We start from the raw sequence: 55,449 nt of genomic DNA, 5'->3' as shown, positions 1-55,449 counted from the left end.
AACTCGGCACCAAGGAACCGACGATCATCCAGCAGGGCAGCGACCGGATCGTCGTGCAGGTGCCGGGCCTGCAGGATCCGCAGGCGCTCAAGGCGCTGCTCGGCAAGACCGCCAAGCTCGAATTCAAGATGGTCGACATGAATGCCGACCCCGCCGAACTCGCCAAGGGCAACGCCCCGATCGGCTCCGAGATCGTCCCCTACCCCGGCAACCCGATGGGCACGCCGGTGATCGCGGTGAAGCGCGCGACGATTATCGAAGGCAGCCAGTTGGTCGACGCCCGGCAATCGTTCGAGCCGCAGACCAACGCGCCGATCGTCGACATCACCTTCAACGGTGAGGGCGGCAAGCGCTTCGCGCGCGTCACGCGCGAAAATACCGGCAAGCAATTCGCGATGATCCTCGACAATCAGGTCATCTCGGCGCCGTCGATCAACGAGCCGATCATGGGCGGCAAGGCGATGATCAGCGGCAATTTCACCGTCGATACCGCCAACGAACTTGCGATCGCGCTGCGCTCGGGCAAGCTGCCGGTGCCGCTCAAGGTGGTCGAGGAACATACCGTCGGCCCCGATCTCGGCGCCGATTCGATCCGCGCGGGCATCCTGGCCTCGGTGATCGCCACCGTCGCGGTCATCGTCTTCATGTTCGTCACCTACGGCCGGTTCGGCGTCTATGCGAACCTCGCCGTCATCATCAATCTGTTCGTCATCGTCGGCGTGATGGCGCTGATGAACGCGACGCTGACGCTGCCCGGCATCGCCGGGTTCGTGCTGACGGTGGGCACCGCGGTCGATGCCAACGTGCTCATCAACGAACGCATCCGCGAGGAACGCCATCGGGGACGCAACGTCGTCCAGGCGGTCGAGCTAGGCTATAAGGAGGCCAGCCGCACGATCTTCGAGGCGAACGTGACCCATGCGATCGCGGGTGTCATCATGCTGCTGCTCGGCTCCGGCCCGATCAAAGGCTTCGCGATCGTGCTGCTGATCGGGATCGCCACGTCGGTGTTCACCGCCGTCACCTTCACGCGGATGATGGTCTCGATCTGGCTCCGCCGCAATCGCCCCAGCGATATTCACATATGACCATGCTGCCATCATCCCACCGAAAGCCGGGGGCTCCCCATGACAAAGAGATGTCGGCTGTGGCTGGCATGACGAGGATGTCGCCATGCGCCTTCTGAAAATGGTTCCGGACGATACCAATATCGATTTCGTCCGCCTGCGCCACGCCGCGTTCACGATCACCGCGCTGCTGACGATCGCCGCGATCGCGCTCGTTGTCGTACGCGGGCTCAACATGGGCGTCGATTTCGTCGGCGGGCTGATGATCGAGGAGAAGTTCGAATCGCCGCCGCCACTCGACGAGGTGCGCAAGACGATCGAACAGCTCAACGTGGGCGAGGCGACGCTCCAGCAATTCGGCGATCCGCGCACGATCTCGATCCGCCTGCCCGCGCCCGAAACCACCGACGAGGGCGCGACCAACGCGATCGTGAGCAAGGTCGAAAACGCGCTTGCCGCCGAATTTCCGGGCGCCACCTTTTCACGCTATGCGACCGTCTCGGGCAAGGTTTCGGGCGAACTGGTCCGCGATGGCATCCTTGCGGTGATTCTCGCGGTGGTGGGGATCGGCCTGTTCGCGATGTTCCGATTCGAGTGGCAATTCGGTGTCTCCACCGTGGTCGCGATTCTGCACGACGTGCTGATGGCGATGGGCTTCTTCGCGCTGTTCCGAGAATGGCTGGTGTTCGATCTCACGATCGTCGCCGCGGTGCTGACGATCGTCGGCTATTCGATCAACGACAAGATCGTGATCGATGACCGTATCCGGGAAAACATGCGGCGCTATCGCAAGATGGACATGCGCCAGATCGTCAACCTCTCGGTCAACGAGACGCTGCCGCGCACGGTGATGACCTCGGTGACGATCCTGCTCGCGCTGGGCGCGCTGCTGATCTGGGGCGGGCATGTGCTGCGTGGTTTCACCGCGGTGATGATCCTCGGCGTGATCGTCGGCACCTATTCGTCGGTCTACGTCTCGTCGTCGCTGCTCATCACGCTCGGCCTGCGTGCCGAGCCCCCCATCGACAAGCCGGGGGCGGTCGCCAATGCCGAGCGCGTCGGGCCCAAGAGCGGGGGGTGATGCGGATCGACCGTGAGGCGGGGGCCGGCGGCCCGATCGTCACCGGCTTCACCGAAGGCGGGTTCAAGGTTGGCGAGGCGATCCACCACGCGCTGATGATCACGCCCGAGGCGGCGACCGACTGGACGCCGCCCCCGCTCGCGGCGTTGGCCGTGGCGGATCTCGATGCGATCCTCAACCGCGATCCGGCGCCCGAGTTTCTGCTGCTCGGCACCGGCGCCGATCTCGTCCGCCCCGCGCCCGCGTTGATCGCCGCAATCGAAGCCCGCGGGATCGGGGTCGAGGCGATGTCGAGCCGCGCCGCCGCGCGTACCTGGGGTGTGCTACGCGCCGAGGGCCGCGAGATCGTCGGCGCCTTTTATCCGTTATAATCCGTTTCAGGTTCCCTGAAACAGTGGCGGCACCAGCCCGCTCCACATAAGTGGATCAAACCCTGCGCTGCGCGACCAGTCCTGATAAATGCGCATAAAGTGCGGCGGTGTTCGCCTCCCAGGTGAAGGGCAGCGCCGCCTGACGCACCGCGAGCGGCGATGGCGGATGCGCGAGCAGATCGCGAATCGCCGCCGCAAAAGCGGGCGCCCCGCGCGCAACGACGCGCCCCGCATGCTCGTCACGCACCAGTTCGCGCGCGCCGCCCGCATCGGTGATCACCACCGGGGTGCCGCAAGCGAGCGATTCGACCCAGGCATTGGCAAGCCCTTCGGACGATGACGCGAGCGCGCTGACATCGGCGGCCGCGATCAGCCGCGGCAGATCGTCATGCGGGACCGCGCCGAGCAGGCGGACCCTTGCCGCCAGCCCCAACCGCGCGATCAGCGCCTCGAGCCGGCCCCGTTCAGGGCCCTCGCCCGCGATCCATAAGGTCGCATCGGGCACCGCGCGCATCGCTTCGATGACGATCGCATGCCCCTTGCGCTCGATCAGCGCGCCGATCGACACGACGAGCGGCCCCGCCACGCCGAGCGCGGCCTTGGCGACGGTGCGATCGAGCGGCGCGAAGCGATCGAGATCGACCCCCGTGCGATGCACGCGGATGCGCGCTTCGGGCAGGCCAAGCGCCACCATGTCGCGCTTCATCGCCTCGGACACCGCGAGCATCCCGTCCGCCGCTTGCCCGGCGGCGATCACCTGCCCCGCCGTGAGGCCGTGCCCCCAATGGTGGATATCGGCGCCGCGCGCCTTGATCGACACCGGCACGCCGTAGCGCCGGCCAAGCGCCACCGCTGCGGGCCCATCGGGAAAGAAGAATTCGGCGTCGATCACGTCGAAGGCGAAGCCATCGCGCAGCGCATCGAGCATCGGCACCAACGCGCGCACCAGCGCCGCGCCGTGCCATCGCCCCCCCGTCCCCGGCAGCGTCACGAAGCGCGGGCGCCGGGTTTCCAGCCCCTTCCATATCTCATGCTCGGGCACCCCCCCGCGCGCGCGATACCGCGGATGGCGCGCCAGCGGCCAGGGCGGCAGCCCGATCGGCGCAACCAGCCGCAGATCGACATCGGGATGCGCGGCGAGCCCCAGCGTCTGGCGTTCGACGAACACCCCGAAATTGGGGCGCGTCGCATCGGGAAACAGGGTAGCAAGGGTCACCACGCGGAGCATTGCCGACGCCATAGCGCGAGAAGGTTAAAGCTATCCGTGCCTTGCGCGCGCAGATGGGGCTGGAAATTTTTCCCCGGATCATGAATGCGCGACCGGGCATGATCGAACACATCCTCGGCTGGCTCGCCGGCATCATCATTTCCGTCATCTCGGCGACGGGCTATCTCGGCATCCTGATCCTGATGGCGATCGAATCGGCGTGCATCCCGCTGCCGTCCGAAATCATCATGCCCTTCGCGGGCTATCTGGTCTCTACCGGGCAGTTCAACCTGATCCTCGCGGCAACCGCGGGCGCGCTCGGCTGCAATCTCGGCTCGATCGTCGCCTACGAGGTGGGCAAGCGCGGCGGGCGGCCGCTGATCGAGCGCTGGGGCAGGTTCGTGCTGATCGGGCCCGGCGAACTCGACGCCGCCGATCGCTTCTTCGCGCGCTGGGGCTCGATCGCGGTGCTGATCGGGCGATTGTTGCCGGTGATCCGCTCGTTCATCGCCTTCCCGGCGGGCATCGCGCGGATGCCGCTCGGCAAATTCCACCTCTACACCTTCATCGGGTCGTGGCCGTGGTGCTTCGGCCTTGCCTGGCTGGGCATGGTGCTCGGCGACAGATGGGATAGCGACCCCAGGCTCAAGGCGGCGTTCCACTCCGCCGATGCCGTGATCCTCGCGGTGCTGGTCTTGGGGACCATCGCCTATATCACGCACCGCTGGCGGGGCGTGCGGCGCGGCTAGAGTGATTTCGAGCCAGATGGAATCATCGGGCGACTCGGAAATGACGGCGAACAAAAGATAATCCAGAGTCGGTCCGGTTCACTGAGAACCGGACCGACTCTGATCTTCCGCGCTCAGCCTTCGTCGCGCAGGCTTTCGTGGTGGCGAATCACCTCGTCGATGATGAAACGCAGGAATTTCTCGGAAAATTCGGGGTCGAGATCGGCCTCGTGCGCCAGCCGGCGCAGCCGCTCGATCTGGCGTTCCTCGCGCGCCGGATCGGCGGGCGGCAGGCCTTCGGTCGCCTTGTAACGCCCGACCGCCTTGGTGATCCTGAACCGTTCGGCGAGCATGAAAACGAGCGCCGCGTCGATATTATCGATGCTCTGTCGGAACTGGGCCAGCGTCTCGTCGGTCATTCATGGGGCTCCTTCGCCGGATCGCGCGGCCTTTTGGGCACGGCGCCGCGCGTAAGCAACCCCAAACGCTTGCCTTTGGCCCCGTTCCCCGCCACATCGCCTCTACGATGACCGCGACGATCCACCGCCTCGACGGCCGCCCGCAACCCTCCCTCGAGCCGATGATCGCGCTGGTGGCGGGAGAGCTCAACCTCGTCAACGCGGTGATTCTCGACCGCATGCAATCGCAGATCCCGCTGATCCCCGAGCTTGCCGGGCATCTGATCGCGGGCGGCGGCAAGCGGATGCGGCCGATGCTGACGCTCGCGAGCGCCGCGCTGCTGGACTATACCGGCAATCGCCACCACCGCCTCGCCGCGGCGGTCGAATTCATCCACACCGCGACGCTGCTCCATGACGATGTCGTTGACGGATCGGACCTGCGCCGCGGCAAGCGCACCGCCAACATCATCTGGGGCAATGCGGCGAGCGTGCTCGTCGGTGACTTCCTGTTCTCCAAAAGCTTCGAGCTGATGGTCGAGGACGGCAGCCTCAAGGTGCTCAAGATCCTCTCCAACGCCAGTGCAGTGATCGCCGAGGGCGAGGTCAACCAATTGACCGCGACGCGCCGGATCGATCTCGGCGAGGAACGCTATCTCGACATTATCGGCGCGAAAACCGCGGTGCTGTTCGCCGCCGCGTGCCGGATCGCCGCCGTCGTCGCCGAGCGCGAGGAAGCCGCCGAGACCGCGCTCGACGCATATGGCCGCAACCTCGGCATCGCGTTCCAGCTCGTCGACGACGCGATCGATTATATTTCCGACGCCGATACGATGGGCAAGGATGCCGGCGACGACTTCCGCGAGGGCAAGGTCACGCTGCCCGTCATCCTCGCCTACGCGCGCGGCAACGATAGCGAGCGCACGTTCTGGAAGGATGCGATCGAGGGCCGCCGATCGAGCGACGACGATTTCGCGCACGCCGTCCGCCTGATTCGTGACAGCCGCGCGGTCGACGACACGCTCGCGCGCGCGCGCCATTACGGCCAGCGCGCGATCGACGCATTGGGCATGTTCGGATCGGGCCGCGCCAGGGATTCGATGGTCGAAGCGGTCGAATTCGCGATCGCGCGCGCTTATTGAGCCGCGTCGAGTTCGGCCTTCACCTCGAGCGCCCGCGCGAACACCGCCTCGAACATCGCCGTCGTCAGCCGGCCGGTGTTGGTGTTGTAACGCGAGCAATGATAGCTATCGATCAGCACCCGCCCGCCGGGCAGCCGGTGCTCGGCGAGGTGGCCGAAGCGCGCCTTGGGCAGCCGCCCGCCGAGTGCCTTCACCGTCGACCGATGCGCGATCTCGCCAAGCGCGATGAAGATGCGTGCCGCGGGCAGCGCCGCGATCGGCGCGTCGAGGAACCGGCGACAGGTGCGGATTTCTTCAGGTGTCGGCTTGTTGTGCGGCGGCAGGCAGCGCACCGCGTTGACGATCATCGCGCCGCGCAGCGCCATCCCGTCGTCGGGCCGGGCGGCATATTGCCCCTCGGCCAGCCCGAACGTACCGAGCGTCGCATAGAGCAGCGCCCCCGAATCATCGCCCGTAAACGATCGCCCGGTACGATTGGCACCCTGCTTGCCCGGCGCGAGCCCGACGATCACCAGCCACGCGTCGCGATCGCCGAACGCGGGCACCGGCGCGTTCCACCAGTCGGGGAATTGATCGCGCAGTTCGTCGCGCAGCGCGACAAGGCGGGGGCACAGCGCGCAATCACGCGCTGGCTCGGTGGCGGGTAAAGGACTTGGTGGCGGCATCCTTCCCGGATAGGCAGCGCACGATGGCAACGGCAAGCTATGTTGTGGCGCTGGGTTCGAACCGGCGCGGCCGGCACGGGGGCCCGCACGCGGAAATCGCGGCGGCGCTGGCGGCGATCGGCGGGGTGATCGCGGTGTCGCCGATCGTGTCGACGCCCCCGCTCGGCCCGTCGATCCGCCGCTTCGCCAATGCCGCCGCGCTCATCGCCAGTGACGAGGCGCCCCCCGCATTGCTTACCCGCCTCAAAGCCATCGAACAGGCGTTCGGGCGGCGGCGCGGGCGGCGCTGGGGGGCACGCGTGATCGATCTCGACATCATCCTGTGGTCGGGCGGCGCATGGGCGGACACGCGGCTGATCGTGCCGCACCGCGCCTTTCGCGAGCGCGGCTTCGTGCTCGATCCGCTGGGCACAATCGTGCCCGATTGGCGCGATCCGGTGACGGGGCTCACCGTCCGCCAGCTAATGCATCGCAGACATGCGGTTGACCGCCGCGCGCGCGATGCGTAACGCCGCGCGGATGGTGCGGGTCCGTAGCTCAGTCGGTAGAGCAAGCGACTTTTAATCGAGAGGTCCCGGGTTCGAATCCCGGCGGACCCACCATCCTTCAAGCCACGCGCATGATACCGGATCGGCGCGCGGCCATGGTCCGCTGCCGAGCCAGCCCGGACTACCGCAGGCCTATCCCAGCAGCCGGGCCTTTTGTTGCGCGAATTCCTCGGGCGTCAGGATGCGCAGATTGGCCAGCTTGGCCAATTCATCGGCCACCGAAACGGATGCCGTGGCTACGCCGGGATGCTCGATCCGCGACTGAACGAAATCACGCAACGCGCGAAAGGCATCGGCGGCGGCGCGGTCGAATTGCAGCGCGTTCTCGTCCTGATTGATCTGGCCGATCCATTCGACCCCACCCTTGATCGAGAATTGAATATAACCCGACAGCCAGGTTCCAGGCTCGCGGAACTGGATCGCCGTGATGCTCGAAAACGGCAGGCGCTTGTCGCCCTTGAAGCCGTGATAAAGCGCGCGATAGGCGATGGTCACACCATCCTCATCGACCGTGATCGACTTGGTCTGCCCCTTCAGCGTCTGCCCGACGATTGCATTCATGCCCCGCCCCCCGAAGCGTCAAAAGCCGTTTTCTGTCAGTGCGCGGCCGGTGCTCCGACTTTGCGGTTGAGCGGCAGCAGATGGTCCATCCGCTCGCGCACGCGTTTCTCGAAATCGGCCTGGGTCTGGGATCGCGGTCGCGCGCCTGCGACATCGGCGATGATCGCCTCGCGGATGCGCTCGACCGCGTCATGGCCGAGCACCCGCGCGTCGAGCAGTTCCTTGAGCAGTTGAAGCAATCCCACCGCGCTCCCTGCTGCGCGCATGCCGATCGCATCGAGATCGGCGCGCACGCGATCGCTATCGCTCTGCATCCATCCCCTCCTTTTTGCCTCGCCACAGCGTAACAGGGGCAGGCGTACGCGCAAGGCTGCCGGAGTTGGCGGGCGGCACCGGCCCGCTTCCACCCAAGGGGAACACCCTCTAAGAGCCCGCCATGGAGCACCCCCACCTTCCCCGCGCGCAAGGCGCCGACGCCGCCGGGCATCTCCCCGACGCGGTGCGTCATCCCCCCTGGCTGCTGTGGGCGGCGAGCGGCCTCGCGATCGCGACCGCGATCGTGGCGCTGGTCGGCTGGATCATCGATCGCGGCCACGCCTTCGCCTTCGATCGGTCGATTCTGCTCGCGATGCGGCGCACGGGCGATATGCCGCACCCGATCGGCCCGGCCTGGCTCGAAGGGCTGATGATCGACATCACGACGCTGGGCGGTGGCCTGACATTGACGCTGATCGTGGTGCTGACGGTGAGTTTCCTCGCGATCCGGCGGCTGTGGCTCACCGCCGGGCTGGTGGTGACGGCAACCGTGCTGGGCTCGCTGGTGATCCATATCGCCAAGGAGGTGATCGCCCGCCCGCGCCCACAGGTCGTCGACCATCTCGTCCATGTCTCGTCGCTGAGCTTCCCGAGCGGGCATTCGGCGAACAGCGCAATCGTCTATCTCACGATCGCGACGCTGCTGGTGCAGATCGTCGACACGCGCGCCGCGCGCAACTTCATTCTCATCACCGCAGGGCTGCTCGTCGCCGCGATCGGGTGCAGCCGCGTCTATCTGGGGGTCCATTGGCCCACCGACGTGCTCGCCGGCTGGAGCTTCGGCATCTTCTGGGCGCTCGGCTGGTGGGCGCTCGGCGCGTGGATCAGGATCCGGCGCTCGGTGGATTAGGGGACGAATTCAAGCATGTCCCGTTCGTGCTGAGCTTGTCGAAGCACCGTTCTTCTTGTGGCGCGAGCGCCTAAAGACCCAGCAGCCGCCGCGCCGCCTTGAGGTGCGGCGCATCCACCATCCGGCCGTCGAGCGATAGCGCCCCCGCCCCCGGATGGGCCGCGAACAGATCGACGATGCGGCGTGCGTGCGCGATCTCGTCGTCGCCCGGCGTGAAAGCGGCGTTGATCACCGGCACCTGCGCGGGGTGGATCGCCATCATCCCCGTAAAGCCGTCGCGGCGCCCGCGCGCGGCATATGCGGCCAGCCCGTCGAGATCGCGGAAATCGGGATAGACCGTCTCGATCGCCGGCACGCCTGCGGCATGCGCGCCGAACAGGGTGAGCGACCGCGCAAGTTCATACGGCGGCGTATAGCGGCCGTCGGCCTCGCGCGCGGTGATCGCGCCGATCGCGGCGGGCAGGTCCTCCGCCCCCCAGGTCAGCCCCGCCAGCCGATCGGTGATGCCGCCATAGGTGCCCGTCGAAAAGATCGCCGCCGGGGTCTCGGTCGCGATCGGCAGGATCAGCATATTTTCGGGCAGCCACGCATCGAGTGCCTTGAGCGACGACGCCCCTTCGGCCTTGGGCAGCACGATCCCGTCGGGCGCGCCGCCAAGGATCGCGGCGAGATCATCGGCGACGAAATCGCTGTCGAGCGGGTTGATCCGAACGAACAGGGTCATCGTGCGCTTTCGGGCAAGCAACGCCGCCACCGCCGCACGCGCGGCGGGCTTCGCATCGGGGGCCACCGCATCCTCGAGATCGAGGATCAACGCATCGGCACCGAGCCCCAGCGCCTTTTCCATCCGCTCCGGCCGGTCCCCCGGCACGAACAGCAGCGAACGCAGACGGGGCATAAGGGTCTCCGGACAATATCGGCCGATCCGCTAGCACGCCGCCGGGGTGCGACAAAAGCCCGATCGGGTCTTGTAATACTATATCATCACCTGTACCGCAGCGCACAACAGTCGTTCAGGGAGTTTGGTGCATGCTGATCCGTTCGCTTCTTCTCGCCGGGGTGGCGCTGTCCACCACGCCCGCTGCCCATGCGCAGACGGCGGGCGACAGCGATGAGGCGACGCCATCGAACATCATCGTCACCGCACCGCTCGAACAGAGCGAGGCCGATGTGCTGTCGGGCACCTCGATCGTCAGCGGCGACGAGCTTACGCGGTCGGTGAAGTCGACAATCGGCGAGACGCTGGCGCGCCAGCCCGGCGTGACGGCAAGCTCGTTCGGCCCCAACGCCTCGCGCCCGATCCTGCGCGGTTTCCAGGGCGATCGCGTGCGCGTGCTGACCGACGGGATCGGCGCGATCGACGTCTCGAACACCTCGGCCGACCACGCGACGATCATCAACCCATTGCTCGCCGAACGCATCGAGGTGTTGCGCGGTCCTTCTGCGCTGCTGTTCGGCTCCTCGGCGGTAGGCGGGGTCGTCAACGTGATCGATCGCCGCATCCCGCGCAGCGTGCCGCGCGATGGCTATCGGCTCGATGGCATCGCAGCCTATGGCTCGGCGGCCGAGGAACGCTCGATCGGCGGCGCGGGCGATATCGCGATCGGCGATCACCTCGTGCTCCACGCCGATGGATCGTATCTCAAGACCGACGACCTGCGCATCGGTGGCCACGCGCTGAGCACGGCCGCACGCGCCGCCGCGCTCGCTGCCAGCCACGTGCCGGCCGACCCCGGCGCCGAACCGATCGATTTCGCCGCCAACGCCGCGATTCGCGGGACGCTGCCCAATACGGCCGCCGAGACATGGACGGCGGGTGCCGGTGCCGCGTGGATCACCGACGTCGGCAATCTCGGCATCTCATACAGCCATTACGACAGCCTCTATGGCATCCCCGTCCGCTACGCGACCGAGCCCGGTCAGGAACAGGAAGCGCCGCGCCTCGATGTCGTCCAGAACCGCTTCGACGTACGCGGCGAGGTCGATGCCGGCGGCGGGCTGCTCGACAAGATCCGCTTCCGCGCCGCGGCCGCGCATTATCGCCATTTCGAACTCGAGGAAGATAATTCGGTCGGCACCGCTTTCTACAATGACGGGCTCGAGGCGCGGCTCGAACTCGTCCAGGCCAAACACGGCGGCTGGCAGGGCGCGACCGGCGTCCAATATTTCTCGCGCGATTTCGATGTCGAGGGCGACGAAGCCTTCCTGCCGCGCAATTCGACCAGCCAATTGGGCGTGTTCACGCTCCAGCAACTCGTCGCCGGCCCGATCAAGGCCGAAGCCGGGCTGCGCTATGAGACCACCAAGGTCGCCGCGCATCTCCCAGCGGGCGATCAGCGCTTCTTCGGCGGTGCGCGCCGGTTCGAGGCGGTATCGGGCTCGCTCGGCGCGTCCTACGATCTCGGCGGGCAATGGCGGATCGGCCTCAACGGCTCGCGCACCGCGCGCGCGCCGACCGCCGAGGAACTGTTCGCCAACGGCGCCCACGCCGGCACGCAGGCCTATGAACTCGGCAATCCCGACTTCAAGGTCGAGAAAAGCTGGGGGCTGGAGGCCACGCTCCATCACCATAGCGACGCGTTCAGTGTCGACGCGTCGGCTTATTACAACTGGTTCTCGAACTACATCTACGAGAACCAGGTCACGCAAAGCATATGCGAGGCAGCGGCGGCCCCCTCGGGCCGCACGGTCGACCTGCCCTGCTACCGGATCGGTCAGGCCGACGCGCGCTATTACGGCTTCGAGATCGATGCCTCGGCCCGGCTCGCGACGCTTGGCACCACCGCGATCATCGTCGACGGGCTCGCCGATTACGTCCACGCCACCGTGACCGGCGACGGCCCGGTGCCGCGCATCCCGCCGCTGCGGCTGCTCGGCGGGATCGAGGCACAAAACGACGCCGCGACCGGCCGGATCGAGGTCGAACACAGCTTCAAACAGGATCGCATCGCCGATTTCGAAACCGCGACGCCGGGCTATACGATGGTCAACGCCTCGCTGTCGCTACGCCCGTTCGGCGCGGGCAACCGAACCAGCCTGGTGCTGAGCGCGAACAACATCTTCGACGTCAATGCGCGGCGCCATTCGAGCTTCCTCAAGGATTTCGCGCCGCTGTCGGGCCGCGATCTCCGCGCGACGCTGAAATTTGGTATTTGAGGGGGATTAAGAGCCGCTGAATCCCCGAGCGGCGCCGGCCCGCTCCCCCACCCCACCTCCCATTCAGTATACTGCCATTGGGAGGTGGGGTGGGGGAGCGGGCCGGCGCCGCAACCAACAATATCAATCGTCAGGCGCCACCGCGGGCGTCGGCGCGGCGCGGTATCCGAGCCGCGCCGCGCCCTGCACCGGCCCGGCAATATCGGCGACGAGATAGAGCGGCCGCCGCTTGGCCTCGATATAGAGCCGCCCGAGATATTCGCCGATCATGCCCAGCACGAACATCTGCACCGCGCCCAACAGGACGACCACGAGCATCGTCGAGGTCCAGCCCTGCACCGCCGAACCGGTCGCCCACCCGAAGGCGATGTAGATCAGCAACAGCAGCGAGGCGCCCGTCAACAACAGCCCGGCATGGCTCGCGAGCCTGAGCGGCGCGGTCGAAAAGCCCGTCACCGCGTCCAGCGCCAGCCGCACCATCTTGCCCAAAGGATAATTGGTCTCGCCCGCGTGGCGCTCGGCGCGATCATAAGCGAACGGCACCTGGCGGAAGCCGATCCACGCCACCATCCCGCGGATGAAGCGCGCCTGTTCGGGCAGCGACAGCAAGGCATCGAGCGCGCGCCGGCTCATCAGCCGGAAATCGCCGGTATCGAGCGGGATCGGCGTGTCGGTCAGCCGGTCGAGCAGGCGATAGAACAAGGAAGCGGTGGCTTTCTTGAACCACGTCTCGCCGTCGCGGCGGCGGCGCACCGCATAGACGACATCGGCTTCCTCGCGCGCCATCGTCGCGCGCATCTCGGCGAGCAGTTCGGGCGGGTCCTGCAGATCGGCGTCGATAATCAGGATCTCGGCACCGCTGCACAGGTCGAGCCCGGCGGTAAGCGCGAGCTGGTGGCCGTGGTTGCGCGACAGGTTGATCGCAACGAGGTGCGGATCGTCCGCCGCCAGCCGCCGCATCACCGCCCAGCTCGCATCGCGCGAGCCGTCGTTGACGAGGACGATCTCATAATCCTCGCCCACCGCGCCGCGCGCCGCGGCGCTCACACGCGCGTGCAACGTCGCGAGGCAGCCTTCCTCATTGTAGCAGGGAATGACGATCGACAGGGCGGGACGGTGCATGGTCGCTGAGCTTTAGCGGCTGATGACGCCCGCGTCATCGGGTTCGTTGCGGCGTCATTCTTTGGGGTTGCCGCATCGGCCCGCTTCTCCACCCCGCCTCCCATACAGCATAATAACTTGGGTGGTGGGGTGGAGAGCGGGCCGGTGCCGCTGGCCAACCTATACCCGTTCCGCCTTGCTGACCGCCTCGGCGGCGCGCAGCGCGGCGAGCACGCGCACCAGATGCGCGGCGTCATGCACCTCGAGATCGATCGTGTTGGTGTGAAAGGTCGTGTCGCGGGTATCGAGACGCAGGTTGATGATGTTCGCCCGCTGCGCGCCGATGATCGTCGCGAGGACGCCGAGCGCACCCGGCTCGTTCTTCACCTCGACGCTGATCCGCGCGGTGCCGCCTTCCGAATCGTCGCCCCAGGCGAGATCGATCCAGTCGACATCCTCGCCATCGACCAGCCGGCTGCAATCGATGCTGTGGACCTCGATCCCCTGCCCCGGCCGCCTCAGGCCGACGATCCGGTCGCCGGGCACCGGGTGGCAGCATTCGGCAAGCGTATAGGCGACCCCCGGCGTCAGCCCCTTGATCGAGATCGCGGTCGATTGCGGCGGCATCTCGCGCGTCGCCGCGGCGCTGGCCGAACCGGGCATCAGCGCGTCCATCACCTCCTCGTCGGTGATCGTGCGCCGCGCGATCGCTTCCATCAGCGCGGTCTCGTCGGCAAGCTTCAAGCGCGCGATCGCATTGTCGAGCGCATCGGCGGCGATCGCCGCGGGCAAGCGCTGGGCGATATCGTCGAAAATCTTGCGGCCGAGCGCGAAGGTCTCGTCGCGCTCCTTGTTGCGCAAATGGCGGCGGATCGCGGCGCGCGCCTTGCCGGTGATCGCGAAATTGAGCCAGTTGCGCTGCGGCGTCTGCGCGTTCGAACGCAGGATCTGCACCTGATCACCATTGGCGATCGCCGTCCTGAGCGGCACGACGCGACCGTTGATCTTGGCGCCCACCGCCTGATCGCCGAGGTCGGTGTGCACCGCATAGGCGAAATCGATCGGCGTCGCGCCCTTGGGAAGCTGGAACAATTCGCCCGCGGGGGTGAAAGCGAAGATGCGATCCTGATACATCGCCATGCGGGTGTGTTCGAGCAGTTCCTCGGGGCTGCCCGCGGTATCGAGGATTTCGATCAGGTCGCGAATCCAGCGCACCTGCGTATCGGGGCGCACCGCGTCATGCTTGTACGCCCAATGCGCGGCGAGCCCGAATTCGGCCTGCGCATGCATGTCATGAGTGCGGATCTGGACCTCGATGCGCATCGTATTGGCGTGCATCACCGTGGTGTGCAGCGACCGGTAGCCGTTGCGCTTGGGGGTCGAGATATAATCCTTGAACCGCCCCGGCACCACCGGCCAGCGGCGGTGGATCACGCCGAGCGCGCGATAGCATTCCTCCTCGGTGCCGACGATCGCGCGAAACGCCATCACGTCGGAGAGCTGTTCGAGGCTGACATGGCGCTCGGACATCTTCTTCCAGATCGAATAGGGATGTTTCTCGCGCCCCGAAATCTCGGCCTCGATCCCCGCGCGCGCGAGCAATTGCTCAAGCCCGCTCGAAATCTTCTCGATCCGGTCGTGATCACCCTCGCGCAGCGCATCGAGCCGTTTGGTGATCGATTCATACGCTTCGGGCTCGATCTCGCGGAAGGCGAGCGTCTGCATCTCCTTCATGAATTCGTACATGCCAATCCGCTCGGCGAGCGGCGCGTAGATCTCCATCGTCTCGCGCGCGATCCGGCGGCGCTTCTCCTCGCTGGAGATGAAGTGGAGCGTGCGCATATTGTGGAGCCGGTCGGCGAGCTTGACCAGCAGCACGCGGATATCGTCGGACATCGCCAGCAGGAATTTGCGCAGATTCTCCGCCGCGCGCTCATTCTCGGTCTGCGCCTCGATCGACGAGAGCTTGGTGACGCCGTCGACCATCCGCGCGACATTGGCGCCGAACAGCTTGCGGATCTCTTCGGGCGTGGCGACGGTATCCTCGATCGTATCGTGGAGGATCGCGGTCGCGATCGTCTCGTCGTCGAGATGGAGATCGGTCAGGATGCCCGCGACTTCGATCGGATGGCTGAAATAGGGATCGCCGCTGGCGCGCTTCTGGCTGCCATGGGCGTGCATCGAAAAGACATAGGCGCGGTTGAGCAGCGCCTCGTCGGCTTGAGGATCGTAGCCCAGGACCCGATCGACCAGTTCATATTGCCGCAACACGCCGCCAAGATGGGGCCGCGCCGTGCCGCTTTGCAACATGAATTGCGTTTGGGTCGAACGAATCGGACACGGCGCCGCACCCCCATGCCCTCGCCGCCACCCCGGACCATCATATCGACAGGGTGGTGACGGGCGGGAGCGGACCCGCGCCCCCGCCTCGCACATGATCAAACGCTAGCCGGGTGCGTCACTTCGCCTTGGCGTTGCACTTGGCGAGCGCGTCGGCGTCGAGCGCGGTGCCGCCGGCGGCAAAGGCAGCCAGCGGGCCGACGCTGCTCGCGACGCGTTCGCACACGAAAACGTCGCGTTCGGGCGCGCGGGCGGCGGTGCAGACCGCGCCGTCGCACGACCAGGCGGTGCTGCGGGTGACGAAATTGGCCTTGGCCGGCGCCTCGAGCGCGGTGGCGACATAATAGCTACGCGACTGGGCATAGCCCGCCGTCGCGCCCAGCAGCGAGAGCGAGGTGGCGACAACGGCGGCGACAGGAACCAAACGCAACATGATGTCCTCCACAAAATAAGTTGCGAATCGCCACTTAGTTATTGCAGATGCGAGTTGCAAGTGGAAACTTATAACCCATTTCCAACCCTCGAAAATTGGGATAGGCTGCACCTTCATGGCAGGTAAATTGCGCGAACCTCTTCGGGATCTGGCCGAATGCAGCCTGCCGGCGGCACTCGAGGCGATGGGTGAGCGCTGGTCGTTCCTCATCCTGCGCGCGGCGTTCAACGGGCTCTATCATTTCGAGGAATTCCAGTCCGAATTGGGGATCGCGCGCAACATCCTCGCCAACCGGCTGTCGCGGCTGGTCGAACACGGCATTTTGATGCGCACGGCGATGCCCGAGGATCGCCGCAAGATCGAATATCGCCTCACCGACAAGGGCGCCGCGCTGCTGCCGACGATGATCGCGCTCAGGCAATGGGGCGAGCGCTGGGAGACCGGCATCGCCGCCACGCCGGTTCTGGTCGACGCGCGCGACCGTCGCCCGATCGGCCCGATCGAGGTGCGCGCGCATGACGGCCGCGTCCTCACCAAGCAGGAATTGATCTGGTCGCTGCCCGAGGACATCGCCGATACCCCGCCCGAGGCCCAGGCCGCCGAATAAGTGCCGGGTTCGCCCCGGCGCTACCGCCTACCGCGCGCCTTCCATGTCGAGTACCGCACCCTCACCCGATGAATCGCGCCGTTCGTCGGGATGCCGGCGGTGCCCCCAATGCACCAGCGACCAGGCACGTTCGTGGAAATAGAACAGCACGATCTTGGTAAACACCTCGGTGCCGGCGATCGACGCCGCTGCCGTGGTGCTGCCGGTGAACACATAGCTCAACACGAAGGTGTCGATACTGCCGAGCACGCGCCAGCTGATCGCTTTCAACAATGATCGCGGATGGCTTTCGACGCCCCGGAACAGGAACATGCGGTCAGCCGGTCCGCTGCGTGGGCGTGTTGACGCCCATGCTCTGAAGATAACGCTTCACGTTGCGCGCCGCCTGGCGCAGCCGCTGTTCGTTTTCGACCATCGCGATCCGGACATAGCCTTCGCCATTTTCGCCATAGCCCACGCCGGGCGCCACCGCGACCTTGGCCTCGGTGAGCAATTGCTTGGAGAATTCGAGGCTGCCGAGATGCGCGAGCGCGGGCGGCAGCGGGGCCCAGGCGAACATCGACGCGGGTGGGCTCGGGATGTCCCAGCCGGCGCGGCCGAAACTCTCGACCAGCACGTCGCGGCGCTTGTGATAGAGCGCGCGATTCTTCGCGACGATGTCCTGCGGGCCGTTGAGCGCGGCGCACGCCGCCGCCTGGATTGGCGTGAACGCGCCGTAATCGAGGTAGGATTTCACCCGCGTCATCGCCGCGATCAGCTTCTTGTTGCCGACCGCGAACCCCATCCGCCAGCCCGCCATCGAATAGGTCTTCGATAGCGAGGTGAATTCGACCGCAACCTCCTTGGCGCCTTTGACCTGCAGGATCGACGGCGTCGGCTTGCCGTCGAAATACAGCTCGGAATAGGCGAGATCGGAGAGGATCCAGACCTGATTCTCGCGCGCCCAGGCGACCAGTCGCTCGTAAAAGGCAAGATCGACCGTCTCGGCGGTCGGGTTCGACGGATAATTGACGACGAGCACGCTCGGGCGCGGCACGGTGAAATTCATCGCGCGTTCGAGGCTCTCGAAATAGGCGTCGTCGGGCGTGGTCGGCACCGCGCGGATCGTCGCGCCGGCGATGATGAAGCCGAAGGTGTGGATCGGGTAGCTCGGGTTGGGCGCCAGCACGACATCGCCCGGCGCGGTGATCGCGGTGGCGAGGCTCGCGAGCCCCTCTTTCGACCCCATCGTCACCACCACCTCGCTCTCGGGATCGAGATCGACCCCGAAACGGCGCGCATAATAGCCCGCCTGCGCGCGCCTGAGCCCGGGAATCCCCTTCGATTGCGAATAGCCGTGCGCATCGGGCTTCCTCGCCACTTCGCACAATTTCTCGATGACGTGATCGGCCGGCGGCAGATCGGGATTGCCCATGCCGAGATCGATAATGTCCTCGCCTGCCGCCCGCGCCGCTGCCCGCATGCCGTTGACCTCGGCGATGACATAGGGCGGCAGCCGCTTGATGCGGTAGAATTCCTCGGACATTTCATCCTCCGTGGCCGGCACGCGGAGATCGCGCGACGCGGGGGCGTTGGTATACGGAGAGGAAAGCGCGCATGCCAGAGGAGATGCCAAAGGAGATGTCAGAGGAGATGAAGGTGGCCGACCAACGCGATACGGCGTCGATCCCGAGCCTCGAAGACATGCAGCATTGGACGTGGGTGATGGGCCGCGCGCAGCAGATGATGCTCGAACACGGCCTCCACACGCTCGACGATACGCCCGCTTTGCCGACGATCCCCGGCTTCACCGACAAAGCGACGATGGCGCGCGCGCAGGAATTCTGGCTGGATAGCATGAAATTGTGGCAGCGCTTCCTCGATCCCGCTGCCACACCCGCCGCCACCGAATCGCCCGAACACGCACACGACCGCCGCTTTCAGGCACCGCAATGGCACGACAATCCGGTATTCGACTGGATTCGCCAGAGCTATTTCCTGATCGCCGATCACTTGCTGCGCAGCGTCGAGGCGATCGACGGCATCGGCCCGCACCAGAAAGAGCAATTGCGCTTCGCGACTCGCAGCTTCGTCGAAGCGATGAGTCCGACCAATTTCCCCGCCACCAACCCCGAAGTGCTCGAACGGACGATCGAGACGCGCGGCGAGAATCTGCTGAAGGGGCTCGCCAACATGCTCGCCGATCTCGGCAAGGGGCAGGTGACGCACACCGACTCGGGCGCGTTCGAGGTCGGCCGCAACATTGCGACGACGCCGGGCAAGGTCGTCCACCGCACGCCGGTCTACGAACTGATCCAATATACGCCGAGCACCGCGCAGGTGACGGCGACGCCGCTCGTCATCTTTCCGCCATGGATCAACCGCTTCTACATCCTCGATCTCCGGCCCGAGAAAAGCTTCGTCAAATGGGCGGTCGACCAGGGGTTGAGCGTGTTCATGGTCTCGTGGAAATCGGCCGATGCGTCGATGAAGGACATCACCTGGGACGATTATGTCACCGCCCAGATCGATGCGATCGACACGATCCGCGACGCGCTGGGGGTCGAGAGCGTCCACGCGATCGGCTATTGCGTCGCCGGCACGACACTCGCGGCAACGCTGTCGGTGCTCGCCGCACGCGATCAGGCCGCGCACGTCAAAAGCGCGACCTTCTTTACGGCACAGGTCGATTTCGCGCGCGCGGGCGAACTCAAACTGTTCGTCGATGACGATCAACTGGCGCTGATCCGGAAACTGTCACCCGACGGTTTTCTCGACGGGCGCTTCATGGCCGCGACCTTCAACCTGCTGCGCGGGCGCGACCTGATCTGGAACTACGTCACCAACAATTACCTGCTCGGCAAGGATTACGTGCCGTTCGATCTGCTCCACTGGAACGGCGATACCACCAACCTGCCCGCCAAATGGCACCTGAGCTATCTGACCGATCTCTATCGCGACAATTTGCTTGTCCAGCCCGGCGCGCTGACGATCGCGGGCACCCCGCTCGATCTGTCCCGGATCAAGACCCCGGCCTATGTGCAGGCTGGCCGCGAAGACCATATCGCACCTGCCGAAAGCGTCTGGAACCTGACCCGCCACCTCCAGGGGCCGATCCGCTTCGTGCTCGCCGGTTCGGGGCACATTGCAGGCGTGGTCAACCCACCCGCCGCGGGCAAATATCAATATTGGACCAACGAGACGCTGGGCGACACGCTCGGCGATTTCGTCGCCGGCGCAACCGAAACCAAGGGCAGTTGGTGGCCCGACTGGATCGACTGGCTCAAGGCGCACGATCCCGAAACCGTCCCCGCCAAGCGCGCGCGCGTGCCCGGCAAGGGCAAGCTCAAGGCAATCGAGGATGCGCCGGGCAGCTATGTGCGCGCGCCCTGATCGCATGTCGCGCGCGTAGTGTCTTGCACCGGTCATCAAAGCGGCAGAGGATATCAGGCAGGAAACATAGAATCGGGGAGAGGTTTCATGCTGTTGCGTCGCTCTCATCTGCTTGCGGCCGGGCTTGCCGCCATGCTGCTTTCCACCACCGCGCTCGCCGCCGATACCGCCGCCCCGCCGCTGATCGAGCGCGCCAAACTGTTCGGCAATCCCGACAAGGCCGGCGCGCAGATCAGCCCCGACGGCCAATGGCTGTCGTGGCTGGCGCCGCGCGATGGCGTGCTCAACGTCTGGGTGGCGCCCGCGCGCGACCCGTCGCAGGCCAGGCCGCTCACCAACGAGCGTACCCGCCCGATCCGCAGCGCCTTCTGGTCGCCCGATGCGGCGATGGTGCTCTACGTCAACGACACCGGCGGCGACGAGAATTTCAAACTCTATGGCGTCAACGCGGCGACCGGCGCGGCACGCACCTTTACCGACTTCCCCAAGACGCGCGTCCAGCTCGTCGGGACCAGCCATCACATCAAGGATCGGCTCCTGATCGGGCTCAACAACCGCGATGCCCGCTGGCACGACGTCTACAGCCTCGATCTCGGCACCGGCAAACTCACCGAGGTGATGCGCAACGACGGTTACGCCGGCTTCCTCGCCGACGACAATCTGGTGCTGCGTCTCGCCGCCAAGGCGCGCGACGACGGCGGCTATGATTATTTCAAGATGACCGACGGCAAGGTCGCCGCGACGCCGACGGTATCGTTCGGGCTCGACGATTCGCTCACCACCGCGCCGGCCGGTTTCACCAACGACGGCAAGACCCTCTACTGGCTCGATTCGCGCGGGCGTGACACCGCCGCGCTGATGGCGCAGGACGTCGCGACCGGCAAGATGACCGTGATCGGCGAAAATCCGAAGGCCGATATCGGCGGCACGCTCACCGATCCGGTGACGGGCAAGGTCGAGGCCTATGCGGTCAATTATCTCACCAACGATTACGTCGCGGTCGGCGATGCGGTGAAGGCCGACCTCGCGTTCCTCAAGAGCCAGAACAAGGGCGAATTCTACGTCACCGATCAGACCGCGGACGGCACCAAGTGGCTGGTCGCATTCGATCCCGTCACCGCACCCTCCTCGACCTGGGTCTATGATCGCGCCCAGCGCACGCTCACCGAATTGTTCGTGACGCGGCCCCAATTGGTCGGCGCGCCGCTGGTGCCGATGTGGCCCGAGGAGATCAAGGCGCGCGACGGGCTGACGCTTGTCTCCTATCTGACGCTGCCCAAAACGGCCGATGCCAATGCCGACGGCAAGGCCGATCGACCGGTGCCGATGGTATTGTTTGTCCATGGCGGCCCGTGGGCGCGCGACGATTACGGCTACCATCCCTATCATCAATGGCTCGCCAATCGCGGCTATGCCGTGCTCAGCGTCAATTTCCGCGGCTCGACCGGCTTCGGCAAGGGCTTCACCTCGGCGGGCGACCTGCAATGGGGCCGCAAGATGCACGACGATCTGCTCGACGCGGTCGATTGGGCGGTGACTGAGGGCGTGACGACGCGGGACAAGGTCGCGATTATGGGCGGCTCGTACGGCGGCTATGCCACGCTGGCGGGGATGGCATTCACCCCCGACAGGTTCGCGTGCGGCGTCGACATCGTCGGCCCGTCGAACCTGTTCACCCTGCTCCAGACGATCCCGCCGTATTGGGAAGCCGGCAAACAGCAATTCTACAAACGGATGGGCGATCCCAACACCGAGGCCGGGCGCGCGCTGCTCAAGGAACGCTCGCCCTTGTTCGCCGCGGACAAGATCAAGCGCCCGCTGCTGATCGGGCAGGGGGCCAACGATCCGCGCGTCAACGTGCGCGAATCGCAGCAGATCGTCGATGCGATGGCGGCCAAGAACATTCCCGTCACCTACATCGTCTTTCCCGACGAAGGGCACGGCTTCGCGCGGCCGGAAAACAACATCGCCTTCGCGGCGGTGGCGGAGAACTTCCTCCAGCCCTGCCTCGGCGGCCGTGCCGAGCCGATCGGCGACACGCTCGCCAAATCAACCGCGCAAACCGAACACGGCGCCGATGGCGTCCCCGGGCTGGCGCAAGCCGTGGCCGCGAGCGCGGCGAAATAGCGCGCCCATCCTGATACCGCGCGCGCCCGGTTTCCCAACGCGCGGAAACCGGCCGTGCGCGGTAGCGCCGCCGCGCCAGGCGCCCTACATGCGGGCACCATGCCGCCCGATACCGCCACCTCGCACACGCCGCTCGATCAGCCGCTGTGGCCGACGCTCCGGCGTTTCCTGCCCTATCTGTGGCCGGCGGACGAACCGCGCCTGAAGCTGCGCATCGTCGCGGCGATGCTGCTCGTGCTCGCCTCGAAGCTCGTCCAGGTGTTCGGTGCCGCCTATACGCTCAAATATGCGGTCGACCGCATGGCCGCCGGCGATCGCGGGCTCGCCACGCTCGTGATCCTGCTGGTGATCGGTTACGCCGCCGCGCGCTTTTCGACGACGCTGTTCGACAATCTGCGCAACGTCGTGTTCGAGCGCGTCGGGCAGGAAGCGACGCGGCGCCTGGCGGCAAAGGTGTTCCGCCACCTCCACCAATTGTCGTTGCGCTTCCACCTCGAACGCCGCACCGGCGCGGTCACCAAGGTCGTCGAGCGCGGCACCAAGAGCATCGATACGATGCTCTATTTCATGCTGTTCAACATCGCGCCGACGGTGTTCGAGCTGGCATTGGTGCTCGGCATCTTCTGGATCAATTTCGGCCTGTGGCTGGTTGCGGCGACGATCGTCATGGTCGCGGTCTATATCGTCTTCACCCAGAAGATCACCGACTGGCGCAATGCGTTGCGCGCACGGATGAACGATCTCGACACGGGTGCCGTCGCGCACGCGGTCGATTCGCTGCTCAATTTCGAGACGGTCAAATATTTCGGCGCCGAGGAACGCGAGGCGCGGCGCTACGATCAGGCGGTCGAGGCCTATGCCGGCGCCGCGGTCAAAAGCGAGAATTCGCTCGCCTTGCTCAACGTGGGGCAGGCGCTGGTCACCAACGCGATGCTCGGCGGCGGGATGGCGTTCGTCGCCTGGGGCTGGAGCCAGGGGCGCTTCTCGGCGGGCGACGTGGTGTTCGTCTCGACGCTGTTGTCGCAGCTCTTCCGCCCGCTCGATCTGCTCGGCATGGTCTATCGCACGATCCGGCAGGGCGTGATCGATATGGGCGCGATGTTCGCGCTGATCGACACCCCCAGCGAAGTGATCGACGTGCCCGGCGCCCCCGCGCTGGCAGTGACCAAGGGCCATGTCCGCTTCGAGGACGTGCGTTTCGGCTATGACGACGGCCGCCCGATCCTGAAAGGCATCACGATCGACATTCCCGCCGGGCACACCGTCGCGGTGGTGGGGCCGTCGGGGGCAGGAAAATCGACGCTCGCGCGGCTGATGTACCGTTTCTACGATCTCACCGGCGGCCGCATCACGATCGACGGGCACGATATCGCGGCAGTGACGCAGGCGTCGTTGCGCGCCGCGGTCGGCATCGTCCCGCAGGATACGGTGCTGTTCAACGACACGATCGGCTACAATATCGCTTATGGCCGCGAAGGCGCGACCGAGGCGGAGATCGTGGCCGCCGCGCGCGGTGCCGCGATCGCCGATTTCATCGAGCGCCAGCCCGACGGTTACGCGACGCGCGTCGGCGAGCGCGGGCTCAAGCTCTCGGGCGGCGAGAAACAGCGCGTCGCGATTGCGCGCACGCTGGTCAAGAACCCCCCGATCCTGATCCTCGACGAAGCCACCAGCGCGCTCGACAGCCGCACCGAGGCCGAGATCCAGGCGACGCTGGAGGCTATCGAGGCGGGGCGCACCACGATCGTGATCGCGCACCGCCTGTCGACGGTGGTCGATGCCAATGAAATCATCGTGCTCGACGCGGGCCGCATCGTCGAGCGCGGCACCCACACGCAACTGCTGCGTCTAAACGGCCTCTACGCCGAGATGTGGAACCGTCAGGCCCAGGAACGCGCCGAACAGACGCTGGCGGCGGAATAGGAGTCCGTCACCCCAGCGAAAGCTGGGGTCTTGTGCCGCTCGAGACTCCAGCCGTCGCTAGAGTAACGGTCATTTCACCAGATCACGATATTCGGGGTGGCGCTCGATATAGGCGGCGACGAATTCGCATTGCGCCACCACCTGCAACCGCTCGTCGCGCGCGGCGTCGAGCGCGGCGCGGATCAGCTTGCTGGCAACGCCGCGCCCCTCGATCGCCTTGGGCACTTTGGTATGCGTGAACACGATTTTCCCGCCCTCGCGCTGGTACGCGGCGATCGCGCGATGGCCGTCGACGTCGAGTTCGAATTCCTGTTCGGCGCGGTTGTCGCGCACGGTGCCGACCGTCATTCGCTGTCCTTTCGCTTCGATGGGTTGGTGTAACGCCCCGAAGTGCGCAATAGCACCGGCAATGACCGACCCGCGCGACATTCTCAATTCAGTTTTCGGCTTTTCGGACTTTCGCGGCGTGCAGCGGCAGGTGATCGCGCGCGTTCTGGAAAGCACGCGGACGCTCGCCGTCATGCCGACAGGCGCCGGTAAATCGCTGTGCTATCAGCTCCCCGCGGTGATGCGCGAGGGAACCTGCGTCGTCGTCAGCCCGCTGATCGCGCTGATGCACGATCAGTTGCGCGCGGCCGAGGCGGTGGGCATCCGCGCCGCGACGCTGACCTCGGTCGACGACAATCGCGCCGAAACGCGTGAGCGCTTCGTCGCCGGCGATCTCGACCTGCTCTACGTCGCCCCCGAGCGCGCCTCGTCGGGCCATTTCCGCGACCTGCTGAGCCGCGCGAAGCTCAATCTGTTCGCGATCGACGAGGCGCATTGCGTCAGCGAATGGGGGCATGATTTCCGCCCCGATTACCGGCTGCTGCGCCCGCTGCTCGATAGCTTCCCGCAAGTCCCGCGCCTCGCGCTGACCGCGACCGCCGACGCGCATACCCGCGCCGACATCCTCGACCAGCTCGGCATCCCGCCCGACGGGCTGATCGTCGCCGGGTTCGATCGCCCCAACATCCGCTATGCGATCAGCCCCAAGGCCGGGACGACGCAGCAGATCGCCGACCTGATCCGCGACACCCCCGGCCCCGGCATCGTCTATGCGCCGACCCGCGCGGCGACCGAGAAGCTTGCGGAGGCGCTCAGCCGGACCGGGCGGCCGACGCGGGCTTATCATGCCGGGCTCGATCCCGCGGTGCGCGCGCGCAATCAGGCCGATTTCGTCGCCAGCGAGGATATGGTGATCTGCGCGACGATCGCGTTCGGCATGGGGATCGACAAGCCCGACGTGCGCTTCGTCGCGCACGCGGCGCTCCCCAAATCGATCGAGGCTTATTATCAGGAAACCGGCCGCGCGGGGCGCGACGGCGATCCGGCGGTGGCGCATCTGTTCTGGGGCGCGGAGGATTTCGCCAAGGCGCGCCTGCGGATGAGCGAGGTCGAGCCCGAACGCCAGGCGGGCGAGCGCGCGCGGCTGACCGCGCTCGGCGCGCTGGTCGAGACCGCGGGGTGCCGCCGCGCGATCCTGCTGCGGCATTTCGGCGAGAACCCGCCCGCCACCTGCGGCAATTGCGACAATTGCCTCCACCCGCCCGCCGCGCTCGATGCAACGCAGACCGCGCGCAAATTCCTCTCGGCGGTGTTCCGCACCGGGCAAATGTTCGGCGTCGGCTATATCGAGGAGGTGCTGACCGGCCGCTCGAGCGAGCGCAGCCTGATGAACGGCCACGAAAACCTCTCGGTCTGGGGAATCGTCGACGGCGACGAGGCCGCGTTGGTCAAACCGGTCGCGCGCGCGCTGCTGCTGCGCGACGCGCTGCGCACCAACGCGCATGGTGGACTCGAATTCGGCCCCGGCGCGCGCGGGCTGCTCAAGGGTGGGGAGGAACTCGCACTCGTGCTCCCGCCCCGGCGTGAGCGCCGCCGCCGGCGCGGCACGGCGGAAGCCAATCCGATCGGCGATCCGCTGTTCGAGGCGCTGCGCGCCAAGCGGCGCGATCTCGCCGCCGAGGCGCAGGTGCCGCCCTATGTCATCTTCCACGATTCGGTGCTGCGCGACATGGCGGCGATCCGCCCCGGCAGCCTCCAGCAACTCAGCACCATTTCAGGCGTTGGCGCGAAGAAACTGGAGGCCTATGGCGACGCTTTCCTTCGGGTGATCCAGGACGCACCATGACGCGAAGAATGAAGGGGCCTGCCCTTTCCGAGAAAAGAGGACGCAATGCAGATTCGCCGGATTGACGATCGGATCTCGGTCTCGCCGCAGATCGACCCCGCCGATGTCACCACGCTGGCCGCCGAGGGGTTCCTCGCGATCATCAACAATCGCCCCGATGCCGAGGAAGCAGGCCAGCCCGAGGGCGCGGCGGTAGGCCATGCCGCCGAGACGCTCGGGCTCGATTATACCGCGATCCCGATCGACCATAGCGGCTTTTCGCATGCCAAGATCGAGGCGATGCGCGCCGCGCTCGACGCGGCCGGGGGGCCGGTACTCGCCTTCTGCCGCTCGGGCACGCGCTCGGCGCATCTCTGGGCGCTCGCCGAAGCCAAGGCCGGCGGCGACCCCGAGACGATCACCGCCAAGGCGGCCGCGGCGGGCTACGACCTGTCGGGCATCCGGCCGCTGCTCGATAAGCTGTCGTCCGGGCGCGCATGAACTGGCTGGTTCTCGCCGGATCATTGGTGGCGATACTGGCACTGGCGGGGGTCGCCTGGCTGCTCAGGCTCGGTCGCGACGGCAAGGTCGAGGATGCAAGCGTCGCGGCGCAGGCGGTCGAGGACGCGCTCGCGGGCTTCCGGGCGGAAGGCGCGCTGGTGTCCGATGACGATCTCGCCGCGATCGTCACGGGGGATGGCGGCCGCGTCGCGGTGGTCAAATGCCACGGCGTCAACCTCGCGGTGCGCGAGGTCCGCTGGTCGGCGGTACGATCGACGCACGAGGGGATCGAGGTCGAAACCGGCGATCGCCGCTTCGGCCTGATCAAGTTGAAGGGCGTGGACGTGCTCGACGTCCGCCGTATGGCGCGCTCGCTGACATCAGTGTAAACAAGCGGGCATGGAGTTGCCCGATCCGGTCACTATCGCGGTTCCCGCGTTCGTCGTGCTGGTGCTCGCCGAGATGCTGGTCGTGTGGGCGACACACCGGCGGCGGCGCTACGAGCCCCGCGACACGCTGACCTCGCTCGCGCTCGGGCTGGGCAGCACGATCGCGGGCGTATTGTCGGGCGGGCTGGTGGTCGCGCTCGCCTTCTGGGTATGGCAGTTCCGCCTCTTCGACATCGGCTATCAATGGTATTGGTTCGTCGTCGCCTTTGTGATCGACGATTTCGCTTATTACGTGTTCCACCGCTCGGCGCACCGCGTGCGCTGGTTCTGGGCGAGCCATGTCATTCACCATTCGAGCCAGCATTATAATCTGTCGACCGCGCTTCGGCAGACCTGGACCGGCTTTTTCAGCGTGTCGTTCGCGTTCCGCCTGCCGCTGTTCCTGATCGGCTTTCCGCCGGGCCTCGTGTTCTTCGTCGCAGGGCTCAACCTGATCTACCAATTCTGGATTCACACCGAAGTGATCGGGCGGATGCCGCGCTGGTTCGAAGCGGTGATGAACACGCCGTCGCACCACCGCGTCCACCACGCGACCAACCCGCGTTATCTCGACAAGAATTATGCCGGCGTGTTCATCGTCTGGGACAAATGGCTCGGCACGTTCGAGCCCGAGCGCGACGACGACAAGCCCCGCTACGGCATCGTCAAGAACCTCGGCAGCTTCAACCTGATCTGGGCGGCGTTCCACGAATGGGTGGGGATCGCGAAGGACGTGTGGGCGGCACCCGGGCTCGCCAACAAGCTGGGCTACATCATCCGCGAGCCCGGCTGGAGCCACGACGGCAGCCGCGACACGAGCGCAACGATCAAAGCACGGTGGCAGCAACGAGAGCAGGGAGAGGCCGGGTGGAGGAAGCCGATATCGTCGTCGTCGGAGGCGGATCAGGGGGCGCCGCCGCCGCAGGTCGCCTGAGCGAGGGCGGCCAATATAGCGTCGCGATCCTCGAAGCGGGCGGGGCCAATGACGGCATCCGCACGCTGTGCCCCGGCTTCATGGCGTTCCAGACCCCGGCGACCAACTGGCAATATGAAACCGTCCCGCAAGCCGGGCTGAACGGCCGCCGCGGTTATCAACCCCGCGGCAAGGGCATGGGCGGATCGAGCGCGATCAACGCGATGCTCTACATTCGCGGCAATGCCTGGGATTACGATCGCTGGGCCAAACTCGGCGCGACCGGCTGGGGCTGGGACGAGGTTCTCCCCTATTTCAAACGCGCCGAGCACAATGTGAACGGCGCCGACGCCTGGCACGGCGTCAATGGGCCATTGTGGGTGAGCAATCAGGATTATGCGCACCCCGGCGCCCATGATTTCATCGAAGCGGCGCGGCGGCTGCAAATCCCGGTCAACGCCGATTTCAACGGCGCCAGCCAGGAAGGCGTCGGCCTCTATCAGGTGACGCAGAAAGGCGGCGAGCGCTGGACCTCGGCGCGCGCCTATCTGGGCGAAGCCAAACGCCGCCCGAATCTCAATATCCTCACCGACGTGCTCGCCGAACGCGTGGTGGTCGAGGACGGCCGCGCGGTCGGCGTCGCCTATGAACGCGGCGGCGCGCACCACGTGATCCGCGCCCGCCGCGCGGTGGTGCTGGCCGGCGGGGTATTCGGCACGCCGCAATTGCTGATGCTTTCAGGGATCGGCGGCCCGGCGCACCTCGCCGAACACGGCATCCCGGTGCGCGTCGCGCGCGATAGCGTCGGGCAGAATTTGCAGGATCATGTGGATTACGTCGCGAGCTTCGAGACGCCGGGCACGGCGTTCATGGGCCGCTCGCTCAAGGGCAGCGTGGATGTCGTCCGCGCGATCCTGCGCTGGAAATGGTCGCGCTCGGGGCTGATGACCACGCCCTATGCCGAGGCGGGCGGCTTCCTAACGGTGACCCCCGGCGCGCCCGCGCCCGACGTCCAGCTCCATTTCGTCATCGCCCCGCTCGAGGATCACGGCCGCGTCGCGGTCAAGGCGCACGGCTATAGCTGCCACGTCTGCGTGCTGCGCCCCGAGAGTGCCGGCAGCGTGACGCTCGCCTCGGCCGATCCGCGCGCGGCGCCGCTGATCGATCCCGCCTTCCTCACCGACGATCGCGACATGGCCGTGCTCAAGGCCGGGGTGCGCGCGATGTACCGCATCCTCGAGACGCCGCCGCTCGCGGATCATCAAGGCAAGGACCGCTATCCGGTCGATCTCGCCGACGACGCCGCGCTCGAACAGTTGATCCGGTCGCGCGCCGATACCGTCTACCACCCGGTCGGCACCGCGCGGATGGGATCGGACGACGCGGCGGTGTGCGATCCGCGACTGCGCGTGCGCGGGGTCGATGGACTCTACGTCGCCGATGCGTCGGTGATGCCCAGGCTCGTCTCGGGCAATACCAACGCGCCCTCGATCATGATCGGCGAACGGTGCGCCGATTTCATCCGAGACGATCTTGGCTGAGAGATAGACGGCACCTTCCAAACAGACGCAGCAATTGCAGGTTCAGCCTTGTCCGCTACATGGGCGGGCATGGACCGCAAGAACTGGAACCGCCTCGGCCTCGCCGCCGTGATCCTGCTCGCCCCCGGCGGATTCATCCTCGGCGCCACGCTCGCCGCCAGGAAATGGCGCGAGCGGCAGGCGGAGGACCGCAAAGACGACGATTGATGCCCAAGCCGCCGCGCCGTCCCCGATACCGTTCGCCCTGAGCCTGTCGAAGGGCCGCTCTTCTTGCCCGAGCAGGCAAAACGGGTGCCTCGACAAGCTCAGCACGAACGGAGGAGAATGGATCGCGAAACAGGTGCCTCAGTTTCGGGCCGCCTACGCCATCACGTCAGTCAAAAAGATAAGCCAACGCAAAAAATGGCCGGTGCGTCGCCACACCGGCCAGGGGGTTCGCAGGAGGAACCTCGTCAATAATTGTAGGCGCGCTCGCCATGTTCGCCGAGATCGAGCCCTTCGCGTTCGACCTCTTCGGAGACCCGCAGCCCCGTCACCCGACGCGCGACGATGATCGCGATCGCGGTGCCGACCGACGCCCAGATGATCGTCGTCACCACCGCCTGAAGCTGGATCCAGAGCTGCGCGCCGATCCCCACCGCGCCATCGCCCGGCCCGCCGAAAGCGGGCGCGTAGACGATGCCGGTGCCGATCGCGCCGATCATCCCGCCGACACCGTGGATGCCGAACGCGTCGAGCGAATCGTCATAACCGAGCCGCGGCTTGAGCATTGCGACCGCGTAATAACAGACCAGGCTGGCCATCGCGCCGAGCACGATCGCGCCAAGCGGCCCGGCATTGCCCGCCGCCGGCGTCACCGCGACCAGCCCGGCGACGATCCCCGAACAGAAGCCCAGCGCCGACCCCTTATGGCCGTTGAGCCGCTCGACCAGCATCCACGCCAGCCCCGCCGCAGCGGGCGCCACCAGCGTGTTGATCATTGCCAGCGCCGCCGACGCATTGGCCTCGAGCGCCGATCCGGCGTTGAACCCGAACCAGCCGACCCACAGCAACCCGGTGCCGATCCCGGTCATCGTCAGCGAATGCGGCGCCATATAATCGGTCGGATAGCCGATCCGCTTGCCGAGCATGATCGCCGCGACCAGCGCCGACACGCCCGCGTTGATATGGACCACCGTGCCCCCGGCAAAATCGAGCGCGCCCTTCTCGAAGAACAGCCCGCCGGCCGCCCACACCATATGCGCGATCGGGACATAAACGATCGTCAGCCACACGGCCGCGAACACCAACACCGCGGAAAATTTGAGCCGCTCAACCAATCCGCCCAGCACCAGCGCGATCGTGATCGCGGCAAAGGTCATCTGGAACGCGACAAAGACATATTCGGGGATCGCAACCCCGTGGGTGAAGGTCGCGGCGGTCGTCTCGGGCGTGACGCCTCTCAGAAACGCCTTGCCGAACCCGGCAATCAAGGCGCTGCCCACCCCACCCGGAAGGTCGGGCCCGAACGCCATCGTATAGCCCCACATCACCCAGATCAGGATCGCGAGACACGCCACCGCGCCGACCTGCGTCATCGTCGAGAGCATGTTCTTGGCCCGCGTGAGCCCGCCGTAGAACAGCGCCAGCCCGGGAAGGATCATCATCAGGACCAGGATGGTCGCGGTCATCATCCAGGCGGTATCGCCCTTGTCGACGGTGGGCGCCGCGCTCTGCGCCCAGGCGGGCAGCGCCGTGAAGAGTGCCGCGCCGACACCGGCGACCCTCAGGATTTTCAAGCCAGCCATCATCGCGTCCCCCTTGTTGCTACAGCGCATTGTCGTCGGTCTCGCCGGTGCGGATGCGCAGGGCGCCGCCGACATCGAGGATGAAGATCTTGCCGTCGCCGATCGCGCCGGTGGCCGCGGCGGTCTGGATCGCCTCGACGATGCGGTCGGTGCGATCGTCGGCGCACACGATCTCGATCTGGACCTTGGGCACCATGTTGGTGCTGTATTCGGCGCCGCGATAGATTTCGGTCTGGCCCTTCTGGCGGCCGAAACCCTTGACCTCGGTAACGGTCATCCCCGCGACGCCGACATCGGTAAGGGCGTCGCGCACGTCGTCGAGCTTGAACGGCTTGATGATCGCGGTGATCAGTTTCATGCGCGCGCCCCTTGCTGTGACGCGAGGCCACCTCGCAAAGCGCGTGCCAATGCCGAAAAGCCCGCGATCAGGCGCGCCGGGCGGTCAGGCGCCTATGCGCATGCGATTATTTTTGTGCAGCCGCGAGGGCTTGCCTAAAAATCAGGCAGCGTCGGCGATTCTGCCAGAAGCGCTTGGGCGGCGCCAAGGTCATCCTCATCGACCATCACGCGTGAGGGCACGAGCAGCCAGCTTCCGCCCGCGATGCTCGCATCGGCATCAAACGCGATCGCGGGAATATCCGCCGCCTCAAGCCGGCCGACGATGATCAGCGCCTCGTTGCGATCGGTGCGCAACAGTTCGACGAGCGCCATCAGTCGCGCGTGTCCCACGCCGGAATCTCGGTTTGCACACGCAGCGGCAGGCCGTCGATGCTCTGCGTCCGCCCCGAAATCCTGGCGAGCCGCTTCACCGGGTCCTGCTGGCCATGATATTTGGCCAGCGTTTCGCGCTCGCGTTCGAGCGTCATCCGCGGCACGCCCCAGCCGCAACTCGTCATCACACTGTCGACCGCGATCGAGAACACCTGCCGCACGCCCGGCAGCCGCGGAAACGGCGCGGCGCGCGCGGCGAAGCCCGCGTCCTGCGGCAGCGTCGCGACGCCGTGGCCGTAGAGCCGCAGGATCAGCGCGGGATTGTCGAACGCGCAGAACATGATCGTGATCCGGCCATCGGCGGCGAGATGCGCCTGCGTCTCGTTGCCCGAACCGCCGAGATCGAGATAGGCGACATTGCTGGCATCGAGCACGCGGAACGTGTCCATCCCCTTGGGGCTGACGTTGATGCGCCCGGTGGCCGCCGCGCTCGCGACGAAGAACATCGGCTGCGCGGCAATGAAGGCGCGATGCTCGTCGGTCAGCGCGTCGAAGAAATCGGCCATGCCATCCTCCCTTCCCGCCGCTCAGGCCAGCGCGGCGAACCCGCGTTCGAGCCCGGCGATCAGATCGTCGGCGTTTTCGAGCCCGACCGACAACCTCAGCAGCCCGTCGCCAATCCCCGCGACGCGACGCGCTTCGACGCCCATATCGGCGTGCGTCATCGTCGCCGGGTGCGCGATCAGGCTTTCGACTCCGCCGAGCGATTCGGCGAGCGTGAACACCGTGACCGCCTCGACCAGCCTGGCCGCCGCCGCGGCACCGCCTGCCAGATCGAAGCTCATCATCGCGCCGAAGCCCTGCTGCTGTACGCTGGCGATCGCGTGGCCCGGATGCGAGGCCAGCCCCGGATAATGGACCGCCTCCACCGCCGGATGCGCGTCGAGCCACGCCGCGATCAGCCCGGCATTGCGCTGCTGGCGCTCCATCCGCGCGAACAGCGTGCGCAACCCGCGCAACGTCAGCCAGGCATCGAAGGGCGATCCGGTGACGCCGACGACATTGGCCCACGCCCGCAGCCGCTCGACCTCGGCGGCGTCGGCGGCGATCACCGCGCCGCCGATCACGTCCGAATGGCCGTTGAGGAATTTGGTGGTCGAATGGACGACATAATCGGCGCCCAGCCCGATCGGGCGCTGCACCGCGGGCGAGAGGAAGGTGTTGTCGACCACCACCTTGGCGCCGGCGGCGTGCGCGCGCGTCGCGATTCGCGCGATGTCGACCACGCGCATCAGCGGATTGCTCGGGGTCTCGATCAGCACCAGCGCCGGCGCGTCGGCCAGCGCGCGCGCGAGTGCCGCATCGTCGCCCTGATCGACGAAGCTCAGCCGGAACTGGCGTTTGGCGGCGCGCGCGGCGAGCAGGCGATAGGTGCCGCCATAGCAATCGTGCGGCGCGACGATCAGATCGTCGGGGCCGAACAGCCCGAGCACCAGATCGATCGCGGCCATCCCCGTCGCGGTGACGACCGCGCCCGCGCCGCCTTCGAGCGCGGCCAGCGCGTCGCCCAGCATATCGCGATTGGGGTTGCCCGACCGGCCGTAATCGTACCGCCCGGCGCGCTCATAGCCCTCGAAGGCATAGGTGCTCGACAGATAGAGCGGCGGCGCGATCGCGCCGAAGCTGGGATCGTGTGCCACGCCGTGCGCGGCGGCAATCGTCTCGGGGGCGGGTTTGAACGTGTCGGTCATCGCAAGGTCCACACACAGCGCATCAAGCGGGTTCGCGTTCGACCAACAACGCACCGATGTCCAGTCGTTTGGCGAGCAGATCCTCGAGCGTATAGCCATCGAGGACCGCCATGAACGCCGCCAGCGCCTCGTGCAGCGCCACCGTCAACCCACAGGCCGGCGCGATCACGCAGGCATCGCAATCGGCGAGCGCGAACCCCTCTTCGGTGTGCCGCACCAGCGCGCCGACATTGATCTCGCTCGGCGCCCGCCCCAGCCGCATCCCGCCGAAACGGCCGCGCACGCTGGTAACATGACCCTGCCGCACCAGATCGTTCGCCACCTTCATCAGATGGTTCTGCGACACGCCATAAGCGCGCGCGATCTCGGAAACCGAACACAGGCGATCGGGCCGCGTGCCGAGATAGAGCAGCACGCGCATCGCATAATCGGTATAACGCGTCAGGCGCATCGGGCTCCCCGGTCAATGCCTGTGTCCGATCCGAAAGTCCGCCGACGGCGAGTTTCGGATCGTTCGGCACCGGCCCGCTCCCCCACGGGGTCCCCACAAAGTACTACTTTGTGGGGTGCACCCCACCCGGCCACCCACGGCAGTATTTTATGGGTGGCCGGGTGGGGGAGCGGGCCGGTACCGAGATTTCGAATCAGACACTCACTTTAATATGCATCTATATTGCATATATCAAATCACGCGTATACATGCGCTGCGAATGCATGTTTTGGAGGCGACTCGTGACCACGATCGACGACATCCTCGACGGCCTCGACGATGACGGGCTGAAAAGTGTCGTTCACAATTTCTACGGGCGCGTGCGCGACGATGCCGAACTGGGGCCGGTGTTCGACGACGCGATCTCGGATTGGCCGCACCACCTCGGCAAGATGGTCGATTTCTGGTCGTCGGTGATGCTCACCACGGGGCGCTACAAGGGCAATCCGATGATGATGCACCTGAAGCACAAGCGGCGCATCACCCCTGAATTGTTCGATCGCTGGCTGGCGCTATGGGCCGAGACCACCAATGAGTTGATGCCGCCGCCTGTCGCCGCCGCACTTCAGGCCAAGGCCGGGCGGATTGCGGAAAGCCTTCAGCTCGGTCTGTTCTTCAGGCTCGATCCGCACCCGTCGAGCCCTGCGATGGCCTGATCCGCCTTTGTTGAATCCGATGACCTGAATACCGGGAGACCCGTCATGCAGACTGCCCCGTTCGTCGATGTCAACGTCCATCACGCCCCGGTCGGCCTTGCCGATCGTGTCGCGTTCGCCTTCACCAAGGCGATGCGCTTCTGCGCCGATACCTTTTTCGCCAAGCGCTATGGCCACCGCGCGATCGTGCTCGAAACCGTCGCGGCGGTGCCCGGCATGGTCGGCGCCACGCTCACCCATCTCAAATGCCTGCGCCGGATGTGCGACGATCAGGGCTGGATTCGCACGCTTCTGGAAGAAGCCGAGAACGAGCGGATGCATCTGATGACCTTCATCGAGGTCGCGCAACCGACCCTCTTCGAGAGGTGGGTCATTTTGGCCGTCCAATGGGCCTTCTACGTCGCCTTCTTTGGTCTATATCTGGTGAGCCCCAGAACCGCGCACCGCGTGGTCGGCTATTTCGAGGAAGAAGCGGTGATCAGCTATACCCTCTATCTGGAGGAACTTGAGAGCGGTCGCAGCCCGAACCTGCCCGCGCCCGCGATCGCCCGCCATTATTGGAAGCTCGGCCCCGATGCGACGCTGCGCGACGTGGTGCTCGTGGTCCGCGCCGACGAGGCGCATCACCGCGACGTCAACCACGGCTTCGCCAGCGAGCTGGCCGGGCATCGGGTCGATTCGGCCGCGCACGCGCCCTACCCCGAACATGCGGATGATCTCCGCATGGCGGCCTGAGATGAGCGACACACCGACCACGCTTCTGGGCACCAGCGCGGGCAAGGACGCGCGGGCCGATTTCATCCGCTCGATGCGCTGGATCGCGCTTGCCGGCGTCCTGATGGTCGCGGGCGCGCTCTGGTATATGTCGCTGTTCGGCCCGCTCACGCTGCACACGGTGATCGCCACCACGCTCGGCGTGTTCATCTCGATGCTGCTCGGCTGCGGGCTGTTCGCCGCGGCGTTCTTCAGCTCGAAAAGCGGCTACGACCAGAATGTCACCGACGCGACCCGCGCCGATTTCAATCCGTCGCACCTCCCCGAGGGGCTCGAATCATACAAGCGCACCGGTGATTTCACCGAAACCACAATCCCCGCCGCGCTGCGCAGCGCGCACAACACCAAGGCGGGAAGCTGGGGGCTGATCCACGTCGCAGAGGGGCGCTTGCGCTATCGCGTCACCGACCCCAACCGCGCGCCGCTCGAGCAGATCCTGACGCCCGACACCCCACCGGGAATCGTCGAACCGACCATCCTGCATCAGGTCGAACCGCTCGGCCCGGTGCGCTTCCACGTCGAATTCTGGCGCCAGCCGTCCGATCAGGGCGTCGCCCCAGACGGCAAAGCCGCCTAGGGCAAAGAGCGCCACAGCCGAACCGTTCGCCCTGAGCCTGTCGAAGGGCCGTTCTTTCCACGCTCCAGAAGGACGGTGCTACGACAAGCTCAGCACGAACGGACTTTGGGCGGCGATGCCGATTTACGGTACGATGCCTTGGAGCTTTTCCCCTGAAGGGGGAATAATCCCCGTCAATCGAGCCGACGGATCAGCTCACCGCTGGCGACGATCTCGAACGTCCGCGCGTCGATATAGCGCACCGCCTCGCCGGTCGTGAGCGCAAGCCGCCGCGCGCCCGGCCGGTAGCGCACGCCCGCCGGGCCCGTCTCGATCGCGACATGGCGATAGTCGACGACGGTCACATAGGTGCCGTCGTCGCTGGCGCAGCGATAATGCGCCAGCGCTTCTTCCATTACTCGGCCGGCGCGGGGCGGACCTGCTCGATCTTGAGGCGGCGTTCGTGGCCGTCGCGATCGGGCCAGGTGATCGTCTGGCCTTCGGAAAGCCCGATCAGCCCCGCGCCCACCGGGGTCAGGATCGACACCCGTCCATTCGCGATATCCGCATGTTCGGGATAGACGAGCTGGACCTCGCGGCGGCTGCCGCTGCCCTCGTCGACAAAGGTCACGCGGCAATTCATCGCCACGGTGTTCGCGGGCAGCGTGTCGGCGGTGTGGATCTCGGCGCGATCGATTTCGTCGAGCAGCATCTCCGAGACCGCGGGCTGGCTGTGCTCGATCCGAAGCGCGAGGCCGGCGAGTCGATCGGCTTCCTCGTCGATAAGGTGCAGCGGTGGCCTTGAGTTCGCATTCGTCGTCATGACTATGATCCCGGAAGATGAAGATTTGGACGCGTCCAACACGCACGATTACGGCGATCGGACCCAGACTTCGTGATGGAATTGAAGAAGTCCGGGTCAGGCGCGCGCGGCGAGCTGCCCGGAATGGTGGCGATAGCGTACAAAGGCGATCGGCGCGGTCATCGTGGCATGATGCGGCGGCCGGATCGCTCTGTCAAACCCCGAAAACATCGGTGCCGCCAACCCGCGGCGCGCCGCCGGCCGCGGCGCCTTCCCGCGCCTCAGACCGCGCGCCCGCCCACCGTCAGCCCGTCGACGAGCAGGGTCGGCTGGCCGACCCCGGCGGGCACGCCCTGCCCGCCCTTGCCGCAGGTGCCGACGCCTTCGTCGAGCGCGAAATCATTGCCGATCCCGGTCACGCGGGTGAGCACCGTCGGCCCGTCGCCGATCAGTGTCGCGCCCTTGATCGGCGCCCCGAGCCTGCCGTTCTCGATCTTGTACGCCTCGGTGCACGAGAAGACGAACTTGCCCGAGACGATATCGACCTGCCCGCCGCCGAATGTCTTGGCGTAGATGCCGTTCCTGACCCGGCCCATCAGCTCGGCCGGATCGTCACTGCCGGCGGGCATGAAGGTGTTGGTCATCCGCGGCATCGGCGCGTGCTCGAACGATTCACGCCGGCCGTTGCCGGTGGGCGCCACCCCCATCAGCCGCGCGTTGAGCCGATCGTGCATATAGCCTTTGAGGATGCCGTCCTCGATCAGCACATTGCGCTGCGTCGGCGTGCCCTCGTCGTCGATCGTCAGGCTGCCGCGCCGGTCGCGCAGCGTACCGTCGTCGATCACGCTCACCCCCGGCGCCGCGACGCGCTCGCCGATCCGGCCCGAAAAGGCGCTGGTGCCCTTGCGGTTGAAATCGCCCTCGAGCCCGTGCCCCACCGCCTCGTGGAGCAGCACGCCGGGCCAGCCCGGGCCGAGCAGCACCGTCATCTCGCCCGCGGGCGCATCGACCGAGTCGAGGTTGACCAGCGCCTGGGCCAGCGCTTCGTCGATCGCGCGGTTCCACACGCCTTCGCCCATCAGCGAATCGTACAGATAGCGCCCGCCGATCCCGAAGCTGCCGGTTTCGCGCCGCCCATCGGCCTCGACCGTGATCGCCACGTTGAGCCGTACCAGCGGCCGGATATCGGTGGCGACGAAACCGTCGGCGCGCACGATCTCGACCACGCTCCACGAGCCCGACAACCCCACCGAGACCTGCGCGACACGGGGGTCGCGCGCGCGCGCCGCGGCATCGACGGTCAGGCACAGATCGACCTTGTCGGCGAACGGCACGAGGTCGATCGGATCGGCATCGGTATAGAGATGCCGGTTGGTCCGCTGCGGCGCGCTGCCCCGCGTCTGCGCCGAGGGATCGATCAGCGCCATCGTCTCGCCCGCGCGCAGGATCGCGGCGCTCGACAGCTCATTGGCATGCGCGAAAGCGGTCGTCTCGCCCGCCACCGCGCGCAGGCCGAAACCCGAATGCGTGTCGTAGCTCGCGGTCTTGAGCCGTCCGTCGTCGAACCCGAACGCCTCGGACTTGCGATATTGGAGATACAGTTCGCCATCATCGGCACGCGCGAGCGCCTGCGCGGTGAGGCGAATCGCGGCGTCGGGGTCGAGCCCCTGGCCGTAAAGAAAGCTGCGTGGATCGGCGGACATCGTCATGCGCGCCGATATAGGGCTTTTAGCTTCCGTCGCCAGACGGGCTCGCGCCGGCCGCGATATCGGGCAATTGCGCATGATCGGCACCGTCCGCCGGGCCGCCGACAAGCACGAAACGCCGGTCGCAATAGCCGCAATCGACATAGCCATGCTCGTCGATTTCAAGGAACACGCGCGGATGGCCGAGCGCGCCGGGAATACCGTCACCGCTGCCGTCGCAAGCGATGCGGCGATGCGTGACTCGGATCAGTTCGGGCGGCGGGATCATGACAATGGCCGATAGCAAGCGGCAATCCGGGGGGCAATCGTCAAACGATGAGGCTTGGCGATGGCCCGCGCGCGCCGTAGAGGCGGCGGCCATGACCGAAGCCGCGATCACCATCAACAGCCTCGCCAAGACCTACCAAGGCGGCAAGCGCGCCCTCGACAACGTCTCGTTCGAGGTGCCGCGCGGCTCGATCTTCGGGCTGCTCGGCCCCAACGGCGCGGGCAAGTCGACGCTGATCAACATCCTCGCCGGGCTGGTCAACAAAACCAGCGGCACCGCCGCGATCTGGGGCTTCGACATCGATGCGCACCCGCGCAACGCCAAGGTCTCGATCGGGATCGTCAATCAGGAAATCCTGTTCGACCCCTTCTTCACGCCCTTCGAAACGCTCGAAATCCAGGCCGGGCTCTACGGCGTGCCCAAGGCGAAGCGGCGCTCGATGGAATTGCTGCGCGCGGTTCATCTCGACGACAAGGCCCATGCCTATGCGCGCACGCTCTCGGGCGGGATGAAGCGCCGGCTGATGGTCGCCAAGGCAATGGTCCACGCGCCTCCGGTGCTGGTCCTCGACGAGCCCACCGCGGGCGTCGACATCGAATTGCGCCAGCAATTGTGGAGCTATGTCCGCGCGCTCAACCGGGCCGGGGTCACGGTGGTGCTGACGACGCATTATCTCGAAGAAGCGCAGGAACTCTGCGATCGGATCGCGATCATCAACCACGGCGTGCTGATCGCCAACGAGCCGACCCACACGCTGATCGGCATGACCAAGGAAAAGCTCGTCGAGATCACGGTCGATCGCGACATCGCCGCCGTGCCCGTCAATACCGGTTTCGAGCGGATCGAACGCAAGGGCGACCGGATGTTCGCGATCACCTATGCCAAGGACAAGGCCAATGCCGGCGACGTGCTCGCGGCGGTCCGGGCGCAAGGTTATGGCATCGTCGACGTCTCGACGCGCGAAGCCGATCTCGAGGACGTGTTCCTCAGCCTGACGCGCGCGGCGAACGGGTAAAGTTCAGGCCCCGTCCCGGCCCGCTCCCCGCCCCATTTTCCCGCCGTCGGCGCATTGCACCTTGCTTCGCGGCGTCGGCTTGCGCCATGCGGGCCGGGCAATGACGTTTCGCGTAGACATGGGTTTGGACGATACCGGCCGCACGGTCGCTATCGATCTCGAGGAATTACTCGCGACGCGCCTCCTCGTGCAGGGCAATTCGGGCTCGGGGAAATCGCATCTGCTGCGCCGCCTGCTCGAAAAGAGCGCGGGCGAGGTCCAGCAGATCGTGATCGATCCCGAGGGCGATTTCGTCACCCTCGCCGATCATTACGATCATGTCGCGATCGAGGCGGTCGATTATTCGGCCACCGAGATCACGCGCTTCGCCGGCCGCTGCCGCGAGCATCGCACCTCGGTGGTACTCAGCCTCGAAGGGCTGGAGATCGACAGCCAGATGCGCTGCGCCGCCGCCTTCCTCGCCGGGCTGTTCGATGCCCCGCGCGACCATTGGTATCCCGCGCTGGTCATCGTCGACGAAGCGCAATTGTTCGCGCCGTCGGGCGCCGCCGAGGTCAGCGAGGATGCGCGGCGCGGCTCGCTGGCGGCGATGGCGAACCTGATGTCGCGCGGGCGCAAGCGCGGCCTCGCCGGGGTCATCGCGACCCAGCGGCTCGCCAAATTGTCGAAGAACGTCGCCGCCGAAGCGTCGAACTTCCTGATGGGGCGCACCTTTCTCGATATCGATATGGCGCGCGCCGCCGATCTGCTCGGCATGGAGCGCCGTCAGGCCGAGGCGATCCGCGATCTGCAGCGCGGCAGCTTTCTCGGGCTCGGCCCCGCGATCGCGCGCCGCTCGATCACGGTCCGGATCGGCGCGGTCGAAACCGCGGCGCGCAGTTCGAGCCCGTCGCTGACGCCGCTGCCGCAGGCCCCCGCCGACGACATGCGCGAATTCCTGCTCGCCGATCTCGAAGACCCCGCGCCCGTCGCGCTGGCGTTGCCCCTGCCGCCGCCACCGCCGCCGAGCGCCAACCAGTTGCTCGCCGAACTGGCGCGTCCCGCGCCGCCACCCGAGGCCGCAGCCGATGACGAAGAACCGCAGGATCACGAACCCGTCGTCGTCACCGTGCTGCGCGCGATCGTCGCCGAGGCCGAGGCCGCGACACGCCCCATCGCCGCGCTGTTCCAGGATTTTCAGGTCCGCTGCCGGATGATGGGCATCCGCCGCCCGCCGCTCGATCTGCCGGGCTTCGCACGGCGGCTCGCGGCCGCGCGCGCAGGCATTTTCGAGTCGCTCGACGACGATTGGGCCCCGGCGCTGGCGGTCGCACGCGACCTTCCCGACGACATGCTCGGCGTGTTCCTGCTGATCGCGCGCACCGCCCGCGACGGTGCCCCCTGCCCGAGCGACGAGGTGATCGCCGAAACCTATGGCACCAGTTCGCTGGGCCGCGCGCGCCGCGTGCTCGCTTATATGGAAAGCCGCGACGTCATCGTCCCGCGCGAGGATTTGTCGGGCCGCCGCTCGATCGCCATTCCCCAGCTCGGCTGGACGACGCAACCAAGCGAGCTTGCGTAACGCCGCCCCGTCACCCCGGACTGGTTCCGGGGTCCAAGACCCCACAAACACCGCGGTCTATGACGCCGCGCCACGGGGCTGCCGGAATCAATCGGGCATGACGAGACCGCGGGCTGTCCTACACGGGGCAATGTGTGGCAGGGACGATGCAATGGGCACGCTGCGTCTCCGATTCCATGCTCCGGTTCACCGCACGGGCCTTGATCGGGCGACGAGGCACCCCTTCCACACCGTCAACTTTGTCAACTTAGCCCGCGCCCGCGCGGCCCGACCGGAGGTCCAGGAATGAACGCTAGCCCGCACAAAAGCGACGTTCTGATCATCGGTTCGGGGGCAGCGGGGCTGACCGCGGCGCTCAACCTCGCCGAACGCTTCAAGGTGACCGTGCTCGCCAAGGGCGCGCTCAACGAAGGCTCGACCGCCTGGGCGCAAGGCGGGATCGCTGCGGTGCTCGAACCCGGCGACACGTTCGAAAGCCATATCGAGGATACGATGATCGCGGGCGCCGGGCTCAACGACCGCGCGATCGTTGAATTCGTGGTCGAGGGCGCGCCCCGCGCGATCCAGCGGCTGGTCGAGCTGGGGGTGCCGTTCAACACCGAGGGCGAGACGCTGCACCTGACGCGCGAGGGCGGGCACAGCCACCGCCGCATCGTCCATGTCAACGACGCCACCGGCTGGGCGGTGCAGGAAGCGCTCCAGCGCGCGGCCGAAGCGCATCCCAACATCACCCTGGTGCCCGATCGGGTCGCGATCGATCTCGCCACCAGCCGCCACGAGGAACGCTATTCGGGCGCGGGCAATGTGTGGGGCGTCTATGCCGTCAACCGCGCCACCGGCCATGTCGAAACCTTCACCGCCAACGCGACGATCCTCGCCACCGGCGGCGCGGGGCGGACCTATCTGTTCTCCACCGCACCGCGCGGCGCGACCGGCGACGGGATTGCGATGGCGTGGCGCGCGGGCTGCCGCATCTCGAACATGGAGATGATGCAGTTCCACCCGACCTGCCTCTACAATCTCGACGTCAAGAATTTCCTGATTACCGAGGCGGTACGCGGCGAAGGCGGGCAATTGAAGCTGCCCCCCGGCGTGCCCGGCGGCGGCCACCGCTTCATGCCCGATTTCGATTCGCGCGCCGAACTCGCCCCGCGCGACATCGTGGCGCGCGCGATCGACCATGAGATCAAGCGGCTCGGGCTCGATTACGTCCATCTCGACATCAGCCACCGCGGGCCTGATTTCGTGAAGGCGCATTTCCCGACGATCCACGAAAAGCTGCTCGGGCTGGGGATCGACATGACGACCGATCCGATCCCCGTGGTGCCCGCGCAGCATTATACGTGCGGCGGGGTGGTGATCGATCGCCACGGCCGCACCGATCTGCCCGGCCTCTACGCGGCGGGCGAGGTGACGCAATCAGGATTGCACGGCGCCAACCGCCTCGCCTCCAATTCGCTGCTCGAATGCTTCGTGTTCGGCGAGGCGGCGGCCCAGCACATCGCCGCGCATTGGGACGATCTGCCCCCCCCGCCCGCGATCCGGCCGTGGGACGAAAGCCGCGTCGCCGATTCGGACGAGGAAGTCGTCATCAAGCAGAACTGGACCGAGATCCGACGCTTCATGTGGAATTACGTCGGCATCGTGCGCACCACCAAGCGGCTCGAACGCGCGGCGCACCGGATCAAGATGCTCAACGACGAGATCGCCGATTATTACGGCCATTTCCGCGTCACGCCCGATCTGATCGAGCTGCGCAACCTGCTCCAGACCGCCGATCTGATCGTCCGCTCGGCGCTCTATCGCCGCGAGAGCCGGGGGCTGCATTACACGCTCGACTACCCTGAAACGCTGCCGAAGGCGGTCGATACGGTGCTCGTTCCGTAGCGGCGGCGGCGGCGCCAACCGCCCGATATGCACGGCTCGCCGCGTATATCGGCGCGTTCATCGCAGGCTTAGACGGAAACTGTATCGTCCCATGGCCAATATCAGCATGAATCATCCGTAAAGGGTGGCGGGGCGCAATGACGCAATGGTCCAGAGCGTAACGATGACGAAGCCGGCGGTGCTTGCCGCTGCGCTGCTGGTGCTGCTGGCGGGCTGCCGGTCGGACGATCGCACCAGCGCGACCATCGCCAGCGTCGGCCATGTCGCCCAACCGAATTACACCGTCAAAATCCCGGTGCCGCCCGCCCCGGTCCGGATCGCCGCGCCGCAACCCCTGGTCGCCGCGATCGAGGCGATCGGCACCCAGTTCGACGGCAAGGTCGGGATCGCCGTCCAGAGCATCAACCAGGGCTGGACGGTCTCGAGCAACGGCGAGGTCAAACTGCCCCAGCAAAGCGTCAGCAAGCTGTGGGTCGCGATCACGATGCTCGACCTGCGCGATCAGGGCAGGCTCACGCTCGACGATCCGGTCACCGTCACCAAGGCCGATCTCACCTTGTTCCATCAGCCGATCGCCGGGCTGGTCGGCGACAACGGCTACCGCACCACGGTCCGCGATCTCCAGTATCGCGCGATCACCTCAAGCGACAACACCGCCAACGATCGCCTGCTGAGCTATGTCGGCGGCCCCGAGGCGGTGCGCGCGATGATCGCGCGCAAGCAATTGGGGGCGATCCGCTTCGGCCCCGGCGAACGGCTGCTGCAAAGCCACACCGCGGGGCTGACCTGGCAGCAGCGCTACTCGCTCGCCGGCGCGTTCCAGCAGGCGCGCGCCGCGCTGTCGCCGGCGACGCGCGCGGCGGCGTTCGACGCCTATGTCGCCGATCCGATCGACGGCGCCTCGGCCAACGCGATCGTCGATGCGCTCGCGCGGCTGGTGAAGGGCGAATTGCTCTCGCCGTCGTCGACGCAGTGGCTGATCAAGACGATGTCGGAGACGCGCACCGGCGCCGCCCGGCTGCGCGCGAGCCTGCCCGGCGGCTGGTCGATCGCCCACAAGACCGGCACCGGCCAGGATTTCGGCCGCCGCACCGCGGGCTTCAACGATGTCGGCGTGCTCACCGCGCCCGATGGCCGCCGCTACACCGTCGCGGTGATGATCGGCGATACCAGCCGTCCGGTGCGCGAGCGCCAGCAGCTCATCCAGTCGGTTGCCAGGGCCGTGATCGCCACCGATACCGAGCGCGCCGGCATGGTTGTGGCGCAACAGCCCGCGCCGATGTCGTCATCGCGCGGCGCAAACTAGTTTCGCCGCACGCTCGCCTGCGATAGAGCCGGGCGGGACATGACCAATCACCTCTATCTGGTCGATGGCTCGGGCTATATCTTCCGCGCCTATCACCGCTTGCCCCCGCTCACCAACATCCGCGGCGAACCTGTCGGCGCGGTCTATGGCTATACGACGATGCTGTGGAAGCTCGTCGACGAGCTTCACCGCGCCGACGGCCCCACCCATATGGCGGTGATCCTCGACAAATCGAGCCACACCTTCCGCAACGAGATGTACGACAAGTACAAGGCGCAGCGCCCGCCGCCGCCGGAGGATCTCGTCCCCCAATTCCCGATGATCCGCGACGCCACCCGCGCCTTCTCGCTGCCGTGCATCGAGGAAGAGGGATGGGAAGCCGACGATCTGATCGCGAGCTATGCCAAGGCTGCGCTCGCCCAGGGCTGGCAGGTGACGATCGTGTCGTCGGACAAGGATCTGATGCAGTTGATCGAGCCCGGGCTCGATCTCTACGACACGATGAACAACCGCCGGCTCGGCGCGGATTATGTCCAGGAGAAGTTCGGCGTGCCCCCCGCCAAGCTCGGCGAGGTGCTCGCGCTGATGGGCGACAGCGTCGACAACGTGCCCGGCGTCCCCGGCATCGGCCCCAAGCGCGCGTCGGATCTGATCAATCAATTCGGCGATGTCGAAGCGGTGCTCGCCGCGACCCCCGACATGAAGCCCTCCAAGATGCGCGACAATCTGATCGAGCACGCCGAGATGGCACGGCTGTCGCGCAGGCTGGTCGAACTCGCGCGCGACGTGCCGCTCGCTCTCCCGCTCGACGAATTGACACTTCAGGGCATTCCCGAGGCGCCGTTGAAGGCGTTCCTCGACCATCACGGTTTCCGCTCGCTGCTCGCACGGCTGGGCGCGGCGGCCGACGCGCCGGTCGCGGCGCCCGCCGCCGATGTCGTGCCGCCCGACGAACCTCCCTGCGATCACGATGCCTATGAAACCGTGATCACCGCCGAGGCGCTCGACCGCTGGATCGCCGAGGCCCGGCATCTGGGCGTGGTCGCGATCGATACCGAGACGACGGGCAAGGATGCGACGCAGGCCGAACTGGTCGGCATCAGCCTCGCGCTCGCGCCCAATCGCGCGTGCTACGTTCCTGTCGGCCATGGCGGCAGCGACATGTTCGCCGAAAGGCCGGCCCAGCTCGATCGCGCGCTGGTGCTGGCCAGGCTCAAGCCGCTGCTCGAGGACGCAAGCGTGCTCAAGGTCGGGCACAACCTCAAATATGACGCGACCATTCTCGGTCGCCTCGGCATCGCCATCACGCCGTTCGACGATACGATTCTGATGAGCTTCGATCTCGACGCCGGGCTCCACGGCCACGGCATGGACGAACTGGCCGCAACGCATCTCTCGCACAGCTGCATCGCGTACAAGGACGTCGCCGGCACCGGCAAGAAGCAGATCGGTTTCCAGGAAGTCGATCTCAAGACCGCGACGCATTACGCCGCCGAGGATGCCGACGTCACCTTCCGGCTGTGGCGGCGCTTCAAGGCGCGGCTGCCCGCCGAGGGCGCGACGCGCGTCTATGAGATGGTCGATCGCCCGCTGGTGCCGGTGATCGCGGCGATGGAAAGCGCGGGCGTCAAGGTCGACGCCGAGGCGCTGAACAAGCTGTCGACGCAGTTCGCGCACCAGATCGCCGCGCTCGAAATCGAAATCCACGCCCTCGCCGATGGACCGTTCACGATCGGCAGCCCCAAGCAATTGGGCGATGTGCTGTTCGATCGGCTGGGCTTGAAGGGGGGGCGCAAGGGCAAATCGGGGGTCTATTCGACCGACGTCAACGAGATGGAACGCCTCGCCGCCGACAAGGACCAGCCGCAGGGCGCCGCGATCGCGAAGAAGGTGCTCGACTGGCGCCAGCTCAGCAAGCTCAAGAGCACCTATACCGATGCGCTGCAGGCGCAGATCAACCCGGCAACGGGGCGTGTCCACACCAGCTATTCGCTCACCGGTGCGCAGACCGGGCGGCTGAGTTCGACAGACCCCAACCTCCAGAACATCCCGATCCGCACCGAAATCGGCCGCCAGATCCGTGATGCCTTCGTGGCGGAGCCGGGCAATGTCATCCTCGCCGCCGATTATTCGCAGATCGAGCTGCGGCTTGCCGCGCACATGGCCGACGTGCCCGCGCTGCGCGAGGCGTTCGCACGCGGCGACGACATTCATGCGATGACCGCAACCGAATTGTTCGGCGCGGTGACGCGCGATACGCGCGCGCAGGCCAAGACGATCAACTTCGCGATCCTCTACGGCATCTCGCGCTGGGGGCTTGCCGGGCGGCTCGACGTGACGCCGGATGAGGCGCAGGCGATGATCGATCGCTATTTCGAGCGCTTTCCCGGCATCAACCGCTATATCGCCGAGACGCTGACCCATGTCCGCGAACAGGGCTTCACAGAAACGCTGTTCGGCCGCAAGACGCATTTCCCGCGGATCAAATCCAAGGTCCAGCACGAACGCCAGGGCGCCGAGCGTGCCGCGATCAACGCGCCGATCCAGGGCACCTGCGCCGACATCATCAAGCGCGCGATGGTGCGGATGCCGGGCGCGCTCGCTGACGCCGGGCTGCCCGGCGTGCGGATGCTGCTCCAGGTTCATGACGAACTGGTGTTCGAAGCGCCCGAAGCCGAGGCCGACAAGGCACGCAGCGTAATCGAAGCGGTGATGGCAGGCGCGGCCGAACCGGCGGTGACGCTATCGGTACCGCTCGGGGTCGAGATCGGCGTGGGCAACAGTTGGGGCGCAGCGCATTGACCGAGCCCGAAGGCAAGGCGGACATCGCCGCGCTGGCCAAGGGCGGACGCACCAATGTCGGCGGGTTCGTCCTGCGGCTGATCGCGCGACTGCCATTCCTGTTCATCGCCGGACGGCTCTACGGACCGGATCTGGTCGGGCGGTTCGCGCTCGCCGTGGTCGTGGTCGAACTGGCCGCCTTGCTCGCCACGCTGGGGTTGAAACGTGGGCTGGCGCAGGCACTTGCGAACACCGATCGCCCGCACGTCCATGTCGTGTGGGATGCAATGGCGCTGGCGTTCGTGATGTCGCTGCTCGCGAGCGCGGTGCTGATCGCGTTTCCACAGGTCATGTACCCCGATAGCGTGATCCAGGGGCTCGATCGGTTCCTGCCGTGCATCATCTTCGCGATCGCCTGGTCCGATGTCAGCCTCGCCGCGCTCGCCTATCGGCTCAACATCAAGGCGACGGTGACGGCGCGCGCGGTGGTCGAGCCGTGGACGATCAGCATCGCCGCCTGGGTACTGTCGTACATCGCGTTCGACGACGGGCTGGTGCTTTCCTATGTCGCCTCGATGGCGGCGGCGATGATCGCGTCGATCATCCCGTTCGTGCGCAGCTACGGCCTGCCGTATGGCTGGTCGCCGCGGCTTTCGGAGCTGTTCACGCTCGCGCGGCGCAACATGCCGCTGGCGGGCGCCGATACGATCGAATGGGCGACACGCAACGTCGATCGCTTCATCCTCGGGCTGCTGTTCGAGCCCAAGATCGTCGGCATCTATTATATGGCGCAGCAGGTGTCCTCGCTGCCGCAGAAGCTCAAGACGAGTTTCGAGCCGGTGCTGGGCCCGGTGATCTCGCGCAGTCTTGCGGAGCATGATCTCAAAGCGGTCGCCAACCAGGTGCGGCAGGTCGGGTTCTGGACGATCACCGCGCAGGCCGCGATCGCGTTGATGCTGGCGATTCCCGGCGAAGCGGTGATGGGCATGGTCGGCCCTGAATTCGTCGCCGGCACCGCCGCGCTCGGCTTCCTGCTCACCGCCGAGGTGCTCGCCTCGACCGGCACGGTGTGCGAATCGGCGCTGGTCTATGTCGCGCGGATGCGCAACCTGATGATCTCGATGGCGATGCTCGGGGTGCAGATCGCGCTCAGCTTCGTGCTCGTTTTCGCGATGCGCGACCAGCAATGGCCGATCAATTACCAGGCCGCCGGCCCGGCGGTGGCGCTGATGATCTCGGTCACGATCACCTCGCTGATCAAGGCGCTGGTGCTCAAGGGCGTGCTCAAGGCACCGGTATCGGGCTATCGCTGGCCGCTGGTCTGGGCGACGCTGGCCGCGATCGTGGTCGGCACGATCTTCACCTCGCTGCCCAAGCGCCTTGAATGGGCCGAGCTTATCGTCGGGATTCCGGCGATCGCAGCCACCTTTCTGTTCATCATCTGGCGCTGGGCATTCGGGCCCGAGGATCGCACCTTGTTCAGCAAGGCACCGCCCCCGGACAATGACGCGTTGACGGTCGGAACGCGTTGAGGGTTTTTATCCGGTAAGCCGTGGGTGCACCGCACCGACCGCGCCCCCGTGCGGAAGCGGGCCGGTGCGGCGACTGCATCAGTGTCGGAAGTGCCGCATACCGGTGAAGACCATCGCCAGCCCGGCGGCATCGGCGGCGGCGATCACCTCGTCGTCGCGGATCGAGCCGCCCGGCTGGATGACCGCCGTGGCCCCCGCCTCAACCGCGGCGAGCAACCCATCGGCGAACGGAAAGAACGCATCCGACGCGACCGCCGAACCGATCGTGCGCGGTTCGGCCCAGCCCGCCTTGTCGGCAGCGTCGCGCGCCTTCCACGCGGCGATGCGCGCCGATTCGAGGCGGTTCATCTGTCCCGCGCCGATCCCGGCGGTGCTGCCCCCCTTGGCATAGACGATCGCGTTCGACTTGACGTGCTTGGCGACCGTCCAGGCAAAGCGGCAATCGGCGAGTTCCTGCGCGGTCGGCGCGCGCCTGGTGACGATCTTGAGATCGCTGTCGGCGACGCGGCCATTGTCGCGCGACTGGACGAGCATCCCGCCCGCGATCGTCTTCATCAACAGCCCGCCGCGCGCCGGATCGGGCAATTCGCCGGTGAGCAACAGCCGCAGATTCTTCTTGGCGGCGAAGATCGCGCGCGCTTCCGCATCGGCGTCGGGCGCGATCACGACTTCGGTGAAGATCCCGGAGATCGCGCGCGCCGTGGCACCATCGAGCGGACGATTGAGCGCGATGATGCCGCCGAATGCCGAGACCGAATCGCACGCGAGTGCCGCGTTATACGCGTCGATCAGGGTGTCCGCGCTGGCGACGCCGCACGGATTGGCGTGCTTGACGATGACCACGCTCGGCGCGGCATCGCGGAATTCGGCGACCAGTTCGAGCGCGGCATCGGCGTCACCCAAATTGTTATAGCTGAGCGCCTTGCCCTGCACCTGCTCGGCCTGCGCGATCCCGCGCGTATCGCCGGTGAGATACAGCGCGGCGTGCTGGTGCGGATTCTCGCCGTAGCGCAATTCCTGCCCCTTGGTGAGCGGCACCGACAGCGACGCCGGGAACGCCTCGCCCTGATCGACCTCGGCGAACCAGCGCGCGATCGCGGCGTCATAGGCAGCGGTGGCGGCATAGGCCTTGGCGGCGAGCCGCTTGCGATCGTCGAACGTGGTCGAACCACTCGCGACCAGCGCGTAATCGGCGGGATCGGTGACGATCGCGACATAAGCGTGGTTCTTCGCCGCCGAGCGCACCATCGACGGGCCGCCGATATCGATATTCTCGATCACCTCGTCGCGCCCGGCGCCCTTGGCGACGGTCTCGCGGAACGGATAGAGATTGACCACCACCAGATCGATCGCGCCGATCGCATGGTCGCGCATCGCCGCGGCGTGCTCGGGATCGTCGCGCACTGCGAGCAACCCGCCATGCACCTTGGGGTGGAGCGTCTTGACGCGGCCGTCCATCATCTCGGGAAAACCGGTAAGATCGGAAATGTCGCGCACCGTGAGCCCGGCGTCGCGCAGCGCCTTCGCGGTGCCGCCGGTGGAGACCAGTTCGACGCCCTTGCCCGCCAGCGCCTTGCCGAGATCGACGATCCCCGTCTTGTCCGAAACCGAAAGCAGCGCGCGGGTGATCGAGATGGCGGTCATAATATCTTTCCGTTCGCCCTGAGCGGGTCGCGGGGCGGGGTGAGCGAGCAAGCGGGCTGCGACAAGCTCAGCCCGAACGACAGGGAGTTCGCACTCCCCATAATCCTCAGGCCGCGCGCTTCAAGGCCCAGCTGACATTGGCGCCCCCCGGGGCGGCTTCGCCCGAGACGACGAGTTGCTGCGTCGCGACCGGGCGGCCATCGCCATCGATCCACACGCTCGGCTCGATCGCCAGCGTGCCGCCCTTGCAGCGGAATTGCCACGCGGTGCCGCCGGGCAGCCGCAACAGCGCCGCGAGACCGTCGGCGGTCTGCGTCACTTCGACCGTCGCGCCAAGGTGAAAGCGGATCGCGAACGGCGTCTGCGGGCGCTTGGGCACGCGCCGGCCGGCGGGTAGCAACATGTCCTCGCCGCGCAGTTCACGCCCGTCGCCGGTCAGGATCAACTGGCGGCGGTGGACGAAGCCGTGGCGCTTGGCATAGCCGTCGTGGCTCGCCTCGATCCGGCTCGCCTGCTCGCTTTCCTGCCGCGTCAACTCGACCTCGGCGACGCCCTTGCCGAGCGTGCCGTCGGCCAGCACAGCCGTCGAATTCGAATCGGCGAGCACCAATGTCGAATGCGCGGCGGTGGTGCGCAGCCCTTCGGCGAGATCGGGCGGCAGGTGCGCGACCGCGGCACGCGCGCCGCCGCAATTGACGATCAGCCGGTGGGGCCCGTCCGACATCTCGAACGCAAGCGTCGACGCGCAGCCCCCGTCGATGGCGCGCGCGACCGGCGGGGGCGCGGCATCGATAATCACGACCGCTTTCGCGGCCGCGAGCCGCTGATACCCCCATTCGCGCGCCTGCCGCATCGGGCGCGTCCGGATCCCGGTGCCCTCGACCAGACGATCGAGCTCGTCCGCGGTCAGCGGCCCGCCGCCCTGCCAGCTCGACAGCGCGTGATCGCCATGCATAATCCCGAGCAAGGCCGGCACCATCCGCGCGAGCGCCGCATCGATCGGCGCGGGCACGATCATCCGCCGCGCCTCATAGGTGCGCGCCAGCATCGCGAGGATGCGGATCAACGCGATCTGATCGCGCGGCGACCGCGACACGATACCGCCATCGTCGAACACCGAGAGCGCCAGCGCCTTGGCGATCCCCGCCTCGCCCACCGCGCGCCGCGCTTCGCCACCCGGGATCAGCAACCCGGCGGTCAGAATACCCGCCCAGGTCGCGATCCGGCGCACGCCCACGGGCTGCTTGTCGGCGACGCGATCGATGTGGCGTGCGCCGCGGGCGAGCGCGTTGAGCACACGCGACCGATAGATGAGGTCGGTGCTCGACAGGATCAGCGGTGCGTGCGCGGCCCAGAATTGCAGCCGCCGCCCGCACACATCGGGGCGCCACGCGGGGTCCGCGATGGTATCCGCATGCGCATGGAGCCAGCGCCGCATGAGATTCTCGGCGATCGGCGCGGCCTGCGCGCGCGGCGCCACCGACGACAGATCGCGCAGCCACGCGAAGCGGTGCACATAATCGAGGAAATCGGCCGAGATATCGGGCCGGGCGAGATCGAGCGTGTCGATCGCGCGCTCCTCGCCGCGGAAACGCAATCTGCCGTTGAGCAACGCATTGCCGCGCGCGACATCGCCGAAAAAGGGATCGTCGGGCACCGCGATCAGCTTGAGCGGATAGCGCCCGCGCAGCCGGAGCGTGTGGATCGGCGTGCGCCAGGTCAGGCGATGGAAGCGATCCTGCAACCGTTCGGCGAGCGACAGGCCCTTCTCGCCCCCCAGCCTGATCAGCCGCTTGCCTTCCTCGATACCGTCGGCGGCGGGATCGTCCTCGCCCGAGTTCACCCGCCTCTCAGCGCCCGGATATTGTCGGCATACGCAGCGGGGCCGCCCTTGAAGGTGGCGGTGCCCGCGACGAGGACATTTGCTCCGGCCGAGATGGCGCGCGGCGCGGTCTCGCGATCGATGCCGCCGTCGACTTCGAGATCGATCAGCTTGCCGGTCTTGTCGATCATCTTGCGGATCGCCTCGATCTTGCGGAGCTGGCTGTCGATGAAGCGCTGCCCGCCGAAACCGGGATTGACGCTCATCACCAGCACCAGATCGACCTCCTCGATCAGATAATCGAGCATCTTGGCGGGGGTCGCCGGATTGAGCACGACGCCGGCGCGCTTGCCGAGCCGCTTGATCTCCTGGATCGTGCGGTGCGTGTGCGGCCCCGCTTCGGGATGGACGGTGATGATATCCGCGCCCGCCTCGGCAAAGGCCTCAAGATACGGATCGACCGGCGAGATCATCAGATGGACGTCGAACGGCTTGGTGGTGTGCGTGCGCAGCGCCTTCACCACCGCCGGGCCGATCGTGATGTTGGGCACGAAATGCCCGTCCATCACATCGACATGGATCCAATCGGCGCCGGCGGCGTCGATCGCGCGGATTTCCTCCCCGAGTTTCGCAAAATCGGCGGAGAGGATCGATGGAGCAATACGAATGTCGGCCATGCGACGCCATGTAGCACGCGCCCGACGGCTCGCAAGCCGCCCCGTCAGCCGACCCGCATCATCCGTGCGATGAAGAAGCCGTCGCATCCCCCTTCCTCGGCCAGCATCCCCGGCAAGGTACGCAGCCAGCCGCGCGGATGCGCCGTGATCGTCTCGGGCAATTCGTCGGGCAGGACGGGATCGATCGCGAAATCGGGATGAGCGGCCAGAAAGCGCTCGATCTGCGCCTCGCCCTCGGCGGGCTCGAGCGAACAGGTGGCGTAGACGAGCAGCCCGCCGGGGCGGACCATCGTCGCGGCGCGATCGACCAGCCGCGCCTGAAGCGCCGCCATGTCGCCGACAAAACTGGGCCGGACGCGGTGGAGCACGTCGGGGTGGCGGCGGAAGATGCCGGTCGCGCTGCACGGCGCATCGAGCAAGACGGCGTCGGCGGGCGCCGGCGGCAGCCAATCGAGCGCGTCGGCGACCACCACCTCGGCGGTGAGCTGCGTGCGCGCAAGATTGTCACGAAGTCGCGCGAGACGACTTTCCGAAATATCGACCGCGACCGTCGACCAGCCCGCCGCGGCGAGTTGCATCGTCTTGCCGCCGGGCGCGGCGCACAGATCGATCGCGCGGCCGGTGCCGCGGCCGATCAGCCGCGCGGGTAGCGATGCGGCGATGTCCTGCACCCACCAGCGGCCCTCGTCGAACCCCGGCAATTCGGTGATCGGGCCGCTATCGGCCAGCCGCAGATGACCGGGCAACAGGCTGGTGCCGGGGATGGCCGCGAGCAGCGGATCGGCCTCATCCTTGAAAACGAGATCGAGCGGCGGCGGCGCGGCGATCGCGCGCGCAGCGGCGGCGAGCATCGCCTCGCCCCAGGCATGGCGCCAGCGCAACGCCACGGCATCGGCGAGCATGGGCACATCGGGCAGGCGGGCCTCGGCGCGCATCAGCGTCCCGAAAACGCCGTGGACGAGCTTGCGCGGGCCGCCATCGACCAGCGGGAGCACGGTCGAGATCGCGGCGTGCGGCGGGGTGCCGAGCACCAGCGCCTGCGCCAGCCCGATCCGCAGCGCCATCCGCGCCTTGGCGTCGTCGGGCAGCGCGCGCTGCGTCGCCGAATCGATCAGCGCATCGAGATCAGGCAGCCGGCGCAGCACTTCGGCGGCGATGGCGTGCGCGAGCGCGCGATCGTCGGGCCGGTCGAGCCCGCGCGTCGCCGGGCCAAGCGCGGCTTCGAGCGCCTCGCCGCGACGCAAAACACCATCGAGCACGCGCAGCGCCGCGCGCCGGGCAGGAACACCGGGGGCATCATCGGTACGGCGGGGGGAATGCGCCATTTCAGCGCGCGCCTAAGTTGACAAAGTTGACGCGGTGGAGGGGTATCGCATGCGTCGTCACCGCCGCCGCCACGCGCGGCATTGCGCGGCAAAGACCGGGCCGGGTAAGAATGAGGTTCATTCCTGCCCTCTGCCACAATTCGGTAGCTGTAGGACAGGCCCGAGCTGCATCGAATCGGGCAAGCCGGGCACCGTCAACGAATCGAGGAAGCCGCCATGGGCAAGCGCCCGCCGCACGTGAAGCCACCCGCCTATCTCTCGAAGAGCCCCCCGGTACCCCAACCCGATCCGGTCAAGCCGGCCGAACAGGACCCGCTGGGCAAAAATCCGGTGCGGTACGGCGACTGGGCGCTCAAGGGCATCGCGGTCGATTTCTGACCCGACGCGCCTAGGGTAAAGAGCGTTAAACCTGCCTGGTTCGCGCCGAGCGTGTCGACGCACCGTCCCTTTTTGCAGCGCCCCAAGAAAGAGCAGCCCTTCGACAAGCTCAGGACGAACGGGCCGTGCGCGGCGACGCGCTGTAAACCGGCACCTAAGTGTTTGATCCCACGGTTTGATGGTACGATGCTTTCGTTGGCATGGGCGGAAGCCTTATAGGACAGGTATGTCACGGGAGCGCCACGACCACGCACGCCGTCCGAGCAGCAATACAGCGATCGCAAGCGTCGCTCGCGGCGTTGAGCCGAGCGCTGGGGAGCAACTTTCACGTGGATATCGCGAAGGTCCGGATCGCTGAAGGCAGGGTTTACCTGTTCGTCGGCATCGACCGCACAAGCAAGTTCGCGGTCACGCAATTGGTCGACAAAGCCGACAGGCAGACGGCCTGGGCGTTTCTGGAGCACCTCCTCGAAGCCGTGCCCTACCGGGCCTT

The 55,449-nt window shown here is 66.7% G+C and carries 54 protein-coding genes, 1 tRNA gene and 1 pseudogene (1 of these 56 only partly in view); 30 read left to right on the top strand and 26 right to left on the bottom strand.

The genetic code is table 11. The features are described 5' to 3' along the window. The 3 genes from secD to NFE57_RS05700 all read left to right on the top strand — a co-directional run. Positions 1–1,088, top strand: partial view of a protein translocase subunit SecD gene (secD, locus tag NFE57_RS05710; RefSeq protein WP_252134613.1) — the 3' portion only. 514 nt of this gene lie to the left of the window's left edge; the window shows 1,088 of its 1,602 coding nt (coding positions 515–1,602); its start codon lies beyond the left edge, outside the window; the stop codon is at positions 1,086–1,088. Positions 1,089–1,173: 85 nt separating this feature from the next. Next, complete coding sequence (gene secF, locus NFE57_RS05705; RefSeq protein WP_252134612.1) at positions 1,174–2,148, top strand: protein translocase subunit SecF; 975 nt, start codon at positions 1,174–1,176, stop codon at positions 2,146–2,148. Then, on the top strand, positions 2,148–2,519 hold the full coding sequence (locus NFE57_RS05700; protein ID WP_252134611.1) for an Mth938-like domain-containing protein: 372 nt from the start codon (positions 2,148–2,150) through the stop codon (positions 2,517–2,519). The genes secF and NFE57_RS05700 overlap by 1 nt, the downstream gene beginning before the upstream one ends. A 55-nt stretch (positions 2,520–2,574) precedes the next feature. On the opposite strand, the gene NFE57_RS05695 is transcribed toward NFE57_RS05700, so the two are convergent. Further along, on the bottom strand, positions 2,575–3,747 hold the full coding sequence (locus NFE57_RS05695) for a glycosyltransferase (protein WP_252134610.1): 1,173 nt from the start codon (positions 3,745–3,747) through the stop codon (positions 2,575–2,577). Positions 3,748–3,845: 98 nt separating this feature from the next. On the opposite strand from NFE57_RS05695, the gene NFE57_RS05690 reads away from it, so the two are divergent. Next, the gene (locus tag NFE57_RS05690; RefSeq protein WP_252134609.1) at positions 3,846–4,475 is read left to right on the top strand and encodes a DedA family protein; all 630 of its coding nucleotides are present in this window, start codon (positions 3,846–3,848) and stop codon (positions 4,473–4,475) included. A gap of 113 nt (positions 4,476–4,588) precedes the next feature. Here NFE57_RS05690 and NFE57_RS05685 read toward each other — a convergent pair whose 3' ends face one another. After that, entirely contained in the window at positions 4,589–4,873 is a 285-nt protein-coding gene (locus NFE57_RS05685; protein WP_252134608.1) for a chorismate mutase, read from the bottom strand. A gap of 107 nt (positions 4,874–4,980) precedes the next feature. On the opposite strand from NFE57_RS05685, the gene NFE57_RS05680 reads away from it, so the two are divergent. Continuing rightward, the gene (locus NFE57_RS05680) at positions 4,981–5,994 is read left to right on the top strand and encodes a polyprenyl synthetase family protein (RefSeq protein WP_252134607.1); all 1,014 of its coding nucleotides are present in this window, start codon (positions 4,981–4,983) and stop codon (positions 5,992–5,994) included. Here NFE57_RS05680 and NFE57_RS05675 read toward each other — a convergent pair. Next, positions 5,988–6,659 (bottom strand): uracil-DNA glycosylase, encoded by a 672-nt coding sequence (locus NFE57_RS05675; protein ID WP_252134606.1) that lies wholly within the window; start codon positions 6,657–6,659, stop codon positions 5,988–5,990. The two genes, NFE57_RS05680 and NFE57_RS05675, sit on opposite strands and share 7 nt — an antisense overlap. A 23-nt stretch (positions 6,660–6,682) precedes the next feature. Here NFE57_RS05675 and folK point away from each other — a divergent pair, with 23 nt between their 5' ends. Beyond that, positions 6,683–7,168: a 2-amino-4-hydroxy-6-hydroxymethyldihydropteridine diphosphokinase gene (folK, locus tag NFE57_RS05670; protein WP_252134605.1), complete on the top strand. Its 486-nt coding sequence runs from the start codon at positions 6,683–6,685 to the stop codon at positions 7,166–7,168. 17 nt (positions 7,169–7,185) lie between these two features. Further along, positions 7,186–7,261 (top strand) — tRNA-Lys (locus NFE57_RS05665). Between the two features lie 78 nt (positions 7,262–7,339). Here NFE57_RS05665 and NFE57_RS05660 read toward each other — a convergent pair. Next, the gene (locus NFE57_RS05660) at positions 7,340–7,768 is read right to left on the bottom strand and encodes a DUF4429 domain-containing protein (protein WP_252134604.1); all 429 of its coding nucleotides are present in this window, start codon (positions 7,766–7,768) and stop codon (positions 7,340–7,342) included. A gap of 35 nt (positions 7,769–7,803) precedes the next feature. Next, positions 7,804–8,082 (bottom strand): hypothetical protein, encoded by a 279-nt coding sequence (locus tag NFE57_RS05655; RefSeq protein WP_252134603.1) that lies wholly within the window; start codon positions 8,080–8,082, stop codon positions 7,804–7,806. 122 nt (positions 8,083–8,204) lie between these two features. On the opposite strand from NFE57_RS05655, the gene NFE57_RS05650 reads away from it, so the two are divergent. After that, the gene (locus NFE57_RS05650) at positions 8,205–8,933 is read left to right on the top strand and encodes a phosphatase PAP2 family protein (protein ID WP_252134602.1); all 729 of its coding nucleotides are present in this window, start codon (positions 8,205–8,207) and stop codon (positions 8,931–8,933) included. Positions 8,934–9,003: 70 nt separating this feature from the next. Here NFE57_RS05650 and NFE57_RS05645 read toward each other — a convergent pair whose 3' ends face one another. Then, complete coding sequence (locus NFE57_RS05645; protein ID WP_252134601.1) at positions 9,004–9,831, bottom strand: HpcH/HpaI aldolase/citrate lyase family protein; 828 nt, start codon at positions 9,829–9,831, stop codon at positions 9,004–9,006. A 131-nt stretch (positions 9,832–9,962) separates the two neighbouring features. Between NFE57_RS05645 and NFE57_RS05640 the strand changes: the two genes are divergently transcribed. Next, a complete protein-coding gene (locus NFE57_RS05640) occupies positions 9,963–12,089 on the top strand; it encodes a TonB-dependent receptor (protein WP_252134600.1) in 2,127 nt (708 codons plus the stop codon). 123 nt (positions 12,090–12,212) lie between these two features. Here NFE57_RS05640 and NFE57_RS05635 read toward each other — a convergent pair whose 3' ends face one another. From NFE57_RS05635 to NFE57_RS05625, 3 genes are all read right to left on the bottom strand, one after another. Beyond that, positions 12,213–13,211 (bottom strand): glycosyltransferase family 2 protein, encoded by a 999-nt coding sequence (locus NFE57_RS05635; RefSeq protein WP_252134599.1) that lies wholly within the window; start codon positions 13,209–13,211, stop codon positions 12,213–12,215. 159 nt (positions 13,212–13,370) lie between these two features. Then, positions 13,371–15,461, bottom strand: coding sequence for a RelA/SpoT family protein (locus NFE57_RS05630; protein WP_252134789.1), 2,091 nt, complete (start codon positions 15,459–15,461; stop codon positions 13,371–13,373). 187 nt (positions 15,462–15,648) lie between these two features. Then, a complete protein-coding gene (locus NFE57_RS05625; protein ID WP_252134598.1) occupies positions 15,649–15,963 on the bottom strand; it encodes a CC_3452 family protein in 315 nt (104 codons plus the stop codon). Positions 15,964–16,078: 115 nt separating this feature from the next. Between NFE57_RS05625 and NFE57_RS05620 the strand changes: the two genes are divergently transcribed. Beyond that, the gene (locus NFE57_RS05620; protein WP_252134597.1) at positions 16,079–16,570 is read left to right on the top strand and encodes a winged helix-turn-helix transcriptional regulator; all 492 of its coding nucleotides are present in this window, start codon (positions 16,079–16,081) and stop codon (positions 16,568–16,570) included. Positions 16,571–16,597: 27 nt separating this feature from the next. On the opposite strand, the gene NFE57_RS05615 is transcribed toward NFE57_RS05620, so the two are convergent. After that, on the bottom strand, positions 16,598–16,882 hold the full coding sequence (locus NFE57_RS05615) for a DUF2061 domain-containing protein (protein WP_252134596.1): 285 nt from the start codon (positions 16,880–16,882) through the stop codon (positions 16,598–16,600). Positions 16,883–16,886: 4 nt separating this feature from the next. Next, positions 16,887–18,095 (bottom strand): LL-diaminopimelate aminotransferase, encoded by a 1,209-nt coding sequence (locus NFE57_RS05610; protein ID WP_252134595.1) that lies wholly within the window; start codon positions 18,093–18,095, stop codon positions 16,887–16,889. 107 nt (positions 18,096–18,202) lie between these two features. Here NFE57_RS05610 and NFE57_RS05605 point away from each other — a divergent pair, with 107 nt between their 5' ends. The 3 genes from NFE57_RS05605 (at position 18,203) to NFE57_RS05595 (ending at position 23,992) form a co-directional block, all read left to right on the top strand. Continuing rightward, positions 18,203–19,942 (top strand): PHA/PHB synthase family protein, encoded by a 1,740-nt coding sequence (locus NFE57_RS05605; protein WP_252134594.1) that lies wholly within the window; start codon positions 18,203–18,205, stop codon positions 19,940–19,942. 87 nt (positions 19,943–20,029) lie between these two features. After that, entirely contained in the window at positions 20,030–22,069 is a 2,040-nt protein-coding gene (locus tag NFE57_RS05600) for a S9 family peptidase (RefSeq protein ID WP_252134593.1), read from the top strand. Between the two features lie 99 nt (positions 22,070–22,168). Then, complete coding sequence (locus NFE57_RS05595) at positions 22,169–23,992, top strand: ABCB family ABC transporter ATP-binding protein/permease (RefSeq protein ID WP_252134592.1); 1,824 nt, start codon at positions 22,169–22,171, stop codon at positions 23,990–23,992. 69 nt (positions 23,993–24,061) lie between these two features. On the opposite strand, the gene NFE57_RS05590 is transcribed toward NFE57_RS05595, so the two are convergent. Further along, the gene (locus NFE57_RS05590) at positions 24,062–24,340 is read right to left on the bottom strand and encodes a GNAT family N-acetyltransferase (RefSeq protein ID WP_252134591.1); all 279 of its coding nucleotides are present in this window, start codon (positions 24,338–24,340) and stop codon (positions 24,062–24,064) included. Positions 24,341–24,401: 61 nt separating this feature from the next. On the opposite strand from NFE57_RS05590, the gene recQ reads away from it, so the two are divergent. The 6 genes from recQ to NFE57_RS05560 all read left to right on the top strand — a co-directional run bounded on the left by recQ (position 24,402) and on the right by NFE57_RS05560 (position 29,734). Then, positions 24,402–26,165: a DNA helicase RecQ gene (gene recQ, locus NFE57_RS05585; RefSeq protein ID WP_252134590.1), complete on the top strand. Its 1,764-nt coding sequence runs from the start codon at positions 24,402–24,404 to the stop codon at positions 26,163–26,165. Between the two features lie 45 nt (positions 26,166–26,210). After that, positions 26,211–26,645 carry a protein tyrosine phosphatase family protein gene (locus tag NFE57_RS05580; RefSeq protein ID WP_252134589.1) on the top strand — a complete coding sequence of 145 codons (435 nt, stop codon included), beginning with the start codon at positions 26,211–26,213 and terminating at the stop codon, positions 26,643–26,645. Continuing rightward, positions 26,642–27,034 (top strand): hypothetical protein, encoded by a 393-nt coding sequence (locus tag NFE57_RS05575; protein WP_252134588.1) that lies wholly within the window; start codon positions 26,642–26,644, stop codon positions 27,032–27,034. The genes NFE57_RS05580 and NFE57_RS05575 overlap by 4 nt, the downstream gene beginning before the upstream one ends. 10 nt (positions 27,035–27,044) lie before the next feature. Further along, the gene (locus NFE57_RS05570) at positions 27,045–28,007 is read left to right on the top strand and encodes a sterol desaturase family protein (RefSeq protein ID WP_252134587.1); all 963 of its coding nucleotides are present in this window, start codon (positions 27,045–27,047) and stop codon (positions 28,005–28,007) included. Further along, the gene (locus NFE57_RS05565) at positions 27,941–29,527 is read left to right on the top strand and encodes a GMC family oxidoreductase (RefSeq protein WP_252134586.1); all 1,587 of its coding nucleotides are present in this window, start codon (positions 27,941–27,943) and stop codon (positions 29,525–29,527) included. Before NFE57_RS05570 ends, NFE57_RS05565 begins: the two co-directional genes overlap by 67 nt. A 69-nt stretch (positions 29,528–29,596) precedes the next feature. Continuing rightward, positions 29,597–29,734: a hypothetical protein gene (locus NFE57_RS05560; RefSeq protein ID WP_252134585.1), complete on the top strand. Its 138-nt coding sequence runs from the start codon at positions 29,597–29,599 to the stop codon at positions 29,732–29,734. Positions 29,735–29,979: 245 nt separating this feature from the next. Here the strand turns inward: NFE57_RS05560 and NFE57_RS05555 are convergent, their stop codons facing one another. The 6 genes from NFE57_RS05555 to NFE57_RS05530 form a co-directional block, all read right to left on the bottom strand. Continuing rightward, on the bottom strand, positions 29,980–31,314 hold the full coding sequence (locus tag NFE57_RS05555; protein WP_252134584.1) for an ammonium transporter: 1,335 nt from the start codon (positions 31,312–31,314) through the stop codon (positions 29,980–29,982). Positions 31,315–31,333: 19 nt separating this feature from the next. Further along, complete coding sequence (locus NFE57_RS05550; protein WP_252134583.1) at positions 31,334–31,672, bottom strand: P-II family nitrogen regulator; 339 nt, start codon at positions 31,670–31,672, stop codon at positions 31,334–31,336. 134 nt (positions 31,673–31,806) lie between these two features. After that, positions 31,807–32,025: a putative signal transducing protein gene (locus NFE57_RS05545; RefSeq protein WP_252134582.1), complete on the bottom strand. Its 219-nt coding sequence runs from the start codon at positions 32,023–32,025 to the stop codon at positions 31,807–31,809. After that, positions 32,025–32,591, bottom strand: a complete 567-nt coding sequence (locus tag NFE57_RS05540; protein ID WP_252134581.1) for a pyridoxamine 5'-phosphate oxidase family protein — start codon at positions 32,589–32,591, stop codon at positions 32,025–32,027. Before NFE57_RS05540 ends, NFE57_RS05545 begins: the two co-directional genes overlap by 1 nt. A 21-nt stretch (positions 32,592–32,612) precedes the next feature. After that, a complete protein-coding gene (gene metB / locus NFE57_RS05535) occupies positions 32,613–33,776 on the bottom strand; it encodes a cystathionine gamma-synthase (protein ID WP_252134580.1) in 1,164 nt (387 codons plus the stop codon). 22 nt (positions 33,777–33,798) lie between these two features. Further along, positions 33,799–34,227 (bottom strand): Rrf2 family transcriptional regulator, encoded by a 429-nt coding sequence (locus NFE57_RS05530; protein ID WP_252134579.1) that lies wholly within the window; start codon positions 34,225–34,227, stop codon positions 33,799–33,801. 281 nt (positions 34,228–34,508) lie between these two features. On the opposite strand from NFE57_RS05530, the gene NFE57_RS05525 reads away from it, so the two are divergent. Genes NFE57_RS05525 through NFE57_RS16735 form a run of 3 tightly spaced genes read left to right on the top strand, consistent with a single transcriptional unit; the run spans position 34,509 to position 36,273 of the window. Beyond that, entirely contained in the window at positions 34,509–34,922 is a 414-nt protein-coding gene (locus tag NFE57_RS05525) for a group III truncated hemoglobin (protein ID WP_382279673.1), read from the top strand. Between the two features lie 45 nt (positions 34,923–34,967). Beyond that, complete coding sequence (locus tag NFE57_RS05520; RefSeq protein WP_252134578.1) at positions 34,968–35,657, top strand: alternative oxidase; 690 nt, start codon at positions 34,968–34,970, stop codon at positions 35,655–35,657. Between the two features lies 1 nt (position 35,658). Beyond that, the gene (locus NFE57_RS16735; RefSeq protein ID WP_353653869.1) at positions 35,659–36,273 is read left to right on the top strand and encodes a TehB family protein; all 615 of its coding nucleotides are present in this window, start codon (positions 35,659–35,661) and stop codon (positions 36,271–36,273) included. A 173-nt stretch (positions 36,274–36,446) separates the two neighbouring features. Here NFE57_RS16735 and NFE57_RS05510 read toward each other — a convergent pair whose 3' ends face one another. From NFE57_RS05510 to NFE57_RS05495, 4 genes are all read right to left on the bottom strand, one after another. Then, positions 36,447–36,668: a hypothetical protein gene (locus tag NFE57_RS05510; protein WP_252134577.1), complete on the bottom strand. Its 222-nt coding sequence runs from the start codon at positions 36,666–36,668 to the stop codon at positions 36,447–36,449. Next, positions 36,668–37,075, bottom strand: a complete 408-nt coding sequence (rnk, locus tag NFE57_RS05505) for a nucleoside diphosphate kinase regulator (protein ID WP_252134576.1) — start codon at positions 37,073–37,075, stop codon at positions 36,668–36,670. The genes NFE57_RS05510 and rnk overlap by 1 nt, the downstream gene beginning before the upstream one ends. 260 nt (positions 37,076–37,335) lie before the next feature. Further along, on the bottom strand, positions 37,336–38,763 hold the full coding sequence (gene tldD / locus NFE57_RS05500; protein WP_252134575.1) for a metalloprotease TldD: 1,428 nt from the start codon (positions 38,761–38,763) through the stop codon (positions 37,336–37,338). Between the two features lie 19 nt (positions 38,764–38,782). Next, positions 38,783–39,028 carry a zinc-finger domain-containing protein gene (locus tag NFE57_RS05495; RefSeq protein WP_252134574.1) on the bottom strand — a complete coding sequence of 82 codons (246 nt, stop codon included), beginning with the start codon at positions 39,026–39,028 and terminating at the stop codon, positions 38,783–38,785. Between the two features lie 91 nt (positions 39,029–39,119). Here NFE57_RS05495 and NFE57_RS05490 point away from each other — a divergent pair, with 91 nt between their 5' ends. The 6 genes from NFE57_RS05490 to NFE57_RS05465 all read left to right on the top strand — a co-directional run bounded on the left by NFE57_RS05490 (position 39,120) and on the right by NFE57_RS05465 (position 49,110). Continuing rightward, positions 39,120–40,043, top strand: coding sequence for an ABC transporter ATP-binding protein (locus NFE57_RS05490; RefSeq protein ID WP_252134573.1), 924 nt, complete (start codon positions 39,120–39,122; stop codon positions 40,041–40,043). Between the two features lie 100 nt (positions 40,044–40,143). Further along, on the top strand, positions 40,144–41,604 hold the full coding sequence (locus tag NFE57_RS05485) for a helicase HerA domain-containing protein (protein WP_252134572.1): 1,461 nt from the start codon (positions 40,144–40,146) through the stop codon (positions 41,602–41,604). 285 nt (positions 41,605–41,889) lie between these two features. Then, positions 41,890–43,491 (top strand): L-aspartate oxidase, encoded by a 1,602-nt coding sequence (gene nadB, locus NFE57_RS05480; RefSeq protein ID WP_252134571.1) that lies wholly within the window; start codon positions 41,890–41,892, stop codon positions 43,489–43,491. Between the two features lie 163 nt (positions 43,492–43,654). After that, positions 43,655–44,797, top strand: coding sequence for a class A beta-lactamase (gene bla, locus NFE57_RS05475; RefSeq protein WP_252134570.1), 1,143 nt, complete (start codon positions 43,655–43,657; stop codon positions 44,795–44,797). 39 nt (positions 44,798–44,836) lie between these two features. Then, the gene (gene polA / locus NFE57_RS05470; RefSeq protein ID WP_252134569.1) at positions 44,837–47,599 is read left to right on the top strand and encodes a DNA polymerase I; all 2,763 of its coding nucleotides are present in this window, start codon (positions 44,837–44,839) and stop codon (positions 47,597–47,599) included. After that, positions 47,596–49,110, top strand: coding sequence for a lipopolysaccharide biosynthesis protein (locus NFE57_RS05465; protein WP_252134568.1), 1,515 nt, complete (start codon positions 47,596–47,598; stop codon positions 49,108–49,110). Before polA ends, NFE57_RS05465 begins: the two co-directional genes overlap by 4 nt. Positions 49,111–49,188: 78 nt before the next feature. On the opposite strand, the gene purH is transcribed toward NFE57_RS05465, so the two are convergent. The 4 genes from purH to NFE57_RS05445 all read right to left on the bottom strand — a co-directional run bounded on the left by purH (position 49,189) and on the right by NFE57_RS05445 (position 54,578). Further along, positions 49,189–50,754, bottom strand: coding sequence for a bifunctional phosphoribosylaminoimidazolecarboxamide formyltransferase/IMP cyclohydrolase (gene purH, locus NFE57_RS05460; protein ID WP_252134567.1), 1,566 nt, complete (start codon positions 50,752–50,754; stop codon positions 49,189–49,191). 106 nt (positions 50,755–50,860) lie between these two features. After that, complete coding sequence (locus NFE57_RS05455; RefSeq protein WP_252134566.1) at positions 50,861–52,597, bottom strand: heparinase II/III family protein; 1,737 nt, start codon at positions 52,595–52,597, stop codon at positions 50,861–50,863. Continuing rightward, the gene (rpe, locus tag NFE57_RS05450; RefSeq protein WP_252134565.1) at positions 52,594–53,253 is read right to left on the bottom strand and encodes a ribulose-phosphate 3-epimerase; all 660 of its coding nucleotides are present in this window, start codon (positions 53,251–53,253) and stop codon (positions 52,594–52,596) included. Before rpe ends, NFE57_RS05455 begins: the two co-directional genes overlap by 4 nt. A gap of 44 nt (positions 53,254–53,297) precedes the next feature. Continuing rightward, the gene (locus NFE57_RS05445) at positions 53,298–54,578 is read right to left on the bottom strand and encodes an RsmB/NOP family class I SAM-dependent RNA methyltransferase (RefSeq protein WP_252134564.1); all 1,281 of its coding nucleotides are present in this window, start codon (positions 54,576–54,578) and stop codon (positions 53,298–53,300) included. Between the two features lie 216 nt (positions 54,579–54,794). Here NFE57_RS05445 and NFE57_RS05440 point away from each other — a divergent pair, with 216 nt between their 5' ends. Both NFE57_RS05440 and NFE57_RS16860 read left to right on the top strand, forming a co-directional pair. After that, complete coding sequence (locus NFE57_RS05440) at positions 54,795–54,956, top strand: DUF1674 domain-containing protein (RefSeq protein ID WP_252134563.1); 162 nt, start codon at positions 54,795–54,797, stop codon at positions 54,954–54,956. 323 nt (positions 54,957–55,279) lie between these two features. Then, a pseudogene (locus NFE57_RS16860) lies at positions 55,280–55,449 on the top strand (IS481 family transposase); the annotation flags it as partial.

The organism is Hephaestia sp. MAHUQ-44, from assembly GCF_023806085.1.
Taxonomy (GTDB): Bacteria; Pseudomonadota; Alphaproteobacteria; order Sphingomonadales; family Sphingomonadaceae; genus Sphingomonas.
The sequence above is the reverse complement of the archived record's forward strand: the minus strand, read 5'-3'. Positions and strand labels throughout refer to the sequence as shown.

What these genes read in the sequence shown, in the direction of transcription:
- NFE57_RS05590 (WP_252134591.1), bottom strand. Translation starts at nt 24,340, where the DNA reads ATGACGGTCGGCACCGTGCGCGACAACCGCGCCGAACAGGAATTCGAA.
- NFE57_RS05600 (WP_252134593.1), top strand. Translation starts at nt 20,030, where the DNA reads ATGCTGTTGCGTCGCTCTCATCTGCTTGCGGCCGGGCTTGCCGCCATG.
- NFE57_RS05495 (WP_252134574.1), bottom strand. Translation starts at nt 39,028, where the DNA reads ATGATCCCGCCGCCCGAACTGATCCGAGTCACGCATCGCCGCATCGCT.
- NFE57_RS05690 (WP_252134609.1), top strand. Translation starts at nt 3,846, where the DNA reads ATGATCGAACACATCCTCGGCTGGCTCGCCGGCATCATCATTTCCGTC.
- NFE57_RS05510 (WP_252134577.1), bottom strand. Translation starts at nt 36,668, where the DNA reads ATGGAAGAAGCGCTGGCGCATTATCGCTGCGCCAGCGACGACGGCACC.
- NFE57_RS05595 (WP_252134592.1), top strand. Translation starts at nt 22,169, where the DNA reads ATGCCGCCCGATACCGCCACCTCGCACACGCCGCTCGATCAGCCGCTG.
- NFE57_RS16735 (WP_353653869.1), top strand. Translation starts at nt 35,659, where the DNA reads ATGAGCGACACACCGACCACGCTTCTGGGCACCAGCGCGGGCAAGGAC.
- recQ (WP_252134590.1), top strand. Translation starts at nt 24,402, where the DNA reads ATGACCGACCCGCGCGACATTCTCAATTCAGTTTTCGGCTTTTCGGAC.
- secF (WP_252134612.1), top strand. Translation starts at nt 1,174, where the DNA reads ATGCGCCTTCTGAAAATGGTTCCGGACGATACCAATATCGATTTCGTC.
- NFE57_RS05445 (WP_252134564.1), bottom strand. Translation starts at nt 54,578, where the DNA reads ATGGCGCATTCCCCCCGCCGTACCGATGATGCCCCCGGTGTTCCTGCC.
- NFE57_RS05615 (WP_252134596.1), bottom strand. Translation starts at nt 16,882, where the DNA reads ATGTTCCTGTTCCGGGGCGTCGAAAGCCATCCGCGATCATTGTTGAAA.
- NFE57_RS05485 (WP_252134572.1), top strand. Translation starts at nt 40,144, where the DNA reads ATGACGTTTCGCGTAGACATGGGTTTGGACGATACCGGCCGCACGGTC.
- NFE57_RS05625 (WP_252134598.1), bottom strand. Translation starts at nt 15,963, where the DNA reads ATGTTGCGTTTGGTTCCTGTCGCCGCCGTTGTCGCCACCTCGCTCTCG.
- tldD (WP_252134575.1), bottom strand. Translation starts at nt 38,763, where the DNA reads ATGACGATGTCCGCCGATCCACGCAGCTTTCTTTACGGCCAGGGGCTC.
- NFE57_RS05650 (WP_252134602.1), top strand. Translation starts at nt 8,205, where the DNA reads ATGGAGCACCCCCACCTTCCCCGCGCGCAAGGCGCCGACGCCGCCGGG.
- nadB (WP_252134571.1), top strand. Translation starts at nt 41,890, where the DNA reads ATGAACGCTAGCCCGCACAAAAGCGACGTTCTGATCATCGGTTCGGGG.
- polA (WP_252134569.1), top strand. Translation starts at nt 44,837, where the DNA reads ATGACCAATCACCTCTATCTGGTCGATGGCTCGGGCTATATCTTCCGC.
- NFE57_RS05640 (WP_252134600.1), top strand. Translation starts at nt 9,963, where the DNA reads ATGCTGATCCGTTCGCTTCTTCTCGCCGGGGTGGCGCTGTCCACCACG.
- NFE57_RS05610 (WP_252134595.1), bottom strand. Translation starts at nt 18,095, where the DNA reads ATGTCCGAGGAATTCTACCGCATCAAGCGGCTGCCGCCCTATGTCATC.
- NFE57_RS05605 (WP_252134594.1), top strand. Translation starts at nt 18,203, where the DNA reads ATGAAGGTGGCCGACCAACGCGATACGGCGTCGATCCCGAGCCTCGAA.
- NFE57_RS05575 (WP_252134588.1), top strand. Translation starts at nt 26,642, where the DNA reads ATGAACTGGCTGGTTCTCGCCGGATCATTGGTGGCGATACTGGCACTG.
- purH (WP_252134567.1), bottom strand. Translation starts at nt 50,754, where the DNA reads ATGACCGCCATCTCGATCACCCGCGCGCTGCTTTCGGTTTCGGACAAG.
- rpe (WP_252134565.1), bottom strand. Translation starts at nt 53,253, where the DNA reads ATGGCCGACATTCGTATTGCTCCATCGATCCTCTCCGCCGATTTTGCG.
- NFE57_RS05550 (WP_252134583.1), bottom strand. Translation starts at nt 31,672, where the DNA reads ATGAAACTGATCACCGCGATCATCAAGCCGTTCAAGCTCGACGACGTG.
- NFE57_RS05545 (WP_252134582.1), bottom strand. Translation starts at nt 32,025, where the DNA reads ATGGCGCTCGTCGAACTGTTGCGCACCGATCGCAACGAGGCGCTGATC.
- NFE57_RS05655 (WP_252134603.1), bottom strand. Translation starts at nt 8,082, where the DNA reads ATGCAGAGCGATAGCGATCGCGTGCGCGCCGATCTCGATGCGATCGGC.
- NFE57_RS05695 (WP_252134610.1), bottom strand. Translation starts at nt 3,747, where the DNA reads ATGCTCCGCGTGGTGACCCTTGCTACCCTGTTTCCCGATGCGACGCGC.
- NFE57_RS05635 (WP_252134599.1), bottom strand. Translation starts at nt 13,211, where the DNA reads ATGCACCGTCCCGCCCTGTCGATCGTCATTCCCTGCTACAATGAGGAA.
- NFE57_RS05580 (WP_252134589.1), top strand. Translation starts at nt 26,211, where the DNA reads ATGCAGATTCGCCGGATTGACGATCGGATCTCGGTCTCGCCGCAGATC.
- NFE57_RS05540 (WP_252134581.1), bottom strand. Translation starts at nt 32,591, where the DNA reads ATGGCCGATTTCTTCGACGCGCTGACCGACGAGCATCGCGCCTTCATT.
- bla (WP_252134570.1), top strand. Translation starts at nt 43,655, where the DNA reads ATGACGAAGCCGGCGGTGCTTGCCGCTGCGCTGCTGGTGCTGCTGGCG.
- NFE57_RS05530 (WP_252134579.1), bottom strand. Translation starts at nt 34,227, where the DNA reads ATGCGCCTGACGCGTTATACCGATTATGCGATGCGCGTGCTGCTCTAT.
- NFE57_RS05560 (WP_252134585.1), top strand. Translation starts at nt 29,597, where the DNA reads ATGGACCGCAAGAACTGGAACCGCCTCGGCCTCGCCGCCGTGATCCTG.
- NFE57_RS05520 (WP_252134578.1), top strand. Translation starts at nt 34,968, where the DNA reads ATGCAGACTGCCCCGTTCGTCGATGTCAACGTCCATCACGCCCCGGTC.
- NFE57_RS05490 (WP_252134573.1), top strand. Translation starts at nt 39,120, where the DNA reads ATGACCGAAGCCGCGATCACCATCAACAGCCTCGCCAAGACCTACCAA.
- NFE57_RS05685 (WP_252134608.1), bottom strand. Translation starts at nt 4,873, where the DNA reads ATGACCGACGAGACGCTGGCCCAGTTCCGACAGAGCATCGATAATATC.
- rnk (WP_252134576.1), bottom strand. Translation starts at nt 37,075, where the DNA reads ATGACGACGAATGCGAACTCAAGGCCACCGCTGCACCTTATCGACGAG.
- NFE57_RS05660 (WP_252134604.1), bottom strand. Translation starts at nt 7,768, where the DNA reads ATGAATGCAATCGTCGGGCAGACGCTGAAGGGGCAGACCAAGTCGATC.
- NFE57_RS05555 (WP_252134584.1), bottom strand. Translation starts at nt 31,314, where the DNA reads ATGGCTGGCTTGAAAATCCTGAGGGTCGCCGGTGTCGGCGCGGCACTC.
- metB (WP_252134580.1), bottom strand. Translation starts at nt 33,776, where the DNA reads ATGACCGACACGTTCAAACCCGCCCCCGAGACGATTGCCGCCGCGCAC.
- NFE57_RS05570 (WP_252134587.1), top strand. Translation starts at nt 27,045, where the DNA reads ATGGAGTTGCCCGATCCGGTCACTATCGCGGTTCCCGCGTTCGTCGTG.
- NFE57_RS05645 (WP_252134601.1), bottom strand. Translation starts at nt 9,831, where the DNA reads ATGCCCCGTCTGCGTTCGCTGCTGTTCGTGCCGGGGGACCGGCCGGAG.
- NFE57_RS05680 (WP_252134607.1), top strand. Translation starts at nt 4,981, where the DNA reads ATGACCGCGACGATCCACCGCCTCGACGGCCGCCCGCAACCCTCCCTC.
- folK (WP_252134605.1), top strand. Translation starts at nt 6,683, where the DNA reads ATGGCAACGGCAAGCTATGTTGTGGCGCTGGGTTCGAACCGGCGCGGC.
- NFE57_RS05675 (WP_252134606.1), bottom strand. Translation starts at nt 6,659, where the DNA reads ATGCCGCCACCAAGTCCTTTACCCGCCACCGAGCCAGCGCGTGATTGC.
- NFE57_RS05440 (WP_252134563.1), top strand. Translation starts at nt 54,795, where the DNA reads ATGGGCAAGCGCCCGCCGCACGTGAAGCCACCCGCCTATCTCTCGAAG.
- NFE57_RS05620 (WP_252134597.1), top strand. Translation starts at nt 16,079, where the DNA reads ATGGCAGGTAAATTGCGCGAACCTCTTCGGGATCTGGCCGAATGCAGC.
- NFE57_RS05700 (WP_252134611.1), top strand. Translation starts at nt 2,148, where the DNA reads ATGCGGATCGACCGTGAGGCGGGGGCCGGCGGCCCGATCGTCACCGGC.